The organism is Hominisplanchenecus sp. (assembly GCF_046967715.1).
Taxonomy (GTDB): Bacteria; Bacillota; Clostridia; order Lachnospirales; family Lachnospiraceae; genus Hominisplanchenecus; species Hominisplanchenecus faecis.
Map to the genome: position 1 here is coordinate 1 of NZ_JBKVNQ010000015.1, position 46216 is coordinate 46216.

General features: G+C 41.1%; 31 protein-coding genes and 2 pseudogenes. 29 read left to right on the plus strand and 4 right to left on the minus strand.

Annotation, left to right across the window (positions count from 1 at the left end; all coding sequences use genetic code 11):
- Both ACLTL4_RS03465 and ACLTL4_RS03470 read left to right on the plus strand, forming a co-directional pair.
- Positions 1–2683: CotH kinase family protein (locus ACLTL4_RS03465; RefSeq protein ID WP_412320236.1), on the plus strand; the 2683-nt coding region annotated here is incomplete at its 5' end.
- 126 nt (positions 2684–2809) lie between these two features.
- The gene (locus ACLTL4_RS03470; protein WP_412291301.1) at positions 2810–3775 is read left to right on the plus strand and encodes a glycosyltransferase family 2 protein; all 966 of its coding nucleotides are present in this window, start codon (positions 2810–2812) and stop codon (positions 3773–3775) included.
- An 88-nt stretch (positions 3776–3863) separates the two neighbouring features.
- Here the strand turns inward: ACLTL4_RS03470 and ACLTL4_RS03475 are convergent, their stop codons facing one another.
- Positions 3864–5072 carry an IS110 family transposase gene (locus tag ACLTL4_RS03475; RefSeq protein WP_412320237.1) on the minus strand — a complete coding sequence of 403 codons (1209 nt, stop codon included), beginning with the start codon at positions 5070–5072 and terminating at the stop codon, positions 3864–3866.
- A gap of 380 nt (positions 5073–5452) precedes the next feature.
- On the opposite strand from ACLTL4_RS03475, the gene ACLTL4_RS03480 reads away from it, so the two are divergent.
- The 8 genes and pseudogenes from ACLTL4_RS03480 (at position 5453) to ACLTL4_RS03515 (ending at position 11965) form a co-directional block, all read left to right on the plus strand.
- The gene (locus ACLTL4_RS03480; protein ID WP_412291303.1) at positions 5453–6430 is read left to right on the plus strand and encodes a Gfo/Idh/MocA family protein; all 978 of its coding nucleotides are present in this window, start codon (positions 5453–5455) and stop codon (positions 6428–6430) included.
- Between the two features lie 188 nt (positions 6431–6618).
- Positions 6619–7095, plus strand: a complete 477-nt coding sequence (locus tag ACLTL4_RS03485) for a DUF2284 domain-containing protein (protein WP_147632942.1) — start codon at positions 6619–6621, stop codon at positions 7093–7095.
- 329 nt (positions 7096–7424) lie between these two features.
- Positions 7425–7556: a hypothetical protein gene (locus ACLTL4_RS03490; RefSeq protein WP_412291304.1), complete on the plus strand. Its 132-nt coding sequence runs from the start codon at positions 7425–7427 to the stop codon at positions 7554–7556.
- A gap of 17 nt (positions 7557–7573) precedes the next feature.
- Positions 7574–8026, plus strand: coding sequence for a hypothetical protein (locus tag ACLTL4_RS03495; protein WP_412291305.1), 453 nt, complete (start codon positions 7574–7576; stop codon positions 8024–8026).
- Positions 8027–8111: 85 nt separating this feature from the next.
- The gene (locus ACLTL4_RS03500; protein ID WP_022118516.1) at positions 8112–9392 is read left to right on the plus strand and encodes an O-acetylhomoserine aminocarboxypropyltransferase/cysteine synthase family protein; all 1281 of its coding nucleotides are present in this window, start codon (positions 8112–8114) and stop codon (positions 9390–9392) included.
- Between the two features lie 198 nt (positions 9393–9590).
- Positions 9591–10095 (plus strand): annotated as a pseudogene (gene tnpA / locus ACLTL4_RS03505) (IS200/IS605 family transposase).
- A gap of 55 nt (positions 10096–10150) precedes the next feature.
- On the plus strand, positions 10151–11407 hold the full coding sequence (locus ACLTL4_RS03510; RefSeq protein ID WP_412320238.1) for an RNA-guided endonuclease InsQ/TnpB family protein: 1257 nt from the start codon (positions 10151–10153) through the stop codon (positions 11405–11407).
- 108 nt (positions 11408–11515) lie between these two features.
- A complete protein-coding gene (locus ACLTL4_RS03515; protein ID WP_412291108.1) occupies positions 11516–11965 on the plus strand; it encodes a hypothetical protein in 450 nt (149 codons plus the stop codon).
- Positions 11966–12086: 121 nt separating this feature from the next.
- Here the strand turns inward: ACLTL4_RS03515 and ACLTL4_RS03520 are convergent, their stop codons facing one another.
- Positions 12087–12950, minus strand: coding sequence for a class I SAM-dependent methyltransferase (locus ACLTL4_RS03520; RefSeq protein WP_022118715.1), 864 nt, complete (start codon positions 12948–12950; stop codon positions 12087–12089).
- 42 nt (positions 12951–12992) lie between these two features.
- Positions 12993–13817: a GNAT family N-acetyltransferase gene (locus ACLTL4_RS03525; RefSeq protein ID WP_022118714.1), complete on the minus strand. Its 825-nt coding sequence runs from the start codon at positions 13815–13817 to the stop codon at positions 12993–12995.
- Positions 13818–14096: 279 nt separating this feature from the next.
- Between ACLTL4_RS03525 and proC the strand changes: the two genes are divergently transcribed.
- From proC to ACLTL4_RS03550, 5 genes are all read left to right on the plus strand, one after another.
- Complete coding sequence (gene proC / locus ACLTL4_RS03530) at positions 14097–14891, plus strand: pyrroline-5-carboxylate reductase (protein ID WP_173896011.1); 795 nt, start codon at positions 14097–14099, stop codon at positions 14889–14891.
- Between the two features lie 12 nt (positions 14892–14903).
- Entirely contained in the window at positions 14904–16298 is a 1395-nt protein-coding gene (locus tag ACLTL4_RS03535) for an aminopeptidase 1 (RefSeq protein ID WP_412291109.1), read from the plus strand.
- Positions 16299–16495: 197 nt separating this feature from the next.
- Positions 16496–20542, plus strand: coding sequence for a glycoside hydrolase family 3 C-terminal domain-containing protein (locus tag ACLTL4_RS03540; RefSeq protein WP_412291110.1), 4047 nt, complete (start codon positions 16496–16498; stop codon positions 20540–20542).
- Positions 20543–20868: 326 nt separating this feature from the next.
- On the plus strand, positions 20869–21087 hold the full coding sequence (locus ACLTL4_RS03545) for a hypothetical protein (protein WP_412320241.1): 219 nt from the start codon (positions 20869–20871) through the stop codon (positions 21085–21087).
- Between the two features lie 53 nt (positions 21088–21140).
- Complete coding sequence (locus ACLTL4_RS03550; RefSeq protein WP_412291111.1) at positions 21141–26408, plus strand: glycoside hydrolase family 3 C-terminal domain-containing protein; 5268 nt, start codon at positions 21141–21143, stop codon at positions 26406–26408.
- Positions 26409–26498: 90 nt separating this feature from the next.
- Here ACLTL4_RS03550 and ACLTL4_RS03555 read toward each other — a convergent pair whose 3' ends face one another.
- Positions 26499–26798, minus strand: coding sequence for a helix-turn-helix domain-containing protein (locus tag ACLTL4_RS03555; protein WP_173866334.1), 300 nt, complete (start codon positions 26796–26798; stop codon positions 26499–26501).
- A 150-nt stretch (positions 26799–26948) separates the two neighbouring features.
- Between ACLTL4_RS03555 and ACLTL4_RS03560 the strand changes: the two genes are divergently transcribed.
- The 14 genes and pseudogenes from ACLTL4_RS03560 (at position 26949) to ACLTL4_RS03625 (ending at position 46029) form a co-directional block, all read left to right on the plus strand.
- Positions 26949–28400 carry a helix-turn-helix domain-containing protein gene (locus tag ACLTL4_RS03560; protein ID WP_412291112.1) on the plus strand — a complete coding sequence of 484 codons (1452 nt, stop codon included), beginning with the start codon at positions 26949–26951 and terminating at the stop codon, positions 28398–28400.
- 334 nt (positions 28401–28734) lie between these two features.
- Entirely contained in the window at positions 28735–29118 is a 384-nt protein-coding gene (locus tag ACLTL4_RS03565; protein WP_173898108.1) for a hypothetical protein, read from the plus strand.
- 20 nt (positions 29119–29138) lie between these two features.
- The gene (locus tag ACLTL4_RS03570) at positions 29139–30635 is read left to right on the plus strand and encodes a hypothetical protein (RefSeq protein ID WP_173898106.1); all 1497 of its coding nucleotides are present in this window, start codon (positions 29139–29141) and stop codon (positions 30633–30635) included.
- 36 nt (positions 30636–30671) lie between these two features.
- Complete coding sequence (locus ACLTL4_RS03575) at positions 30672–31055, plus strand: hypothetical protein (protein WP_173898104.1); 384 nt, start codon at positions 30672–30674, stop codon at positions 31053–31055.
- 35 nt (positions 31056–31090) lie between these two features.
- Positions 31091–31621 (plus strand): SHOCT domain-containing protein, encoded by a 531-nt coding sequence (locus tag ACLTL4_RS03580; protein ID WP_201892098.1) that lies wholly within the window; start codon positions 31091–31093, stop codon positions 31619–31621.
- A 296-nt stretch (positions 31622–31917) separates the two neighbouring features.
- A complete protein-coding gene (locus ACLTL4_RS03585; RefSeq protein ID WP_412291113.1) occupies positions 31918–33063 on the plus strand; it encodes a hypothetical protein in 1146 nt (381 codons plus the stop codon).
- Between the two features lie 22 nt (positions 33064–33085).
- On the plus strand, positions 33086–36625 hold the full coding sequence (locus ACLTL4_RS03590; protein WP_412291114.1) for a DUF6273 domain-containing protein: 3540 nt from the start codon (positions 33086–33088) through the stop codon (positions 36623–36625).
- An 18-nt stretch (positions 36626–36643) separates the two neighbouring features.
- Complete coding sequence (locus ACLTL4_RS03595) at positions 36644–37336, plus strand: hypothetical protein (RefSeq protein ID WP_412320239.1); 693 nt, start codon at positions 36644–36646, stop codon at positions 37334–37336.
- A gap of 50 nt (positions 37337–37386) precedes the next feature.
- The gene (locus ACLTL4_RS03600; protein ID WP_412291115.1) at positions 37387–38016 is read left to right on the plus strand and encodes a hypothetical protein; all 630 of its coding nucleotides are present in this window, start codon (positions 37387–37389) and stop codon (positions 38014–38016) included.
- A 149-nt stretch (positions 38017–38165) separates the two neighbouring features.
- Positions 38166–38489 (plus strand): annotated as a pseudogene (locus tag ACLTL4_RS03605) (M23 family metallopeptidase); the annotation flags it as partial.
- 111 nt (positions 38490–38600) lie between these two features.
- Positions 38601–42347, plus strand: a complete 3747-nt coding sequence (locus tag ACLTL4_RS03610) for an Ig-like domain-containing protein (RefSeq protein ID WP_412320242.1) — start codon at positions 38601–38603, stop codon at positions 42345–42347.
- A gap of 230 nt (positions 42348–42577) precedes the next feature.
- Positions 42578–42808, plus strand: a complete 231-nt coding sequence (locus ACLTL4_RS03615) for a hypothetical protein (RefSeq protein ID WP_147632270.1) — start codon at positions 42578–42580, stop codon at positions 42806–42808.
- Positions 42793–44550, plus strand: a complete 1758-nt coding sequence (locus tag ACLTL4_RS03620) for a DUF2326 domain-containing protein (protein WP_412320240.1) — start codon at positions 42793–42795, stop codon at positions 44548–44550. Before ACLTL4_RS03615 ends, ACLTL4_RS03620 begins: the two co-directional genes overlap by 16 nt.
- Before the next feature lie 198 nt (positions 44551–44748).
- Entirely contained in the window at positions 44749–46029 is a 1281-nt protein-coding gene (locus tag ACLTL4_RS03625) for a CAP domain-containing protein (protein WP_412291117.1), read from the plus strand.
- Positions 46030–46216: the final 187 nt, after the last annotated feature.

Consider the following 46216-nt stretch of genomic DNA (forward strand, 5'->3'; position numbering starts at 1 on the left):
GTGTATGCCTTCCGGAGCAGATTTAAGCAATGTACAGCTTCATTTCACAGAAAACAGTGACGGAAATGAAAATGCCGACAGTTATGTTATGATCGGCGGACAAAAAATAAACTGCGGAGATTCTACAGATCTCTCAGGAACAAGCAAATTGCAGATCTCACTCGCCGGAGGCAAAAGTGTTAGCGTAAATATTGTAAAATCGGCAGAGATTCCGGCAATGTTTATCCAGACAGCATCCGGTACGCTCGATAAGGTTCATGCAAGCAAAGATAATAAAGAAAAAGGTACAATGGCACTTGTCAAAGCAGACCGCAGCGTAGATTTTGACGGAAACTTAAAGCAGATCAAAGGTCGTGGAAATTCCACCTGGGGATTTGCGAAAAAACCATATAATATCAAACTGGAAAATTCGTCAGATCTGCTTGGAATGGGCAAGGGAAAAGGCTGGTGCCTGCTTGCTAATTATGCGGATCGTTCTCTTCTTCGAAATCGGATCGTGTACAATCTGGCAGAAGAGACCGGGATTCCATTCACCATGGACAGCCGAAACATCGATCTTTATATCAATGGCGATTACATGGGATCTTATCTTATCACAGAAAAAATCGAAATCGGAAAAACGAGAGTCAACATTACGGATCTGGAAGAGGCCACAAGTAAGGCAAATGATAATGCAGATCTGGAAACATATGAGCAGAAAGGAACAAATGATTATAAAGCAGGCACACAGAAATGGGTAGATATTCCAAACGATCCGGAAGATATCACGGGCGGATATCTGCTTGAACTTGAGCTTGGAGAGCGTTACAAAGATGAAACAAGTGGTTTTGTGACAACGGGCGGACAGGCAGTCACTATGAAATGCCCGGAATGTGTATCGGAAAATCAGATCAAATACATCAGTGAATTTTATCAGAATATGGAAAATGCTCTTTATTCCAAAGATGGCTATACAACGGACAGCAAAGGGGAGCGTCATGCTCTTTCTGATTATATTGATATCGAATCACTGGCACGTATGTACCTGCTCCAGGAATTTTCCATGAACCTGGATTCCGGTATCACAAGCTTTTATCTCTATAAAGACTCTGATCTGACCGGTGATGGAAAGCTTCATGCCGCACCGGTATGGGATTTTGATGTGGCACTTGGAAATTACACCTCCCGAAATGGCACAGACTTTACTGACCCGACACAGTGGTGGGCAAAAATTTCCAGAATGTACGACAACAGCAGTAAATATAATGTCATGGCACAGGCTGTGCAGCACGAAGAAGTGTGGAACAAAGTAAAAGAATTATGGCAGAGTGAATTCATGCCGGCGATCAAGTACATACTGGGAGAGTCCACCGCCTACACAGCAACAAAGATAAAAACACTGGATGCATACAAAGCAGAAGTAAGTGCATCCGCAGCGATGAACTTTATCCAGTGGCGTGACCTGATGGAGAATCCATGGAATCACAGCAGTGAAAGTTTTGTAAATACCGGTCTTACTTATGATGATAATATTGAATACCTGAGAAATTTTATGACAAAAAGATGCGATTTCCTGAACCGTAACCTGGGCGGGGAAAGTACAGGAACAGATCCGGATACATCGCAGAAAGTAACCGTAATAGAAGATGATACCAGATTTTATGCAGCAAAAAATATTTTAAATTCCTCCGGAGATGTCAGGGCAGAAGATACATCAGATGAAGGCGGAGGAGAGAACCTTGGCTATTGCAACCAGGGCAGTTTAACAGAATATAAAATCAATGTAACGACAGCCGGTACTTATAACGTTACGGCACGTGTTGCTTCGAATGACGGAACAGGAGCATTCAGCATTTATGTCGATAATCAGAAAATTGCAACATACCGTGCAGTCAATACAGGCGGATGGCAGGTTTGGACAACTACAGATGCCCAGGAGATCACACTGGAAGCCGGAGAACATTCATTTGCCATCTACTTTGAAGAAAGCGGCATGAATCTGAACTGGCTGCAGTTCACACGGGAAACGGGTACCGATCCGAAACCAGATCCGAAACCAGACCCGAAACCAGATCCAGACCCGGATCCAACGCCGACTCCAACACCGGACCCAGACCCAGACCCGACTCCAGATCCAAATCCGACTCCAAATCCGACCCCAACACCGGATCAGACCCCGAATCCAACACCAAGTCCGAAACCGGATTCAAGCAAAGATCAAAATACGGTAACGCTGACAAAGGGCAGTATCTGTCAGGACGCAAAAGGTATCCTGAAATATCGAATCACAAAAATGGCAGCCAAAAACGGCACCGCAGAAGTGATCGGAATTCAGAAAAAATCAGGAAAAGTAACAATTCCGTCCACAATTACGGTTCAGGGCATTACCTTTAAAGTAACAGCGATCGCAGAGAAAGCTTTTCGAAATGACAAAAATCTGAAAAGTGTTGTCATCGGATCCAATGTGAAAAAAATCGGAAAACAGGCATTTGAAAAATGTAAAAAACTTTCTTCTGTCACATTCAAAGGAAAGAAAGCACCGACTATTGGCAAGGCAGCATTTAAAGGAATCAAGAAAAAAACAAGTGTCCAGGTAACAGGCAGTATGAAAAAAAGTCAGGTGAAAAGATTGCAGAAACGCATGAAAACAACAGCCCCTTCTGTAAAGATCACCTACAAGAAAAAAATAACCGTTCGTTTTTAGCGGAACACAGTAAAAAGCATGCCATAGCATACAGAAAAACAGTTTCTGAATGTTATGGCTGTTTTTCTTTTGTGAAAAGTATGATAGTATAGTGATGGAACAGGCAGATTTCAGGAGAAAAAGACAATGAAACTAAGTATCATAGTACCTGTTTATCAGGCAGGAAAATATTTGGAAAAATGCATAAAAAGTATTCTTGATCAGACATTTACTGATTTTGAGTTAATATTGGTAGATGATGGATCAAACGATGGCAGCGAAAAAATATGTGATGATTATGCGAAAAAAGATGCCAGGATAAAGGTTATACATCAGAAAAATCAGGGCGTTTCCAGTGCACGAAACGCAGGAATGAATTGTGCCGAAGGAGACTACATTGCTTTTGTGGATGCTGATGACTGGATTGAAACAGATATGTTTGAGCAATGTATGGATGCGATGGAGCAGCATAAAGTGGACATTATATATCATGGAATGACAAAAGGTATATGGAAGGCAGATAAAAAGGTATCATTACAGAAAAATATTCCCGCAGTTGAGGGGGTTCTTTCGAAATCGAAATTAAGAAAATATATGTTAAAACAAAAAGAAGGTGTAGCGGTTAACTGTTTTTCTTATTTGTTTTCGAGGAAAATAGCAGATGCTGTTCGATTTGATATTACAATGCCATATTCAGAAGATAATATGTTTGTTATGCAGGTATTGACAAACGCAAAGTCCTACTATTTCCTGCAAAATTGTGGATATCATTATGATGCCCGAATCGGTTCTGCGGCATACCGATGGCAGCCAGCCATGCTGGAGTGTTATCAGAAAACATTGAAGGCTACGAGAAATTTTTTGCAATCGTTGAGTTTCTCAGAACAAGAAGAACAGCAGGTTATGGCAATGAGGAGTGTTGAGAGCTATGCATCACTTATCTATAATTTATGCCTGCCAACCTGCACTTTGAGTTTAAGAGAAAAAAATAAAATCCTGAAGCGTGCAAGAAAAGCATTCAACATTGATTATTATAAAAAATTCTACCATATGGACCAGAAAAATATGTTTGAAAAAACAAAGCCTGCAAATAAAAAGTCAAGGCTAAATTGAAGAACATTGAAAATTTTATACAGGTTGAAAATTAGGTATCAAAATAAGACCACCACACCAGTGCTGGTCTGAAAATATTAGTGGATAATTAAGATTCTGGAAGAGATGAAAGATATTCTTTCACTCGTCCGTAGTAGATTCTTAGAAACTTGTTGGCACCTGCAGTCATATAGACATAGTAAGGCTTGCCTTGAGCACGTTTCTTATCTAAGAACTGATAAACAGGATCATCTTGAGGATGCGTTTTAATTAGGACATCCATTACCTGAAATAAAGTCTTTCTTAGATCAGCGGAACCTCGTTTTGAGGTAGGAACACTTTTTTGTTCATAGGTTCCAGATTCATTAACACCGGGATCTACACCGGCAAATGCAGTAATAGCACTTTTGTGAGTGAAACGGGAAACATCTCCGATCTCAGCCATCAACTGAGGACCAAGTGAAGTTCCAACCCCTTTCATAGCCATAACGACAGGATATTCCGGGAGTTTGGATGCAGTTTCATTCATGAGAGTGCGTAGTGACTCAACAGTTGTAGAGGCACTATTAAGCTGGTCTACAGCCTGCTTGATAATAAGCTTTGTAATGGCATCCTTTGGAAGTACAGGAACAAGTTCCTTTGCTTTTCCATAGATTTCTTCAGCTTTTGACTGACTGAAGTTGTACTTCTTGCGTTTGCACCAGTTTTGATAATGGTCGATAAAGGCATTCAGGGACATTTTACGGACACAGTCCACATGCCAGTATGTAGATGCAAAATCAACCCATTTCTGGCTGCCGTCACTGCGTGCAGGACTGTCAAAGTAAGTATTAACACCAGGATAGGTTTGGTCAAGGATGCCGATAAGATTATTTTTCATAGCCGTCTTGTGCTTCATGTAAAAGCCGAACTGACGGTTCATGGTTTTGAGCTGATTGCGTAATTCATCCATAACATTATACTGTTTAAGATTTTGCCATTTGTCAAGAGTATATCGGGCAATCTTAACAGCATCTGCTTTATCAGATTTCACTTTACGAAGAGAATCATTATCAAAGTCTTTGATAAGTTTTGGGTTAATGGCACTGACGAAAAGATTTGCCTCTGAAAGCTGATGAGCGAGGACTTCATAATAACGTCCTGTGTGCTCCATCACGATTCGGGACTCACCTTCAACAGAGTTGATGAGTTCTACAAGTGAATTGATATCACTGGCTGTGTGTTTGATTTCGAAAGGTGCGGAAACAATTTCACCGAAAGGTCGCATGATAGCAACCATACTCTTACCTTTTGAAACATCGATACCTACTGCGTTCATAAATTGTCACTCCTTAAGATTATTGCAATGGATAAGTACCAGTTTTACTCATTGCCTATTCAATCTACTGTGGTGTGACACGAATGCACCTATGGCGATTCAACCTGCATAAAACGAACGCTGCGAATGAGGAGCTGGTTATCAGTCTTAATTGCGGACGCGATGTCCAAGAAAAGGGACGATATACCAATTGCTCCATCATTATACAGCTTAAGCAACAAGATGGATAATTCCTTACTGGCTGTAAGGGATATTAACCATAAATATATTGTAGTAGACAGTATTAACATTTCTCCATCTGGAAGGTATATTAATTGTATTAGGACCATTGTACTGTAAAAAATAAGCAATAGGATCATGAAAGGATTGTGGAGGTATCTATGAAGAACATAAACTTGGCTGTACTTGGTACAGGTGTTATTGCAAATGAAATGGCAGTTGCTCTGAAAAAGAATGGAAAGAATATTTATGCAGTCGGCAATCGAACCCATGAAAAAGCAGTTATTTTTGCTGAAAAATATGGCATCGGCAAAGTCTATGCGGATTACAATGAAATGTTCACCGACCCGGATGTTGATGTGATTTATATTACAACACCGCACAATACGCATCTTAATTTTATGAAAAAGGCCATTGAAAACGGCAAACATATTCTGGTGGAAAAATCAATCACGCTCAACAGCGACGAACTGAATGAAGCATTGGCACTTGCAGAAGAAAAAGGTGTTATCGTCGGGGAGGCAATGACGATTTTCCATATGCCGATTTATAAAAAGCTCAGAAAAATTCTGGAGAGCGGGGCACTTGGAAAAGTGAATCTGATCACGATGAATTTCGGCAGTTTTAAAGAGTACAATATGAGCAACCGCTTTTTCAACCGCAATCTTGCCGGCGGTGCGATGCTTGATATTGGTGTTTATGCACTTTCTTTTATCCGCTGGTTTATGGATTCGAAACCGGATCAGTTATTGTCGCAGGTGAAACAGGCACCGACCAAAGTAGATGAGCAGGCGGGATTATTATTGACGAATGCGGAAGGTCAGATGGCAGCCGTTATGCTTTCTCTTCATTCGAAACAGCCGAAACGTGGCATGGTTTCCTGCGAGAAAGGCTACATAGAGGTGATGGAATATCCAAGAGCCTGGGAGGCAAAAATCACTTATACCGACAGCGGAAAAACAGAGCTGATCAAAGCCGGTGAAAATGCAGACGCACTTGCATACGAGCTGGCAGATATGGAAAAAGCAATAAACGGTGATCCATCCTGTATGCATCTGGATTATACAAAAGATGTTATGGATATGATGACAGAGTTTCGAAAATCCTGGGGATTTACCTATCCGGAGGAAGAAAAATAATTTTCGACTGTGATAACAGAAAAACAGAAATTCCCAAAAGGCTGTACCGTTGTATGAAACAGAGAGTGAATATTTCAGAAGGAAAGAATCCAGGAACGACAGTTAAGAAAAGTGGATTCTGTTGAGGATTTTGCTGCATGGGAATATAGCAACGATTACAGGATAAATTTGTGAAAGGATGTACAACTATGAATTATACAGAAAGAGCAAAACAGCTCGGTTTTTCAGCTGCAGCTGTTATGGACACGAAAAATCTGGTTTTCAAACCGGAGTACCGCGTTTTCTGCGAGGAGAATCGATGCGGAAATTATGATCGGAATCCTGCTTGTCCACCGGAAAGCGGAAGCGTGGAAGAAATGAAAGAAAAAGCATTATCCTACAACAAAACACTTGTCTTACAGACAACGCAAAGCAATGATATGGATTATAAAAAAGCAAAACTTGTCCACAACAGGCTGACAGAATCTCTGGCAGAAGAGATGAAAAAAGACGGAAAAAGTGATCTTTTGATCATGACTGCCGGTCCGTACAGGCATCATTCCTGTATGTCAGCATATTGTGTGGATGCTCAGGAAATGGCAGATGCAGTAGGGATGATCTGCTGGGGAAAAGATGGAAAAGTTCGCTATTTTTCGCAGGTTCTTTTTCATGATACCGGAAAGTAATATCGGGCAGAAGGAAAAGACATAAAAGACGGTTACAGTATATGTTTCATGCGGTTGATTGGATACGGAAAAAGAAGAAACAAAAAGATTGACATGCATCACATAAACTGTTATAATAATCACAAAACAGAAACAAAATTTGAGATAAACGAAGATTCGATATTATTCTTTATTCACATCCAATGCCATTCGGCAGGAAAATCCAACAAAATAGAAGACCTGCACGAAGCGGTATGATAAATGATATGACTTGTATTTTACAGATATCAGTTTTACATCAAAATTTCCATGCTGCTTCTAATGTGCAGAAAAACAAAAAGGAGAAGCTTATGGGAGAAAAGGACATTACAGAGAAAATACTGGAGGATCATAATGATGTGTTTGCTGATATTATAAATGGTCTTGTTTTTGCAGGAGAACAGAAAATCACTGGTATGCAAAAAAGAATATTAAAGCATTGATGAAGATTCCGGATGGAATGGAAAAGTATATTAATGATTATAAAATTCAGATTTTCGAGGTTGCATGGCTGACAGAAAAAGAAATCGAAAGGTTTCAAAGCGATTTTCGTATTGTGGCAAATTTTTTTGCCCAGAAAAGAAAAAATAAAGATTATATACCGGATGATCCAACAGAAATCAAATATGTAGATGAAGTCTTAAAACTTCTCAATGTGATGACCGGAGATAAACGCTATGAAAAGATATTTCAGAAAAAGAAAGGAGTGCGAAGTATGTGTGATGTAGCAGAAAGATTGGAAAAAATGGGCATTGTAAAAGGAATTGAGATCGGAAGACTGGAAGGAAAAGAAGAGGGAAAAGTAGAAGGAAAAGCAGAAGGAATTCTGGAAGGCAAAATGCAGGTATATAGAAATCTTCTCAAAAAGGGATTTACGGAAAAAGAAGCAAGGGAAATTACAGAAATTTCGTGATATGTCGGTTGTTCTTTTCCTTTACATCGCTGCAAAAAGGGTATAACATATAATTATTATCAGAGAAGAAGGTGAAAGGAAAATTATGGATTATTCAATCAATACAAAATGTGTGCAGGCAGGTTATACTCCGGGGAATGGAGAACCAAGACAGATCCCGATCATTCAGTCAACGACTTACAAATACAATACGAGTGAAGATATGGGAAAACTGTTTGATCTGGAAGCAGAAGGATATTTTTATTCCAGACTGCAGAATCCGACAAATGATTATGTAGCAGCAAAGATCACAGCACTGGAGGGCGGAAAAGCCGGTATGCTGACTTCTTCCGGTCAGGCGGCCAATTTCTTTGCTCTGTTTAATATCTGCGAAGCAGGAAGTCATATCGTAGCTTCTTCATCCATTTATGGAGGAACCTACAATCTGATTTCTGTAACAATGAAAAAGATGGGAGTAGATGTGACGTTTGTTGATCCGGACTGCACGGAGGAAGAGTTAAACGCAGCATTTCAGGAGAACACAAAGGTGGTATTTGGCGAGTCCATTGCCAATCCGGCTCTGACGGTACTTGATATCGAGAAGTTTGCAAAAGCAGCCCATGCACACGGAGTTCCGCTGATCGTGGATAATACGTTCCCGACGCCGGTGAATCTGCGGCCGATTGAGTGGGGAGCTGATATTGTGACACATTCTACCACGAAATATATGGATGGACATGGAGCAGCCCTTGGCGGAGCGATCATAGATGGCGGCAATTTTGACTGGATGGCTCATGCGGATAAGTTTCCGGGACTCTGTACACCGGACGAGTCCTACCATGGAATCACTTATGCGGAGAAATTTGGAAAAGAAGGAGCATTTATCACAAAATGTACTTCTCAGTTGATGCGTGATCTTGGATGTGCCCAGTCACCGCAGAGTGCCTTTATTTTAAATCTTGGTCTGGAATCGTTGCATGTGCGTATGCCAAGACATGTGGAAAATGGACAGGCAGTTGCAGAATTTCTGGAAAAGCATGATAAAGTAGAATTTGTCAACTATCCGACACTTCCATCTAACAAGTACTATGAAATCGCAAAAAAATATTTGCCAAACGGCGGATGCGGCGTTGTTTCATTTGAACTGAAAGGCGGAAGAGAAGCAGCAGAGAAATTTATGAAAAACCTGAAGCTGGCAGCAATCGAGACACACGTAGCAGATGCACGTACCTGTTGTCTGAATCCGGCAACCTCCACACACAGGCAGATGACAGACGAACAGCTGATCACAGCCGGTATTCCGGCGGGATTGATCCGTATTTCATGCGGACTGGAAGATAAAAATGATCTGATCGCAGACATCGCACAGGCACTGGATGCAATTTAGGACAATAAGTGTGAATCCTCGACAATTCAATTACCGAGATGAAAGCGTAGGAGTGTGCATGTCTGCACATTGAAAATAATAGAATAATCTCCCTGCCATTGACTCCAGTGACATTAATACCGTAACCGGCATAGAATCAAACGAAAATATGTTCGATTTTGTATTGCACATTTTCGTGCATTATGCTATACTATATGTATGAAAGAAAATCTAATACATTATAGAACTTGCGTGTGTAATATCAACTACCATATGGTATGGTCAGTGAAATACCGACGGAAGATATTAAACTCAGAAATTGAGGAATACCTAAAGGAACTGGTGCAGCAGATTGCTGAGGACAAGGGCTTTACTGTTCATTTATTTGAACGCAGAGAACCATCCCCCCGCTTCAAGTGTGCAGAGCACTAAGCGACTGCGTTCATGAGCAAGTAGCGAAGCGGATTGTGAATGTCCGCTTTACTGTGGTGAAGGAGACCATGTCCACGGCTTTGTAACAGCTCCACCAAAGCTGTCCATAACAGCAATCGTCAAGTATCTGAAGGGGATTACCGGCAGAAAACTGTTCGAACGTTTTCCGGAAATAAGAAACCAGCTATGGAAGGGAGAGCTGTGGAACCATTCCTATTATGTGGAAACGATCGGATCTGTATCTGAGGAAAATATCCGCCGTTATATGGAACATCAGAGCAAGTCGTATTAAGTTAAAGCGGACTGTAAATACCGATCCGCGTTACTGTCTGAGGGGAGGAAGAGGGATGCTGCTGTCACACAGAACATCTGTAAAAATCCGGCCGGAATATTCCAATATCATAGGGCATATGTGTTATGCAGCTTCCAAACTCTGGAATGTCTGCAACTACGAACGTCATCATTATAAAGAGCTGGGACTGGAAAAGTATCCTGACTGGTATTATCAGAAAAAAGCACATAAAGGAAATCTGTGGTATAAACAGCTTCCGTCACAGACAGCACAGGAGACCTGCAAGCAGCTGGATAAAGCATGGAAATCTTTTTATGTCCTGAAAAAGACCGGAGGGATCAAAGATCCGAATCCGCCCCGTTTTAAACAGGACAATATCCCGGTTACATACATGCAGATGGGGATCCGGCATGAGAAAGGTTCAGACCAGCTGCGGCTGTCTCTGCCAAAGGATCTGAAAAGCTACATGGAAGAAACATACGGGATCCATGATAAATTTCTATATCTTGAAAATAAGATTTTCAGGAACATGGATCATATAAAGCAGCTGCGGATCTATCCACCGGAAAACGGAAAATGCGACCTTATTGTTATCTATGAGATTCAAGAGCCGGAACAGCTTTCCCAGAATGGACATTATTTATCTATTGATCCGGGACTTCATAATCTGATGACCTGTTATGATTCCGGAAATGGCCGAGCTTTTATTCTGGGAAGAAAGTATCTTTCCCTGGAAAGATATTTTCATAAAGAAATCGCCAGAGTTCAGTCTGTATGGTATGCACAGCAATCGGAAAGAGGAATAAAATATCCAAAAACATCGGAACATATCCAGCGGCTTTACAGGAAAAAGCAGAATACAGTGAAGGATTACCTTCATAAAGTAACCAGATGGATCGCAGAATACTGCAGAAAAGAAGATATCCGCTGTGTAGTTGTGGGAGACATTCGAAATATCCGTAAAGAAAAAGATATGGGACATAAGACCAACCAGAAGCTTCACAGCCTGCCATATAACAGGCTGTATATCATGCTGGAATATAAACTAAAACGGTATGGAATACAATTGATAAAGCAGGAAGAAAGCTATACCAGCCAGTGCAGCCCGTTATCACCAGAAGTATCAAAAAGATATGCAGAAGCATCAAACCGAAAAGAACGGGGCATGTATGTAACTGACGGAGTAAGATACAATGCAGATGCGGTAGGCGCATTTAATATCCTGCGGAAATATCTTTCCGTATCCGGAAAACAGAAGGAACTGTCCGTAACCGGACTAAAAAAACCAGATATAATAAAAGTAGCTGCATAGCCGAAAGGCAAGCAGTATTGGTGTCATGGACGCACCCTGAAAAAAGACGGTATCCCGCCAGATTTCAGATGCTCTGGTAACTCAGTTACCGAGTAGTTCACATTAAGAATGAAGTATGTAAAGTGTCGCAATAACGCCAGAAATGCAATTATAATAAAGGAAAACGAATATCAAACGTTCATCGATGTGATATTAAGACACACGGAGATTGTTTGCTTTACCGTTTGTCCATATCTGGATCATGTAGATGAATTGAGAGAAGATATTCGATACAAACAGATAATGGGTTCTTATATAGATTCGGAATTTACAGAATCTATACATACAGAAAATTGTAAAGAGAGTCTGGTTTATTTTAAAGCGGACTATTATATCAGAGAATTTCTGAAAGAGAAAAAGGAGCTGTTTGATTTTTTTGATGAGAATGCATCTGTTAATCTTGAAGATATTGTGTTTATTGGGAAAAAGAGCATCATCTGTGATACGATAACGCATGAAAAGTATTGTGCGGTTTCAGATGAGCTGTTGCACGAGATAAAGAAAAATAGAAAATACTGATTTATCTTAGTGAAAATTCCATCTCCGGCAGAGCACAGAGGTACACAGAAGAATATATTACGCAATATATAGTGTGCACCTCGCAGCAAAATGCCGGAGATATCCTTGAATATCAGATTTCTCAGATTTCCCAGCGTCCGGATGCCCCACAAGGCAGCACAAGTCCATTGCCGGAAACAGGAAGTCCGACTTCCTGGGAGTCTACATGACCGTGAAAAGCAGCAAGTTCGGTTGCCAGCATGTAGGTGAGGACGGCAGGAGCCAGTCCGGTGGTATAGGAATTTACAAGAAAGAAAAGCGGTTTGTCGCTTAAAAGCTTTGCACAGAGCTTGATGAGCGGATGAATCGCTTCTTCTATTTTCCAGATTTCTCCTTTTGGTCCGCGACCGTAAGAAGGCGGGTCCATGATGATGGCGTCGTAATGATTGCCGCGGCGGATTTCACGTTCTACGAATTTTACACAGTCATCGACGATCCAGCGGATCGGTGCATCTCCAAGTCCGGAAGAACGTGCATTTTCTTTTGCCCAGGTAACCATTCCTTTGGAGGCATCTACGTGTGTAACGCTTGCTCCGGCAGCGGCAGCGGCCAGGGTAGCTCCACCGGTGTAGGCAAAGAGGTTCAGAACCTTGATCGGGCGTCCGGCTTTTTTGATCTTTTCAGAGAACCAGTCCCAGTTAGTAGCCTGTTCCGGGAACAGACCGGTATGTTTGAAACTGAAAGGTTTTAACTGAAAGGTCAGCCCCAGTTTCTGATAGTGGATACTCCACTGTTCCGGGAGATCAAAAAATTCCCACTCACCGCCGCCGCGTTTGCTGCGATGATAGTGTGCATTCGGGCGTTTCCAGCCTCTCAGTGTTTTCGGAGTATCCCAGATAACCTGCGGGTCCGGACGAACCAGAGTATAATCTCCCCAGCGTTCCAGTTTTTCTCCCTTGGAAGTGTCAAGCACTTCGTAATCTTTCCAGTTTTCAGCAATCCACATAATAATGTCCTTTCGTGTGTTTGTTTATTTTTTGATTCTTCTTCAGACCTCTTTGGAACGGAACCAGTAGGTATAAAAATCCTCAAATCCCAGTGATGTATACAGATTTTTAGCGGCAGTATTTCCTTTTACAACCTGAAGGTAAGCGTGTGTCGCACCTTTTTTCTGAGCCTCGGTCAGGATCGAACTGCAGATCGCACGTGCGAAATGCTTTCTGCGGCAGCTTGCATCGACATAGATCGCATACAGTCCGATGTGTCCGCGGTCGAGAATACCAAGACCTGAGGCAACCATGCGGCCTTCGATTTCAATACAGGCGACGATCGTCTCTTTCGGGATCGCTTTGAACATCGATGGTACAATGCGGCGAAGCGTCGGTCTGGTCGTGCCGTTCAGACGAAACAGCGACTCAATCCACTCGTCCGTGATCCGGTCGCGGAGCTGGACAGCGATATGTCCCGGATAAAAAACAGAAGAAGGTAGATTTGAATTCCTTCCATAATATTCATATTCTACCGATTCTGCCGGATAAGGATGAAAATTTGTCATCGGCATCGTCATAACCTCGGTAGTATGGCGGATCTCATAGCCTTTTTCTTCCAGAAGCTTATCAAAAGACGAATCCAGAAGCGGATTGATCTTGAAATTAGACGGTGTGTGGTAATTGCGGTACTGAGCCTCGCAGTAAGCAATTTTCTCCTCAATCGGAATCAAGGAGTCACCAACCTGTTCCACACTGTTGGTACGGTAAGTATAATTATGAGAAAACCGGATCAGCCAGCCGTCATAAAGCTCAATCTTGTGGGACGGCCAGGCGTTCAGTGAGATTTCCTCGATCAGTTTCATATAAGCAGCGTCCTTTTGCATGAAAATTGCTCCTTTGTAAATTAGGTAACGGGTATCGATAAACCCAGCATTCTTAGTATAGCGACTCAAGATGAGAAAATCAAGCAAGTTCTGCTTTAAGTCGAACACAGGTGAGACTTGACCATGGTACTTTGATTTGCTAAAGTATATATGTGATGTCAGAAACGGAAAAATCTGTCTCTGGCATGATAGCTGAGAATTACTTTATCTAACAAAGTAACTTGTACAACTTGGCATTATCAGAAACAGAAGTTCTGGATTTACAGGAGGCGAAAAGCGATGAAACTTGGATTTATCGGCTGCGGAAATATGGCGAAAGCCATGCTTGGCGGCATTTTAAAAAATGAGATCTGTGCAAAAGAAGATGTGATCGCGACGGCAAAGAGCGAGGCGAGCAGAGAAAATGCCAGAAATACTTATGGAATTCAGGTAACAGCAGATAATATAGAAGCAGCGAAAAGTGCGGATGTGCTGGTGCTGGCAGTAAAACCGATTTTTTATGAAGAAGTGATCCATGAGATTAAAGATGCAGTGGATGAAAAGAAAATTATCATTTCCATTGCACCGGGAAAAACACTGGCATGGCTGGAAGAGCAGTTTGGCAAAAAAGTAAAGCTGGTAAGATGCATGCCGAATACACCGGCCCTGGTCGGGGAAGGCATGACCGGCGTGTGCTGCAACGAAGAAGTGACAGAAGCAGAAATGCAGGATGTTCTGAAAATCCTTGAGAGCTGCGGAAAAGCAGAAATGCTTCCGGAGCGTCTGATCGATGTGGTTGTTTCCGTCAGCGGAAGTTCACCAGCATATGTATTTATGTTTATTGAAGCGATGGCAGATGCAGCCGTTGCGGATGGTATGCCGCGTGCACAGGCATATCGTTTCGCAGCACAGGCAGTCCTTGGCAGTGCAAAGATGGTGCTGGAGACAGGTAAACATCCCGGTGAACTCAAAGACATGGTATGCTCACCGGGCGGCACAACGATTGAGGCAGTGCGTGTTCTGGAAGAAAAGGGCATGCGAAGTGCTGTAATCGAAGCAATGAAAGCCTGCGTCAAAAAAGGACGGGAAATGTAGGAGGTAAAATAAATGAATGAGAAAACAGTCTGGGAATCTTATACGGAAGAAGACAGAAAGAAAGTATATGATTTCTGTGAAGAATACAGAACATTTCTCTCAAAATGCAAGACAGAGAGAGAATGTGTAAAAGAGATTTTAAAAGAAGCAGAAGCAAAAGGTTACAGGAGTCTGAAAGAAGTTCGCAGATCCGGCGAAAAACTGCAGGCCGGCGATAAAGTTTATGTTTCCATCATGGGAAAAACACTGGCACTGTTCCATATCGGAAAAGAACCTATGGAAAAGGGCATGAATATTTTAGGAGCTCACATTGATTCTCCGAGACTGGACCTGAAGCAGAATCCGCTTTATGAGAGCGATGGTCTGGCGATGCTGGAAACACACTACTACGGCGGAATCAAAAAATATCAGTGGGTTGCGATGCCGCTGGCACTGCACGGTGTTGTGGCAAAAAAAGACGGAACAAGCGTGGAGATTGCACTGGGTGAAGATCCATCCGATCCGGTTATCGGCATTTCCGATCTGCTTCCGCATCTTGGCAAAAAACAGATGGAAAAACGTGGCAATGAAGTGGTAGAAGGCGAAGACCTTAATATCTTAGTCGGCAGTATACCGCTTTCCGGCGAAGAAAAAGAGCCGGTCAAAAAGCAGATCCTTCAGCTGTTAAAAGAGAAATATAATATAGAAGAAACCGATTTTATTTCTGCAGAACTGGAAGCTGTTCCGGCCGGAAATGCAAGAAATTATGGACTGGATGAGAGTATGATCATGGGCTATGGCCAGGATGACAGAGTGTGTGCCTACCCATCCTACCGGGCAATGTTTGAGCTTGACAAACCGCAGTACACCTGCGTATGCCTGCTGGTAGATAAAGAAGAGATCGGCAGCGTCGGTGCGACCGGTATGCATTCCAGATTTTTTGAAAATGCAGTGGCAGAGATTATGGATGCAGCCGGAGATTACAGCGAACTGAAAGTACGCAGAGCACTTCAGAGTTCCAGAATGTTATCTTCCGATGTCAGTGCAGCTTACGATCCAAATTATCCGGCCGTCATGGAAAAGAAAAACAGTGCCTTTTTCGGCAAAGGACTGACCTTCAATAAATTTACCGGTTCCAGAGGAAAATCCGGTTCCAACGATGCAAATGCAGAATACATCGCAAGAATCCGCAAGATCCTTGATGAAAATGAGGCGGCTTTCCAGACAGCCGAGCTTGGAAAAGTTGATGAGGGCGGAGGCGGAACGATCGCTTATATCCTGGCAAACTACGGAATGGAAGTCATTGACTGCGGCGTGGCAGTGCAGAACATGCACGCACCGTTCGAAGTAACAAGCAAAGCAGATATCTATGAAGCATTTAAAGGCTATCTGGCATTTCTGGAAGAAATGGGCGAGCGAGAATTTTAAACCGTAATTTTTTAAAAAAAGAGCAGCAGAGGAGATAAAAACCTCTGCTGTTTTTGATTAATCCGACTGTATATCCTGATACATAATAAAAATTTACAAGAAAAACGTATAATTTTACATGGAAAATCAAAAGAAAATTGTGTAAAATCTATAATCATAGAGCAAAACGTATAAACGAGCAAAAGGAGGAGCAAAGAATGAAAAAACGTAACAGAAAAATCAGAAGTGCCATGGCAGCGGCACTGGCAGTGAGTATGGTCGCAGCACCGTGTTCTTCTGCATTGGCAGCCAGTACAAGTGATGAGATCACACAGCGGGAGATTGACAATGCGGCACTGGCAAGAGAGGCAGCCGGACAGGGTATGGTTCTGCTGGAAAATGAAAACCATACACTTCCTTTGAAGACAAAAAAACTGGCACTGTTCGGAAGCGGTGCGGTTCGTACCATCAAAGGCGGATTTGGTTCCGGTGACCCGTTCAACGGAGGACTTTCCGGAGGTGGTTCCTGGGATGTAGATCTGAATGAACGTTATAATATCCACATTTATAATACCTTTAAAAAAGCCGGCTATGATATCGTAAACTCTGATATGCTCGATGCATACGCAGATGCTTATGATGCACAGCACAAAATTGAAGGAAACAGTACGATGAACTGCTTCAAATTCCCTGAGATGGAGATCAGTGATGAAGAGCTGGCAGATGCTTCTGCAGATTCCGATACGGCAATCTATGTCATCAGCCGAAATGCCGGTGAAGGTACCGACCGTACACTGAAAGGGACGAAGGGAACTTACAACGGAGAATCTTATGATATTGGTGATTATTATCTGACGGATCTCGAACGTGAAAATCTGGAGCGTGTGGCAGCGTCCTTTAAAAAGACCATCGTTGTTCTGAATGTCGGCGGTATTATGGATACAAAATTCTATAACGAGATTAACGGACTGGATGCAATGCTTCTGATGGGACAGGCAGGTCAGGAAGGCGGCAACGCACTTCTGGATGTTCTGACCGGAGCCGTAACCCCATCCGGAAAACTGGCAGATACTTGGGCAGAAAACTACAGTGACTATCCGGCATCAGATACCTTTGCAAATGCAGACGGAAACGTCAAGAAAGAAGTTTATAACGAAGGTATTTATGTCGGCTACCGCTATTTTGATACCTTTAATATCACACCGAAATACGAGTTTGGTTATGGACTTTCCTACACAGATTTCAAAATTGAGACACAGTCTGTGACAGCAGATGCCGATAAAGTTACCGTAAAAGTAAAAGTTACCAATACCGGCAGCACTTACAGCGGAAAAGAAATCGTACAGGTTTATTATTCCGCACCGGATTCTGCAGAGGCAGAGAAAGAATATCAGGAACTTGGCGGATTTGCAAAAACGGATGAACTTGCACCGGGCGAATCGCAGATTCTGACGATTTCTTATGATACAAAAGACATGGCATATTATAATGAAGACCAGGCAGCTTATATTCTGGATAAAGGAAAATACTATGTGCGTGTCGGTGATTCTTCCAGAAATACCAGTGTTGAGGCAACCATTGAAGTGGATGACACCACACTGACTGAACAGCTTTCCAACCAGATGGAAGTTCCGAACGGCGAAGATCTGGTAGAATGGAGCAAACCGGAAGAGGGCTACAGTTATCCAACAGAGGAAGCAGAAAAAGAAGCAGCTCCGGTTATCAAAGTTGATGCTTCTGAAATCAAGACAGAAGACCATGCATCTGCATATGAAAATGAAGAAGTAACCACTTACACAACAGATGCTGCTTATGAAGCAACACAGCCGTACGAAAAAGTAGAAGTGGTAGAAAAGAAAGATTCTACTTTAAAAGATGTCATTGAAGGAAAAGCTACGATGGGCGAATTTGTCGCACAGATGAGTGTAGAAGAACTGGCGGCTCTGAACTGCGGAAGCGGATGGGGCGTTGCCAATGAAAATTCTCCGATCGTTGGAAGCAACTCTTCTACGGTAAAAGGTGCAGCAGGTGAGACAACCGTTTACGATCAGTATGGCATTCCGGGCATCGTTCTTGCAGACGGTCCTGGCGGTGTACGAGTAGCACAGAAATTTGATGCGACCATTGAAGGAAGCGATGAAAAACAGACACTGTACCAGTATTGTACCGCATGGCCGGTAAGTTATGTACAGGCTCAGACCTGGGATACCGACCTTGTAAAACGTATCGGTGTTGCATTTGGTAAAGAAGTTGATGAAATGAACATCACACTTCTGCTCGGACCTTCTCAGAATATTCACCGTGATCCGCTCTGCGGAAGAAACTTTGAGTACTATTCAGAAGATCCGGTTGTATCCGGTGTTATGGCAGCAGCTTGCACACTGGGCGTTCAGGAAACACCGGGTGTTGGTGCATGCCTGAAGCATTTCGCAGCAAATAACCAGGAAAGTAACCGTAATGCAGTTGACACGATCGTAAGCGAACGTACTCTGCGTGAAATTTACCTGAAAGGTTTTGAAATTGCAGTAAAAGAATCTCGTCCGATGTCTATTATGACATCCTACAACCTGATCAACGGCGTACCGACTGCAGATTCTTACGATCTGTGTACCAACATCGCCCGCGGTGAATGGGGATTTGACGGTCTGATCATGACTGACTGGAACGGCGGTTCCTCCACTCCGATGAAGTCCATGCATGCAGGAAATGACATGATCATGCCGGGCGGAGCAGAAAGAGCACAGAATATCGTAAGCGGTATGCAGGATGCAGCACCGGTATTCGATGAAAGAGGACAGGTAGCGATCGACGTTCAGCTGATGTACGGATTTGTTAAAGTATATTCTGCAAAATGGAATGAATTTACACCGTCTGCCGCTGGAACAAAGACGGTAACGACATCACTTGGTGAAGGCTATACAGCAACCGTTGCAGATGACGGAAGAATCCTTGTAAACGGTGAAGAAATCTATCTGAACTATCGTCAGGGATGGTTCAATCCTGGAACATTCAGCGTACCGGCAACAACCGATGTTGTAACCGTAAGCAACGATGGCAAGACTCTGACTTACAAAGGTGAATATGTAGACAACAACATCATCTGCCTCGGCGATGTACAGAAGAGTGCGATCAACAACCTGAACATCATCATGAACTCCAACATGATGCAGAGACGTTATGGTGTAGAAGTAAAAGACTACAGCACAGCACTTGGCAACCTGAAAGCATATCAGAGCGTAACAAAAGACAGCGTACAGAAAGCTTCTGCAAACGTTGAATCCTTAAACAAAGTGATCGCTATGGTAGAAGACCTGAATGCTTCTGATTATACAAAAGCAAGCTGGGCAGCAGTAGAAGAAGCTCTGAATGCAGCAAAAGCAATAGCAGCAAAAGCAGATGCAACCGTTATTGAGACAACAAACGCAATGACAGATCTTCTGGCAGCAATGAACAGCCTGGAACAGGGTGTTGAGAAAACACATCTGGAAATCTCCATAAAAGAAGCTGAAAAAGTGCTGGTACGTGCAGACAAATACAGCAGCCTTGGAAATCTGGAAGAAGCAGTAGCAAACGGTAAAGCCGTTCTTGCAAACGAAGATGCAGATCAGGAAACCGTAAGTGCAGCAGCAACTGCAATCCTGAACGAGCTGAGCAAAGCAGTGAAAAATGCAGATCTTTCCTCACTGGAAAGCCTGATCAAATCTGCAAAGAAACTTCAGGATGGAAATTACACAAGCAATTCTCTTGCAAAACTGGATGAAGTAATCAAAGCAGCAGAAGCTGTTGTAGCAAACAAGAACAGAACCGCTGAAGAAGTAAACAAAGCTTACAGCGATCTGATCGATGCAGTGATCTCTTTGGAAAAGAAAGGCAACAAAGCGGCCCTGAAAGCAATGCTTGAAAAAGCAGCAGCTGTTCTGGAAGATAGCGATGCTTATGTAGCAGCAACCATCGAAGGACTTGCAGATGTAAAAGCAGATGCACAGGCAGTTTATGATAACGATGATGCAGTTCAGAATGAAGTAAACTCAGCAGTTCGTACACTGACACTGAAACTTGCAGAAGCAAGACTGTTAGGTGACGTAGACAACGATGGTGCAGTGACAACAGCCGACAGTACCGCACTTCTGGCAGCAAGTGCAGAACTGACAGGACTGGATGCAGATGCAGCGGCAGCAGCAGATGTAAACGGTGACGGTGTTGCAGACACAGGCGATGCAGCTCTGATCCTTGAGTATGCAGCAGAGAAAGTTGCAGGATTCTAAAAAATTCTGTATACAAGAAGAATAAAGAATAAAGGCGGCAGAGGAAGTAATTCCTCTGTCGTTTTTTGCTGTCAGGGAGTCCTGAAATATACAAAAAATCAATACAGGATGATTCATCGGAAGCCTGTTTGTGTAAAAAACCAGGCATTTCAGTAGAAAATGTGGATATCATAAAAAAATGCAAGCAAAACGTATAATATTACATGGAAACCCACAAAAAACTTGTATAAAATATATAATTACAAGGGCATGTTAACAGAAAGGCAGATTTGACACTGTCTGAAGCACAGCATAACAGAAGGAAGGAGGATCACGTTATCCTGTGTATGTCAAAAGTCCTCAACTATGATGCCTACGGATTGTTCCGTGCGTTGCACTCCCACAATCCTTTCTACGCTCCGCTTCGGTCGGTGCTAAACATGTGCCACTGGCACATAGCACCCCAGTATTCGCATATCGTGGGATTATCATCCCACTTTTATGCTCATATAGGGGCGGGTCCCAAGGTCTTTCATCCACCTATGAGCAAGCTCATGTGGATTTAGACCTTTTGACCCTGGCATCATGAAATAAGTGAATAGAAAAAGGAGGCACGGCAATGAAGCGAACTTCAAAACGCGTGATGGCAGTCGCAGTGTCGCTTGCAATGGTACTTACCGGCAGCACAAGTGCACTGGCAGCAACAACGAACCCGGAAATCAGTGACCGAGAGATCGAACATAAAACAGCGGCGAAAAACATTGCAGCACAGGGTATGGTCCTTCTGGAAAACAAGAACAATTCCCTGCCGATCTCCAAAGAAAAAGGAACTAAGATCGCACTTTTTGGTCAGGGCGTATACAATACCATCAAAGGAGGTACCGGTTCCGGTGCAGTAAACCAGCGTGATAACGTTACCGTACAGCAGGGCTTTGAAAATGCAGGCTATGATATCGTTGATATTGACTTTGTAAATCAGATGCATGAAAGATGGACGGCAAATGGCGGCGGAACAAGCCAGGGCTGGAGCTACAAATGGGTAAATGAACCGATTTATGAGCAGACCGAAGGTGCCGTAGATCAGATCAAAGCAGCAGCAGAAAAAACAGACACCGCTATTTACGTGATCGCACGTAACTCCGGTGAAGGTTCTGACCGTTCCGCAGGAAAAGGTGATTACCTCTTATCCGACGATGAAGAGGCGAACTTAAAGCTGCTGGGACAGAACTTTGAAAATGTTGTTGTTGTCCTGAACGTAGGCGGAATCATTGATACAAAGTTTTTTGATGAGATTGATGGTCTGGATTCCATGCTTCTGATGTCTCAGGCCGGTATGACAGGCGGAGATGCGTTGGTAGAAGTATTGAACGGAACCGTAAATCCATCCGGTAAACTGACCGACACCTGGCCGGTGAATTTCGATGACAACCCATCGAGTGAAGGATTTGCAAACCAGGACGGCAACACCGCTCAGGAATTATATAACGATGATATTTTCGTAGGATATCGTTATTATGATACCTTTGGCGTAGATGTATCTTATCCGTTTGGTTACGGCGGATCTTACACAAGCTTTGCGATGTCAACAAAATCGGTAAAAGCAGACAAAGATAAAGTAACCGTACAGGTTAAGGTAAAAAATACCGGTACCGTATCCGGTAAAGAAGTAGCAGAAGTTTATTTCTCAGCTCCGGACGGTGAACTGGACAAGCCATATCAGGAACTGGCCGGCTACGCCAAGACAGACGAACTGGCACCGGGCGAGTCTCAGATCCTTACGATCAGTTTTGATACGAAAGAAATGGGATCTTACGATACCGACAAAGCAGCTTACGTGATGGAAGATGGCGATTACATTATCCGTGTCGGTAATTCTTCCAGAAATACACACGTAGCAGCGAAACTCAATGTCGCAGAAGACACGATCACCGAGCAGTACAGCAACCTGATGGTTCCGGTAACAGAAAACGACAACATCGAAAACAGTGATAAATATCCGACCCTGGAGCCGATGACAACCGAAGGTGCAACATCGATCACATACGATGGCGAAGCAAATGAGATCGCGGCAGCGAAGACGATTGAAGTGGATTTTACAGGCTACAAAGCACCGGAGATCATCAAAGAGAACGAAGATGTAACGGTTTACACTTCCGATACAACCGAAGAAAAATATCTGTTTGCCAAGAATGAAGACGGAGCAACAGGAACCGTTTCCCGTGTAGAAAAAGGAAATGCAAACAGCACAGATTACAGTGTGACTTATCAGGAGCACGTTAAGAAATTTGACGGCGACTACAGCAAGAATACACTGAAAGATGTTTACGACGGTAAGATCAGCCTTGAGCAGTTCGTATCCGGTTTAAGCCTCTATGAGTTGGCAAACCTGGTAAACGGACATTCCAGTGACAAGACCGTACAGGGCGTTGCAGGAGCAACCTGGAAAAACGATGAAAAAGGGTTTGTACCTGTAAACCTGTCTGACGGACCTGCAGGTCTTCGTATTACACAGCACTATAAACAGGATGATACCGACTATTATCAGTATGCAACTGCATGGCCGATCGGTACACTGCTGGCACAGACCTGGGATACCGGGCAGATCTACGCTTACGGCGAAGGCGTTGGCGAAGAAATGGAAGAATTTGGTATCGGTTCCTGGCTGGCACCTGGTATGAATATCCACAGAAACGCACTCTGCGGACGTAACTTTGAATATTATTCTGAAGATCCGGTAGTCGTAGGTGTGACCGGCACAGCAGCAACACTCGGCGTACAGAAGAGCAAAGGTGTTGGCGTTACCATCAAACACTATGCACTGAATTCTCAGGAAACAAGCAGAAACAAAGAGAATAATACCGTTTCTGAAAGAGCAATCCGTGAGATCTACCTCAAAGGTTTCGAAATGGTTGTAAAACAGGCACAGCCGATGGCGATTATGACCTCCTACAACCAGAATAACGGAAGACCGGCAGCGGATGACTATGATCTTTGTACCGCATTTGCAAGAGACGAATGGGGATTCAAAGGCATGATCATGACAGACTGGGGCGGCGGACAGTCTGTACCGATGTACGAAATGCACGCAGGCAACGACCTTGTTTGCCCGGGCAAAGGCTACTCTCAGATCATGAAAGGCTTTATCAATGAGCCGGCATGGACAAGCGATGGTTATGTAGAACTGGAAGAGAGAAGCATTCAGGATGTTGATGCAAGCGGAAATCCGATCACAGTTTCTAAGATGGTTCCGAACTTTGGCGGATACAAACTGGATCTGAACGGCAATCTGAAAATCTCCACAACCGTAGCAAAAGGCGTAGAACTGAACGAAAAAGTCGCAGAACTGAAAGAACAGGGTTATATCACATCTGTTACAACAAACAGCCGTGGTGTGACAACTGTTACTTATAAAGTGAGCATGGATGACGGCGTAGAATCTACACAGGTTATCTCTCTTGGTGACCTTCAGAAAGCAGCCATCAACATCTGTAACTTTATTATGAATTCCATCGAATTTGCAAACGCAAACGACCTGGAAGCAAAATCACTGAACGAACTGTATGCAGACGCACTGCAGACGATCACTTCTTATGAAAAAGATGACGTTGTTCCGTCCACAACATACTCCACGATCACCGAAGGTTATGACTGGGGTCCGGCAATCTCCAAGGTTGTTGTAAATGTCGGCAAAGCAATGAGCGGAAATATTGACGCATCTGCATTTGAAGTAAACGTAACAAGAAAAGCACTCAGCGGATTCCTTCTTGGACCATCCAGAGGAACACGTAACGTAACCGCAGCTTATGTATCCGATGCAAACGGAAACAAAGCAGCAACGGGCAATTACATTACTCTGGAACTGGAAGTAGGACCGGATCTGTCCATCGGATCTCCGTTCAACTACAACTTCTTCGGAAGCGGCCACAATGAGTATGTAGACACTGCATATGAAGTAACCTTAAATAAAGAACTCAAAGCAGCAGACGGCAGCAGCGTAAATTTTGCAGCAAATAAATTTGCAGCAGACACCTCACGGATCTGTGATGACTTTGATCTTGAAGGTAAGTTCAGCTACAACGATGAAAAATTTGGTCAGATCGCTCTGACATACGCTTCCTATACACTGGAAGCAGCTAAGAATGACGGCAAGAAAAATGCTCTGATCATCTGGCTGCATGGGGCAGGCGAAGGCGGAACAGATCCACGTGTAGCACTGTTAGGAAACAAAGTAGTCAACCTGGCAACCGATACTGTACAGCAGTACTTTGACGGCGGAGCATACGTTCTGGCAGCACAGTGCCCGACGATGTGGATGGATAATGGTTCCGGACAGTATACAAGCGATGGAACCTCCAAATACACAGCAGCTCTGATGGAACTGATCAAAGCTTATGTAAACAGCAACTCTGATATCGATGCAAGCCGCGTATACATCGGCGGATGCTCAAACGGCGGATTTATGACCATGAACATGATCGTACATTATCCGAAATACTTTGCAGCAGCATATCCGGTATGCGAAGCTTACACAAACGATGCACTGACAGACGAAATGGTAGAATCTATCAAAGATATGCCGATCTGGTTCACACATGCAAAGAATGACCCGACCGTAAAAATTGGTACCATTGATGAAGACGGCAATTTCGTATCCAACGGTAATTACTCACCGAAGGCTTACGAGAGACTGACAGAAGCAGGCGGAAGCGATATCCACTTCTCACTGTTTGACGATGTACACGACACCACAGGTCTCTACAAGAGAGCAGACGGCACACCGTATCAGTACAACGGACACTGGTCATGGCTCTACACTCTGAACAACGAGTGCAAAGAAAACATCGACGGCGAAGAAGTAACTATCTGGCAGTGGATCTCCACAAAATCAAAAACAAACAGAGGACTTGAAAAAGTCATCGCAAAAGTAAACGCACTGAACGCAGAAGACTACACAGCAGACAGCTGGACAGCAGTACAGAGTGCACTGGCAGCAGCCAAAGCAGTAGCAGCAGATCAGAATGCAACACGCACACAGATCAACGCAGCAATGGAAGAGCTGGTAGCAGCATACTCCAAATTAGAGTATGGCGTACAGAAACTTCATCTGGAAGTTGCAGTAGAAGAAGCAGAAAAGATCCTGGCACATCCGGAAAATTATGAAGACATTGCAGCTCTGAAAGCAGCACTGGAAAGCGGAAAAGCAGTTCTGGAAGATAAAGATGCAGATCAGACAGCAGTAGATGCAGCAGCAGAAGCAATCCTTGCAGAACTGAACAAAGTAGCAGACAAAGCAGATGTGAAATCTCTGGTTAATCTGATTGAATCCGCAAAGAAACTTCTGGACGGCAATTACACAAGCGATTCCCTGAAAGACCTCAAAGCAGCGATCAAGAAAGCAGAAGATGTTATAGCAAATCCGAACAGAACAGAAGCAGAGATCGGAACCGCATATGCAGATCTGATCAATGCAATCCTGAATCTTCAGATGAAAGCTAACAAAGCAGCTCTGAAAGCAATCCTTGACAAAGCAAATGAAGTACTTGGAAACGCAGACGCTTATGTAGCAGCAACCATCGACGGACTGGATGCAGCGGCAGCAGAAGCACAGACAGTATACGACAACACAGACGCTCTTCAGAATGATGTAGACGCAGCAGTTCGTGCACTGACACGCAAAGTGGCAGATGCAAGACTTCTGGGCGACGTAGACAACGATGGTGAAGTAACAACAGCCGACAGTGTAGCACTTCTGGCAGCAAGTGCAGAAATTACAAGCCTCGATGCAGATGCAGCAGCAGCCGCAGATGTAAACGGAGACGACGTGGCGGATACAAACGACGCAGTTCTGATCCTTCAGTATGCAGCAGAAAAAGTTGCATCCTTCTAAGCGGATGAAGAACCTGAAAAAATGAATTACAAAAAGAGATGCCACAGATCACAGATCCTGACATTTCGATAAAAACGGAGCGGTGTAGCATTAAGTTACACCGCTCCGATTGCGTTTCATGACTTTGATCAAATGTAAAATAGCTGAAATTTCATCTTCCGTCAGTCCGGAGAAATCAACATTCTGTTTTTGTTCTACGCCAAGCAGATAATCTGTTGAGACGTTAAAAATTTTGGAAATGTGAATCAGAACATCATAAGAAGGCAGACGTAATCCTGTTTCATAAGCACTGATGACGGATTTTGTCAGCCCAAGCTTCTGTGACAGCTGTGCCTGGGTCATGTTTTTCTGCAGACGCAGTGACTTCAAAGTGTTGCCAAAGTCCACCATATCAATCCCCCTTTTGTGTTCATAATACTATAGGCGTAGTATTTAATTGGTGTTAAAAGTGTTGGAATAGTTGACAAATACAAGAGGATTTTACATAATAAGACATGGAGATTTACATTGAAAGAAAAACAGACAGAATGGGAGAAAGTTATGAGTATATTTTCACAATTGTTATCCGAATATATGAAACAGAAAAAAATACAGACCTACCGTCTTGCCCAGTATTGCGGCTACGACCGTGGAAATATGTATAAAATTATCAACGGCAAACGCAATCCGCCAGGCAAAGAATTTGTCGAAAAAGTGGCCGGATATATGCATCTGACACCCCTGGAGAAAACAAAACTTTACGAAGCCTATCAGATCAGTATTGTCGGTTACGATATCTACTATCGTCGAAAAGCGGTTCTGGAATTTTTGACAGAAGTCGATGCCGGACGAGAACTCGATTTTGCTCTGCAGCCGATCCGTGCAGAACAGGGATTTGAAATGGAAGACAAAACCTTTATGCTGTTAGAAGGACGTCACGCCGTCCGTTCTGCCCTGATGTATATGACTGCGGATGAGACACACCAGTCTGAAGGACATATCCGCATGCTGCTTCAGCCGGAGAGCGATTTTCTGGCGAGTATCCTTGCCATGTGCAGCAACAGTGGCATACAGACACGGGTGGATCATATATTCTGCCTGGATGACACAAACAAAGCCACAGGAAAAGATAAAAATTACAACCTGACCTGCCTGAAAAATATTCTGCCGCTCTATCATTATAATTACGAATACCAGACCTGGTACTATTACGGTTATATACCGGGGCAGAATCAGATGTTTGCACTGTTTCCATATATGGTACTGACCTCCGGGTATGCCTGTATACTGACTGCAGATCTAAAAAAAGGATACCTCACCAAAGAGCCGAAAATGCTGAAGATGCTCTCTGAAATTTTCGAAAACTGCCACAGTCATGCCAGCCGTTTTGCCAGCCTTGCAGATTCTGCCAATCATGCCGCAGAACAGATGGCATTTCTAAGTGCCACCTTCTCCGAACGCTCCACAGGATACAGTCTGCAGATGGAACCATGCTTTATGCCGGTTCTGACAAAAGAAATCCTTCAGAAATACGTTCGTAAGGACCTGCCGGGCAGAGAGATCTTCCTCGTCCAACTCCAGGATTATACAAGACAGCTGGCAAAACAGAAAATGATCTATATATGCAGCATGGAAGGTATCCTCAGATTCCTCCAAAACGGCAAAATCCCGGAAATCCCGGATGGACTCTACGAGATTCCGTCTGTTTCAGACCGTATCCAGATCGTCAAAGCCCTGCTCGCCCCGGAGCGTGCGACCAGACTTCGCATCCTGAAAAACAGCATCGGCAACACCGAAACGCCCGTTTATCTCTACATCACACCAAAAATAGGCACCCTGCGGCTGCCGCTTGCAATCGACCAGATGGTCAACCTCCAGATCCAGGAAACCGGAATGTTGGAGGCATTTTATGACTTCTGCGAGAACCTCGATGAAGAGATGTTCTATAGCTTCGAAGAGGCAGAGCAGATCGTGGAAGAAGAAATGAAAGATGGAGATTGGAAAACAGAATAATGGAAAAAAGAATAAAAGAAAAGAGAAACAGACGAAAGTATCGAATTTATAACAGTAGAGGAAATAAACAGAAATGCCCGGCGAGAGCCGGGTTTTTTATTGCCGAAAAAATAGAAAATATCGAGAAAAGCTGACTGAAAAAATGACACATCTTGAGAGAAAAAACAGGGAAAAGTAAAATGAATACAAGCAGTGTTTCTGAAAAAAAGAAAAAATAGAAAGAAGGTGTAACAATTTTAGTAACACGGCGAATAGTATATACAGACATAAGAAACTAAGCTAAAATAAGATGGAGAAACCAAAGTGCCTGTGAGGAATAGGAAAGGAGATTCGAATGAGAAAATGCAACTTATGTAAAAAGGTAATACTGGTGAGTGGTTTAACATTAACGATGTTAATGACAGCTTGTAGTGGTAGTGAGAAACCAGGAGATATGCTTATTGGAAGCTGGGTATCCGAATATAATGATATTGTTACGTTTGAAAAGGATGGAAGATGTACAGCACCATTTACTTACAATGCATCTTGGTGGGAAAGTGCAGATCATTATACTGTAAAAGAAGATGGAACATTAGTATTGAGCAGCAGTGAAGGTCACGCAGGAGGTTCTTATGAAAAGGTAGATACGGAGGAAGAAGCACTGGATGATGGAAGTATGTATTATTTGGATAAAGATAAATTGATCATAGAAGAAGACGTTTATACGAGAACAAAATAGAAGAAGAGGAAAAGAAGAAAATGTACAAGAAAAATTATCGTTTTTTAGTAATGGGATTGATTTTTTCAGCATTAGCGGTAACCGGATGTTCCAACAACCAAAAGACAGAAGAGACCGTAATAGAAAGTACTGCAAACACTGAATATGAAAGCAATGAAGAAGCAGCAGGCGAAACAGTGACAGAAGATGATACCGATGATGAGTACGAAGATTATGAGGAATATGAAGAAGACAGTGAGGAAAGTACAGAAGAGACATCTCCGTATGTAGAAATGACCTATAAATTCAGTGAAGGTGAAGGATGGATCAAAACCAGAAGTGAAAATAGTCTGTATGATGGTTATTTCTGTTTGGATTTGAAAGGGAATGCTTTGTTTTCTGTCAATAATCCGGATATAACCTATATTTCACCTTTTTTTAATGGCTGTGCATTTGTAGAGACGGATGATATTTTTTATCAGATTGATTTAGATGGTAATGTTATAAAAAGTTATACTATATCTGATGATACTACAGTTAAAACATATGCGGAAGGACAGATTTGGACAGAAAAATACAGTTCAGGTTTTGACAGTGCCGGTTATGTATATACTTTATACAATGAAAAGGGAGAGAAGGTTACAGAATTTTCAGTAGAAGGTACGGAGCCTGTTGATGAAATTAATTATTGTGGACAAGGCGTATGGCGTTATTATACTCGTAATAGTGATGGGGATTATATTTACAAATGTTATTGTACAGAGAGTGATAAATGGATAGAGACTGATGGAGATTTTCCGTATCATATTTACTTTTGCGAAGATATGACTGTTTTAGGATTAGATCATGAAGATCCGGATGATACGGGATATGTGGCGAAGATGATTCTGATGGATAAGAAAGGAAATTTGAGTGAAGTAGGTTTAAAGAAAGAGCTGGGAGGAAATTTGGAGTCCGCTTCTGGTTATATAAAGGATGGGTACTGCATATTAGAAGAATATGGTGAATATTTGATTTCCTATAATCTTTCATCAGGTGAATTCAAAGTAATGGATAATGAATATACAGAAAGAGTGAAAATGGACGAATTACCTGATAAATTAATGTTTACAGACGGATGTGTTGCACTCCCTTTGCAAGGAAAAGATGAAAATAATTATGTAGGGCTTTTTGATACTTCCTGGAATCTTATCGGTGAACCAATCAAGTGCAGTGAATTTGATTTTTCAGAAGGAAAACTAATAACGGTACAGGATGTTACGGATGAGTATGGAAGACCAGATCAGGAAATAGTGGTCTATAACACAAAAGGGGAAGAGATGTTTAATGCATATGAAAAAGGATACAGAGCGATCACTCCTTATAAGAATGGAATGGCATATGTTATAGATGAAGAGGACAGTCCAATTGCCGGTATTTTTTATAGTTTAAATGATTCGGATATGTTAGGTGGAGAGTGGAAAACGATTGATGAAAATGGAGAGCGTCTCTTTAATACGGTTAATCTGGATAATGCAAAAGCAGTTGAGCTGAAATAGAAGTTTTGAGTAAATGATGTGAAAGGAAATAGAAGGATGAAAAAAATAAAAACATATAAGATAATGGCAATGATAAGTGCTTTGGTGTTAACATTACTGTTAATGGCTTGTGGTGGAAGTAATAAACCTGAAAATATGCTTATTGGAAATTGGTTATCAAATTACAATGATATTGCTATTTTTGAAGAGGACGGAAGATGTACGGCACCGTTTACTTACAATGCATCCTGGGGGGAAAGTGCAGATCATTATATATTTAAAGAAGATGGGACGTTGGTGTTTAGCAGCAGTGAAGGACATGCAGGAGGAACTTATGATAAAGCGGAGACAGCAGAAGAGGCAAGGTATAATCGTAGTAAGTATTATTTAGAAAAAGACTTATTTATTGTAGAGAAAGATACTTATACGAGAACAAAGTAAAGCACAAAAATATAAAAATTAAAGGAGAAAAAACAATGGGAGAAATTTTTAGTTTTATCAGTGATTGCGGTCTGGCACGTGGAAAAATGCATGCTGAAGTAAAAGTATTTGCTGACAGGGTGGAAATTAAAAGAGATACGAAATGGAAAGTGGCTAAACAAACAACAATTTATTTTGACAGTGTTACAGCGATTTCACATAAGATGAGTAAAGGTTTATTGCAGTCAGAGCAATGGATTACGTTTGCTGTACCGGGGGTTCGTCAGGATATGGTAGTTGCAGTAGAACCGGGAACTTATGTTACGAATTCGCAAATGGCTCCGTTTGATGATGAATATTCGATTATTTTCCGTAAAGATAATGCACAGGCTGAAAAATATATTCGAAGAATTCAGGAAATATATCAGGAATTTAAAAACAATCATACTCCAAGTGCTGTTAATAATGTTGTACAGGGAGAATCTGCTATTGAAAAACTTAAAAAGTTGAAAGAGATTTATGATCTGAATATTATTACAGAAGAAGAATATGAAGAAAAGAGAAATAAATTGTTGCAGGAAATTTAGAAATTATCTGTTTTAGACATAGCAAATATGCCCGGTGAAAGCCGGGTTTTTTGCTCAAGTGGTTCAGTTTTGTGAGATTTTGTATATAAAATCTTGACTGAAAATCTGACACATCTTGAGGAAAGAATCAGAGAAAAAGTAAAATAAATACAGATAGTGTTTCAGAAAAAAAGAAACAACAGGAAGAGGGCGTAACAATTTTAGTAACATGTGAGACCGTATATACAGGTACAGGAAAATAAGCTAAAATTAGTCTATAACAAAACGGAGCAGGACAACGCAAAGGAGGAAAACACATGAAGAGAAAAATGAAACAGATTTTTATCATGCTTGTATTGATATGTATGGGTCTGGGAATGAAACCGCAGACGACATCTGCTGCACCGAAAAAATATGTCCGTTCTTTTTCAGTAGGGAAAAAGAAGGTCAGCATAAAAGCAGGAAAGAGTAAGAAGATATCTTACAAGATAAAAGTCAAAGGGAATGCAAGCAAAAAAGTAAGCTTGAAAACAAACAATAAAAAAATTCAGGTCAGAACTTCCGAAAACAAAATTGTCATTCTGGGAAGGGAAGCAGGCAAAAGCAAAATTACGGTGACAACAAAAGGAAAAGATAAAAAAGGTAAAAAAATAAAGAAAACAATTTCAGTGACCGTTAATCCAGATAGTACAGGACTAACAGAAAATACTGACACAGCTGATAAAGATTCGGCACTGGAAGAATTTGCTAAAAACTATCAGTATTTATGTAAAACACCGGCAATGTATAATGGATATTTTTTGTACTCAGATACAGAGAATATTGCTCTGGGAGATTTGAGGCTGGAACTTCAGCCATTGACGTATGATATTGATGATTATGATTCAGATGGTCAAAGTGAACTGCTTATTGTAAACATGGATCCTTATACAAAATGGGGTCAATCAGCTCTGAGACTTCAGATGTACGAAGTAGATGGCACGGGACACGTTTATCTGTCAGCATTACACTTGTGTACAACAGAATATGGAAGCATTTATGGAACCGAGATTTTGAGGAAAGGAGACAGCAGAGTATTCAAGTATAAAAAAGATAATGAATGGATGATTGCAGCAGAGCAGAATATACAGGGAAGCTACTTTGACGGTCATGCAAGGAATTTGTTTATGGTAGCAAAATACTATGATAAGCCAAAACTCAAATTTGAAGTAATGGGAACTGCAGAAGGCGAATGGTATCCGGGAACGCCAGATGAGCAGGTAATCAAAAGCAGTATGAAACAGAAATATGATGCACTGGATCTGGAGGTTGATGTTAATCAGATCTTTGACGGTAAAAAGCATGTATACGATTACATAGACAATCCGATCAGTTTTGTAAAAACGGAATATGCATTTGACAGGAATGCACTAAAACAGAGCGAATGGTCGAAGTTCAGTTATATTACTTTTTCAGAAAAATAGTAAAAGAACAGGAGGAAGCGGAATGGGGAAAAAAGGAAAACAATTTATAAGCGCTCTGATGATACTGGCGTTGTTGCTTGGGATTTTTCCAACGAATGTTGTCTGGGCAGCGGAGCAGTCAGATGATGTGGAAAAAGTACTTGAAAATCCAAAAGTAAAGACTAACTCCAAAATGGAATCAGGACGAGAAGTAACCTGGGACTGTGTATGGTTTGGAAGTTATCCGCAAAGAGAAGTAATTCCAGAGTCGTTGGAAGGGCTGTATGTCCTGAAAAATATGTGGTATGAAAAGGATGTTTCAGCAATCATTGATGATGAAATATATCAGAAACTGCAAAATGCTGACAACTGGGATGCAAATAATGAAATTACTCTGGATGGGGAAAAATATTGCAGGATCAGCCAGGACGATGCAAAGCAGGTTAAGGATTACGAAACGCCGTGGTATCGCTGGTATTCATGGGAGTGGACGGAAACAGAGGATTGCTGGCACTATTTTAAATATGATCCAATTAAATGGAGGGTACTTAACACAGATGACAAGCATAGTGAGGCGTTCTTGCTTGCGGATGTGGCTTTGGATGTACAGAAATACTATAATGCAAACTACGGAAAGCTGACAGAAGATGAATTTTTTACAAACAACTGGAAAAAAAGTGATCTGAGAAGCTGGCTTAACAGCAAGGGCAGTGAAGAAAGAGGATTTCTGAATACTGCATTTTCCAACAAGGAACAGGAAGCTATCATCAATATAGTGGCGGAAGAGAGGGTGGCAGATAAAGTCAGTCTTCTTTCAGAAAATGAAGTATGGGAAAGCCAGACAGCCATAGATTATGGATTCGCGGAAGCTTCTGATATCGCTGACGAGGCGAGACGCAGTAAAAGCAGTACTTACGCAAAGATCATGGGATTGAATATCAGTGTGGATCAGGCAGCAATGGACTGTAACAACTGGTGGATACGCCCGGCAAATGGATCTACGGTGCAGTATGACGGACAGAGACAAGCTTGGGGTGATATGATCAGTATTGTAAATTTGAATGCAGTAAGACCGGTGGTAAAGATCGATTTATCAAAGACAGGGCAATACCGATATGCCGGAACGGTCTCTTCCGGTGGAAAGGTAAAGACAGAATGCAGCCTTCTTCAAAGTTATGCGGATTATATGTACAGTGAACGCTATCCTGAATTCATATACTATGCAACGACCTCTGAACAGATGTCAGGCGAAGCAGAAAAAACCGGTACATATAATTATGCACATGCCTGGAAAGATATGAAAGACTTGCATGATATTCTGGACAATCCGGCAAACGTAACGGATAAGGTTTTGTCAGAATCAGATTTTTATCAGGGTATTATTTTTGCACTGTTTGAAGAAGCGACATATAACAGCAAGCTTACAAAAATAACAGATGTGGCAGATACCGTAGGCGAGATAGCAGATGCTGTGAAAATAAATATAGAAAAAATATGTCAGCTGAATGCAAGCGGTAACAAAAATATTAAAGATCTGACATCAAAAGAGATAGAAGCTATTAAAAAGTTTACGGAAAAACAGTTAGAAAAAAGTAAACTGTTTCAAGTTTCGGATACGATTTCTGATATCTTGACTTTTATAGACTATGTAAAAGACATAGATGAATATCTGGAGTATTTTGAAAATTGTGTGCGAATTTTATATATGAATGAAAGTTATAAGAATGTTATGCAGGACATGTATGATCTCTGCCCTGTATCCGATCTTCAGTTAAAAAGGGCATTAGGAGACTGCGTGTCGGTTATGAAAATGAGTGAGGAAGAGTTTATAAAGAAAATGAAGCTTCATGCGGCAGCAGTTGCTGGAAAAGAAACTACAAAAACAGTTGCAGGGCAGATATGGAGTGCAGCCAAAGAGATGATTATGGAAAGTAATCCGTATGCCGGAGCAGTATGGGTCGGATGGGGAACCGGTATTGCAGTCAGTGATACATTGTTTAACACCAGCAAGATTGCAGAAAAAGTGATTGATATGCGTATGATATGCGATGTTAAAAAGTTGGTGGTAAAAGTTTTTGAGTGTGAATCAAATAAATATAATCAGGATAAAGAAGGAACTGATTATACGGCGGGGAATTTTGCAGCAGCAGTAGACGTTTGTTATCGTTACATAAATTCGGATGCTCAGTGCAGTTATGATTTTGTTCAGGCAGTTGATGACGCAATGATTTCAAAGATTATCCAGTTTTTTAAAGGAAATGAACGTCAGGCAGTAAAAGATGAAATTGAGACGGTACAGAAAAAATATAAAAGTCTGCATCAATCTAATTTTAATGACTGGGTAGAGAAATGCCTGGTTTCATATCCGAAAATTTATAAAAAATATAAAGATGAGGGCAAGGGTGGAATTTTCGATATTATCAAAGAATATTTGGTAAAATGCCCGGTTGATGTCTATGTTTACGATGAAAAAGATAATCTTGTAGCATCGGTCATCGGAAATCGTGTTTTCTGCAAAGAGGGTGCTGATCTGACTGTGATGTGTGTGGATGATCAGAAAATGCTTTATTTTTATGATTCAGACAATACCTATAAAATCAAGTACGCGGCAACGGATGCAGGAACAATGGATATTGATATTAAAGAGTTTAAGGAAGAAAAAGCGACACGTACTGTGAAGTATGTGAATGTTCCACTTGAAAAAGATCTTGTTTATACATCACAAGAGGATATAAAAACAGGAGAAGAAGACAGTTATCAGCTGAACGGAGAAGAAAACGGAGACATCATCAAACCGGTTGCAGATACAGCCAACAACACCAGGAAATATACACTGTCAGTAACAGGCGGATATATTTATGATGAAACGGTAAAGAAATCAAAGCAGTATTGTCCTGGCGAAAAAGTTACCGTCTATGCGACAGCTTCGGATGACTATACGTTCAATAGATGGAGTGCAAATGTATTTGAAGCGAATATTTCAGATATCACAGCCAGAAAGATCACATTTATAATGCCGGAAAGTGATGTGGAACTTACAGCGACCAGTACGAAAAAACCTGATTCCAAACCAACGGTGCCTGACAATTCAGATTCTAAACCGACGGTTCCAGACAATTCAAATTTGAAACCAACAGTTCCGGGCACTTCTGGTTCTAAGGTCCCGGTAAAGAATACAGTGCATAAAGTCAAAGGATTAAAGTACAAAATAACAAAATCCTCAGCCTCAAACGGTACAGTAACGGTTATTGAAAATCTGAAAAAGGATGCAACTAAGATTACAATACCGAGTACCGTGAAAATTAAAGGATATACCTTTAAAGTAAAAGGCATCAATAAAAGGGTATTCCAGAAATGCAAAAAGCTTCGCAAGGTCAAAATAGGAGTCTATGTAACAAATATTGGTTCAAGATGCTTTTATAAGTGCAGTAATTTAACTTCTGTTATATTTTCAGGCAAAAAAGCACCGAAAATTGAGAATCAGGCGTTCAAAAAAACACGTGCCAAAGCGAAAAGAACAAAAGCAATGAGCAACAAACAGTTTAACTTGTTAAAGAAACGTGTAAACAATGCAAAATGGTAAACGAAAGGAAGAGATCTCATGAAGAAAAGAAATATTTTTAAACATCTGTTTTTATTCTGCCTGCTGGCAATGACAGTAGCTCTCAGTAATCCAACCGGACATACGACTGTATCGGCAGCATCAAAAGCATCCTACAAAATCATAAATAAGAAGACAACAAAGCGAAATAACAAACTGACAGCAAGGTATCTGTATCAGCTGCCGCAACTAAAAGGAAAAAGTGCAGCAGTTAAGAAGATCAACAGATCCCTAAAGCTGATTACAAAGCAACACTCAACAGCAAGCGACTTATTTGATGCGTTAAAAAATTCACCATATTCGTATTATTCAGGAGAATACTTTTACATTACAAAATGCAAAGTAACTTATAACAAAAAGGGATATGTATGCTTTAAGTTTACCTGCGACTGGATGGCAGGCGGTGTTCATAATGGCTGGGAATATGGACTTACTTATCGCCTGAAAGACGGAAAGAAACTGGAGATCCAGGACGTTGTGAGCGGAGATGATTATACCATCAAACAGAAAATCGCAAGTGCCTATTCACAGAAAGTTTCCAGTGCCGGCTATTCCCCGATCATGCAGAAAGACTGTTCCGAGTTTCAGTTTTACATCAAATCAGCAAATAAAGTAGTCGTATGTTTCGGACCGTATCAGCCGATGGGAGGAAATGGACACACTTCTGTTACAATCAAAGGGAAATTGAAATAGTATATAAAGAAAAGGAACGTTGAACAGTAAGCTGAAAGGGAGCGAGCGGAATGAAAAAATGGAAAAAACGGATCATATTGACATTGCTCATAGCATTTGCTTTGAATTTTAGCAATGCAGCGACAATTACAACACAGGCGGCATCAAAGAATGTGACAGCACAATATAAGAAACCGGTTTCAAAAATGCTCAAGAAATTTGATCTGTATTTTGGCTACAGCTTTGGAGAGGGCATGAAATTCAAGTATGACATTTATACGCGAACCACGATGGTATATTATAATAATCTGTTGTCCATTCATGGAAAATCTCTTGATTATGCAAAAAATAAATGTGCTGCGGATATGAAACTTTATTTTGGAAACAAAAAAGTGAAACTGAAAAAATTCTCAGGTTATACGTGGAAACAGCCTTCCGATTTGATTGTAAACAAAGATAATGCGATTTGTTATGTGGGTGGAGATTGGGGAGCAGGACTTCCGACAGGGAAGATTGTTAAAATCCTCAAAAATGGTAAGAAATACAGTGTGAGTTATGATATGAATATGAAAGATACTTTGACAAATACTTATTATCGCTATATGGGAAGACTGAAAATAACTCTGAAGAAAGCGAAAAACAAAAACGGCTTTGTGATTACAGATATCAAAAGAGTAAGAATAGAGAATGTTAATATTTAAATAGTGCGTTTTGAAAAAATAGGAAAAGGATGAAATATATGAAAAAACAAGGGAAAAAAATAATTTTGATGTGTTTTGGCATAATGTGTTTGCTTCTAATGTCAAAAAATGTGTTAGCAGCTTCGCAATCTAATAATTGGGTATGGCCAATGTATGTTCATACTTTTAAAAATGATTGGCCTAATTATGCTAGTGGAAGTTATCATGGCGGAACAGATTTTCCGGTGCCATTAAATACGGATGTATATTCCAGCTGTGACGGAGATGTGGTTTCTGTTCAGTATTTGACGACTTCTTATGGCAGACATATAAAAATTAAAGCTAAAGTAAATGGTCAGATTGTTTATATCAGGTATTGTCATTTAAATCAAATATTAGTAAGTGAAGGTCAGCATGTAACAGCTGGACAGATTATCGGTAAGTCGGGTTCAACAGGAAATTCTACAGGACCACATTTACATTATGAAGTACGTAATTCAGCAGATTCATATAAGAATGCATTAAATCCAAAATTATATTTACCAGGAACTACATATACATATGAATCCCAAAATAATATTCAACAAGGCCATAATCCACAGGGTATGGTAGATTCGGCTGGTGGCGGATTCAGCAAAGTTGGAGCAGCAGGATGGGCATTTGATGCAGATAATTGTGGTACAGCACTGGAAATTCATATCTATATGGATGGAAAACTTCTCGGAACGACGGTTGCGAATTTATACAGACCAGATGTAAACAATGTTTATAAATGTGGAGATTATCATGGATATGCTTTCGAAACAGAAGTAGATGCCAGTATGTCAGGAGAGCACACGCTGGATGTATATGCAATCAATGTTGGAGGTGGTGCACCGTCTGTTCTTCTGGCATCAAAGAAAGTTACGATCAGTCAGGACAAAGAAGCACCGGTTATTTCAGACATTCAGGTTATGGATATAACAGCAAACAGTTATGTGGTTTCGTGTAGAGTTACGGATAATACAGAAGTAAACCGAGTGCAGTTTCCGACATGGTCTGCAGTAAATGGACAGGATGATATCGTGCCAAACTGGCCGGTAAATGCAGCAGCAAGTGGTACAAGAAACGGAGATATCTATACATATACTGTAAATATAGCGGATCATAATAATGACAGGGGAATTTATGCTACCCATATCTATGCATATGATAAATATGGTAACTGTTCATCAGCACGTGTAGATACGATTGAGATTCTGGAATTACCGGAGATAGAGTATGATCTTGGAGATGACTTTTTTGCGATTGTTGAAAATGCGTATGTACACACAGCACTAAAGAAAATTCATAATGGACAGACACAAGATGCGATTTTTTCAGATAAAGATGGAACAAGAGAGCAGATGTGGCATTTTGTGAGAAACAGCAGAAATGAACCGTATACAATCTATTGCGAAGGAAATGAAGCATTGGTATTAGATGTATCAGGCGGAATTGATGCAGACAAAAGGAATGTTACGACATGGGTAGAAAATGGTTCTGATGCACAGAAATGGTATATACGCAAAAAGGATGGTCTGTATTACCTTCAGCCATGCTGTTCTTCTACCAGAGTTTTGGATGTTCCGGGAGGACAGAGCGGAGAAAGAAATGCACAGATTTATTCTTATAATACGGATCATGGAACGGGAATGAATATTATTAAGGTGGATCCGGTAAAGGTAGAGCTGTCAGAGGAAAAATTGCTTACAACAGGCAATTATAACGGACATCGATATGAAGTATTTGATCAGGGAATGAACTGGACAGATGCAAAACGTTCCTGCATTTTAAGAGGAGGACATCTGGTTACAATTACAGATGCAGGAGAGCAGGAGTTTATTGAAAAACTTCTTACTAATGGAACCATGAACCAGTACTGGCTGGGATTTAAGAAATATGGTAGAAATTTTGCGTGGATTACGGGCGAAAACAGTGAATATGAACACTGGGATGCAGGAGAGCCAACGAATGGCGGAGCGGATATATCTTATCCTGGAAGAGAATATTGTGCACATATTTACAACAAAACAAATCCGGCAAATGGTGGTAAACGCTTTTATTGGAATGATATCAATAACAGCAATACACTGGTCAATGAACTGGATTTTTTCAACACTGATGTAGTTGGAGTTATATGTGAATATGATTATATCGAAAATTATACGTTAACATATGATGCTAATGAAGGAGTGAATCCTCCAAAGAGTGAGAGTTATGAACAGGGAAGTACTGCGAAAGTAACAAATGTGGAACCAACGCGTAGAGGGTATGAATTTGTCGGATGGGCACTTAAGGAAAGTGCAGAAAATGCAGAATACCATGCAGGAGATGAAATTAAGATCACAAAAAATATCACCTTGTATGCTGTGTGGAAGGCAGAAACAAATCATAATTGGGATGCAGGAACTGTAATTTCAGAAGCGACCTGTGCAAAAACAGGAACGATAGTTTATCATTGTTCCATCTGTGAGGAAACAAGAACAGAAACAATTCCGAAAAAAGAGCATACGATTGTAAAGGATAATGCAGTAGAAGCGACTTGTGAAATCGAAGGCAAAACAGAGGGCAGCCATTGCAGTGTATGTAATACTGTAATCAAAAAACAGGAGTTTGTACCGAAAAAAGAACATAGTTGGAATTCCGGAGAAATTATCAGGGAAGCAACTTGTACCAAGGACGGTATAAAGAAAATTACCTGTACCGTTTGTAAAGAAACAAAGATAGAAATTATTACGCAGAAAGTTCATACGATTGTGAGAGATGAAGCGATACCGGCTACATGCAAAGAGACCGGAAAAACGGCAGGAAGTCACTGCAGCGTATGTAACACCGTAATTCAGGCACAGGAAACCATACCAAAAACAGAACACAGCTGGGATGCAGGAACTATTGTTGAAGAAGCCAGCTGTACAGAAGAAGGTATTGAGAAGATTACCTGTACTGTATGCGGAGAAAGTAAAACAGAAAAAGTAGCACCGGCAGGTCATATTGTTGTAAAAGATGAAGCAATAGAAGCAACATGTACAACAACCGGAAAGACAGAAGGAAGTCATTGTGATGTATGTAATGAAGTGCTTCAGGAACAGAAAGTGATACCGAAAAAAGGTCATACAGTTGTAAAAGATGAAGCAGTAGAAGCAACATGCACAGCAACCGGAAAGACAGAAGGAAGTCACTGCAGCGTATGTAATGAAGTGATTCAGGCACAGGAAGTAATCCCGAAAACAGACCATAGGTGGGATGATGGAGAGATCGTTACAGAAGCAACGTGTACAGAAGCAGGAATCAAAAAGATCAGCTGTACGGTATGCGGAGAAAGCAGGACAGAAAAAGTAGAAGCAACAGGTCATACAGTTGTAAAAGATGAAGCAGTAGAAGCGACATGTACAGCAATCGGAAAGACAGAAGGAAGTCACTGCAGCGTATGTAATGAAGTGATTCAGGCACAGGAAGTAATCCCGAAAACAGACCATAGGTGGGATGATGGAGAGATCGTTACAGAAGCAACGTGTACGGAAACAGGAATCAAAAAGATCAGCTGTACGGTATGCGGAGAAAGCAAAACAGAAAGTGTAGCACCAACAGGTCACACAGTTGTGAAGGATGAAGCAGTAGAAGCAACATGTACAGCAACCGGAAAGACAGAAGGAAGTCACTGCAGTGTATGTAACGAAGTGCTTCAGGAGCAGGCAGTAATCCCGCAAACAGAACACAGCTGGGATGATGGAGAGATCGTTACAGAAGCAACGTGTACGGAAGCCGGAATCAAAAAGATCAGCTGTACGGTATGCGGAGAAAGTTATACAGAAGAAATTCCGGCAGCAGGACATACTTATGGTGAGTATCAGATTGTCAAAGAGGCAATAGAGACAGAGGAAGGCATACTGGTAAGAAACTGCAGCGTATGTGGAAAAGCAGAATTTGTGACAATACCAAAAGTAACGAACCCTGATAAAGATCCAGATCAAAAGCCGGACAATCAAGAAACGGAACAGAAACCTGAGGATAAAGGCAATACAGATAAGGATCAGCAGCAGAAAGAAACTCCGGATACAAAACCAAATCAGAATCAACAGACGGCCAAAAAGACAACCAAAAAGATCAAACTGAACCGTAAGAAACTGACTTTGAAAAAAGGAAAGACTTTTAAACTGAAAGTCACCTTAACACCAGCAGACAGTCAGGATAAGATTGTTTACAAGACTTCCAATAGAAAAATTGCGACAGTCAGCAAAACAGGAAAGATCAAAGCAAAGAAGAAAGGAAAAGTAAAGATTACGGTAATTTCCGGTAAGAAGAAAGCAGTCTGCACGGTAAAAGTGAAATAGGTATAAAATAACAAAAATCCTTTGCAAGACAGAATGAAAAACGCTGTTTTGCAGAGGATTTTTTCTATGGAGAAAATATTATCTTTCGTGACTATAATAAATATCTGTTCTATTATGCAACGATGATATTAAACAATAAGAGAAGTTTATAACACAATTTGTATAAAAACAATAGAAATATAGAAAAAAGTATGGTAGAATAAAGAAAACAACAAATGAGGAGAGGGAGTATGATGCTGGCAAGTAGCAATGCACTGAAATCTTCTGCAATGTATATCGGCTATCTCATACTCAAAGAGATACGAAAGCGAGGAGCAGAAAAGATTTCTATTTATGATGTATCAAAAGCACTGAAAAAAGCAGGAATTACAAGCAGCAGACAACTGATCCTGGGGCTTTCTTTTTTATATTCGGTTGACATTGTTGAATTTGAGGGGGCGGATATATGGGTAAAGAAATAAAGCGGATTCGCCTTAACCGGCTTTATTCAGAAAATAATGTTTTTGAAGAAATTTCTTTTCATGATGGAGTTAATATTATATTAGGTGAGAAGTACGATGACAGTTCTGTAAAAGGTCGGAAAACAAATGGTGTTGGAAAATCTATGTGTATTGAGTTTCTGGATTTTTGCTTTTTGAGTGATTATGATAAGTCCAGAGTCGCAAAAATACCAAAAGAGGTTTTTCCATTGGAAAAAAATGTAATGCTGGATCTGGATATAGGAGCAGAAACCATCATTATAAAAAGAAATCGTGAGCAGGCAGATCAGCCTGTGATTATCAGAGAAGGAAAAACGGTTTCTTTTGATAAACTCCAGGATGCGAGAGATTATCTGACAGGTATTATTTTTTCAGAGTTAAATGGGAAAACAGTACCGAGTTTCCGGAATTTATTTTCAATTTTAATGCGTGATGAACGTTCAGAGTTTAAAGATATCATCAAATGTCACGATTTAACAAAAAAGATTCCGGATGATCTGACTGCACATTTATTTTTACTGGGGTTCTCTTTGGAAGCATATAAAAATACGGTAGAAACCATCAAGGAGATTGGGAAGATTACTACTGTTCTTTCAAAGGAAAAAAAGGAGTTGACGCAGGATGGACAAAAGAAAATCTCGGATGTAAGAGCAGAATTAAACGCATTGGAAGATGAACTGAAGAAATTGGAAGATGCGATTGAAAGTTTTAAAACAAATGAAACTTTTGATTCTATGGAAGCAGATCTGATTGAGCTGGAGGAATTATTAGATCAGCTGCGAAAACGTCAAAAAGCGTTACGACATGATTATGAAAAAATCAGAAAAATGCCAAAACCAGAGCAGATTGATGACAGGGAGATTGAATTGGTTTATAACCAGTTTAAAAGTGAACTGGGAAATGCAGTAGTAAAATCATTGAATGAAGTGGTAGGATTTAAGAATAAAATAGAAGATTTTCAAAGGACACTGGTGAATCAAAAAGCAAAAGAACTGGAAAGCCAGTTAAAAAGCATTGCAGAGCAGATACGAATACTGGATGATGAATATTCGGAGAAACTGAAGATCATTGATAAAAAGGGAGTCTTGAAGAATCTAAAAATAAGCCTGAAAATTTATGAGGCAAAGAAAGAATCCATTTCTCGTACAAAGTTTTTATTTGAGCAATATGAAAAACATGAGAAGAAGAAAAGAATACTGAACTTGCAGAAAACCCAGCAGATTATGGAAATTGAAACGGAGATAGAACAGAATGAGGAAATGATGGATTCCTTCATGGAAACGATTCTGCAGATTCATGAATTTATTATGGGAAATAGAGAATGTTCGTTCAGCATCCAGACAATCGATAAGGCTCAGAGTAAAACACCGGTCGAATTAGTACTTCGGATTTATGATGATGGAAGCCGCAGCGTGGATAGGACAAAAGTCTTTATTTATGACATGGCATTATTATTTAATCAATATACCAGAGACAGACATCCGCTGTTTTTGGTACATGACAATATTTTTGATGTGGATCAGGATACACTGGTTCGGTGTTTGAATTATATTTACAGTCAGGAAGAACAGTATCAGGATTTTCAATATATTCTCACGTTGAATCGAGATAAAATTGAAAATGAAGAACAGCGAAAACTGATTCGAATGGATATTGATGAACATCAGGTGGCCGTGTTTACAAAAGAAAAGAAATTTCTGGGACGAAATTATCAGGAAAAATAACGGAAAATCCTTTGCAAGACAGAATGAAAAACTCTGTTTTTCAGAGGATTTCAAAGAAAGGAGCGTAGTATTTAGAGAAGAATTGATAGCACAATATGGAAATGGTGAAGTAATAAACGATAATAAGGAAGGACAGGTGAATCTATGAAAAAAGCAACTTCAAAGTTACTGTTATTTTTCTTTTGCATGAGTTTTCTGATGGTGATTCCTAAGAAAGCAAATGCAGCAGAAATCATTCCGGTCAACATCTCAGTAAAGTATGGTCAGACAGAAGCTCGGAAGATCTTTAACATGATCAATGAGATGAGGACGAGCAGTACCGATGCATGGTACTGGAATGAGGATGATACCACAAAAACTACGTGCAATGCTCTGAGTGAGCTTGCATACGACTATGATCTGGAACGGCTTGCAATGAAGCGGGCAGCGGAAATTGCATTATCCTACAGTCATACCAGACCGAATGGCGGAAGAAGCTTCAGCATTTATTCAGAAGAAGGCATTACGAACTGGCGTTCATTGGGAGAAAATATTGCAGCAGGATATCTTTCGGCAGAAGCAGTAAATATGGGATGGCGTGAAGATAACGAGAATTATATCGGACAGGGACACCGCAGAAATATGTTGAGTGCTGATTTTAACTGTGTTGGAATCGGTCATGTTTATTACAATGGATATCACTATTGGGTAGAAGAGTTTGCGTACAGAACTTCTGTTAATATAACAGAAACAGCAGCAAATGACAGTGAACAGCCGGCAGCTCTTTCTGTAGACAGCAGCAAGATTACAGGTTTTAAGGCAACATTTGATAAAACTTCGTACACTCTTCGTGCAGGTGAATCAACAGCAGCAAGTATTACAAAGTCCGGAATAACTGTTTCCGGTCAGTGGCCGGTAGAAGTGGACAGAATTGTAACAGATACGCCGACCATTTCGGTGGCGAATGCTTCTATTGCTTCCTATAATAATGGAAAAATTTCCGGACTTGCAGAAGGAACAACGACATTAACGGCATCATTGTACGGGTTGACAGCAGCAAATATGCCGACAGTAAGTGTGCATGAATCAGGAGATAAAGACAATACAGACAAAGATCAGAAGGAAACGGAAACAAAAGATTCGGACAAAGATCAAAAAGAAACGGAAGTAAAAGATCAGGACAAGAATCAACAGCAGACAGAAACTCCGAATACAAAACCGAATCAGGATCAGAATCAGAAACCTCAGACAGTTAAAAAGACAACCAAAAAGATCAAACTGAACCGTAAAAAGCTGACCTTGAAGAAGGGCAAGACCTTTAAACTGAAAGTTACCTTAACACCGAAAGACAGCAAGGATAAGATTGTTTACAGGACTTCCAATAGAAAAATTGCGACAGTCAGCAAAACAGGAAAGATTAAGGCAAAGAAGAAAGGAAAAGTCAAGATTACGGTGATTTCCGGTAAGAAGAAAGCAGTTTGCACGGTAAAAGTGAAATAGGAAAGGAAGCAACAGAATGAAAAAATGGAAAAAACGAATCCTACTGACGTTGCTCATAGCATTTGCTTTGAATTTTAGCAATGCAGCGACAATTACAACACAGGCAGCATCAAAGAATGTGACAGCACAATAGAGGGTGTAAAAATTCTTGTGTCTATGGAAAGTAAATCTTTATGATAAGAAATAG

Bases quoted from the DNA above. Each gene is read 5' to 3' on its own strand.
- ACLTL4_RS03520 (WP_022118715.1), bottom strand. From the start codon at position 12,950: ATGTGGATTGCTGAAAACTGGAAAGATTACGAAGTGCTTGACACTTCC.
- ACLTL4_RS03620 (WP_412320240.1), top strand. From the start codon at position 42,793: ATGGGTAAAGAAATAAAGCGGATTCGCCTTAACCGGCTTTATTCAGAA.
- ACLTL4_RS03525 (WP_022118714.1), bottom strand. From the start codon at position 13,817: ATGCAAAAGGACGCTGCTTATATGAAACTGATCGAGGAAATCTCACTG.
- ACLTL4_RS03545 (WP_412320241.1), top strand. From the start codon at position 20,869: ATGTCAAAAGTCCTCAACTATGATGCCTACGGATTGTTCCGTGCGTTG.
- ACLTL4_RS03570 (WP_173898106.1), top strand. From the start codon at position 29,139: ATGTACAAGAAAAATTATCGTTTTTTAGTAATGGGATTGATTTTTTCA.
- ACLTL4_RS03550 (WP_412291111.1), top strand. From the start codon at position 21,141: ATGAAGCGAACTTCAAAACGCGTGATGGCAGTCGCAGTGTCGCTTGCA.
- ACLTL4_RS03595 (WP_412320239.1), top strand. From the start codon at position 36,644: ATGAAGAAAAGAAATATTTTTAAACATCTGTTTTTATTCTGCCTGCTG.
- ACLTL4_RS03515 (WP_412291108.1), top strand. From the start codon at position 11,516: ATGAAGTATGTAAAGTGTCGCAATAACGCCAGAAATGCAATTATAATA.
- ACLTL4_RS03510 (WP_412320238.1), top strand. From the start codon at position 10,151: ATGCTGCTGTCACACAGAACATCTGTAAAAATCCGGCCGGAATATTCC.
- ACLTL4_RS03580 (WP_201892098.1), top strand. From the start codon at position 31,091: ATGGGAGAAATTTTTAGTTTTATCAGTGATTGCGGTCTGGCACGTGGA.
- ACLTL4_RS03480 (WP_412291303.1), top strand. From the start codon at position 5,453: ATGAAGAACATAAACTTGGCTGTACTTGGTACAGGTGTTATTGCAAAT.
- ACLTL4_RS03565 (WP_173898108.1), top strand. From the start codon at position 28,735: ATGAGAAAATGCAACTTATGTAAAAAGGTAATACTGGTGAGTGGTTTA.
- ACLTL4_RS03470 (WP_412291301.1), top strand. From the start codon at position 2,810: ATGAAACTAAGTATCATAGTACCTGTTTATCAGGCAGGAAAATATTTG.
- ACLTL4_RS03615 (WP_147632270.1), top strand. From the start codon at position 42,578: ATGATGCTGGCAAGTAGCAATGCACTGAAATCTTCTGCAATGTATATC.
- ACLTL4_RS03490 (WP_412291304.1), top strand. From the start codon at position 7,425: ATGGGAGAAAAGGACATTACAGAGAAAATACTGGAGGATCATAATGAT.
- ACLTL4_RS03555 (WP_173866334.1), bottom strand. From the start codon at position 26,798: ATGGTGGACTTTGGCAACACTTTGAAGTCACTGCGTCTGCAGAAAAAC.
- ACLTL4_RS03575 (WP_173898104.1), top strand. From the start codon at position 30,672: ATGAAAAAAATAAAAACATATAAGATAATGGCAATGATAAGTGCTTTG.
- ACLTL4_RS03475 (WP_412320237.1), bottom strand. From the start codon at position 5,072: ATGAACGCAGTAGGTATCGATGTTTCAAAAGGTAAGAGTATGGTTGCT.
- ACLTL4_RS03585 (WP_412291113.1), top strand. From the start codon at position 31,918: ATGAAGAGAAAAATGAAACAGATTTTTATCATGCTTGTATTGATATGT.
- ACLTL4_RS03590 (WP_412291114.1), top strand. From the start codon at position 33,086: ATGGGGAAAAAAGGAAAACAATTTATAAGCGCTCTGATGATACTGGCG.
- ACLTL4_RS03625 (WP_412291117.1), top strand. From the start codon at position 44,749: ATGGTGATTCCTAAGAAAGCAAATGCAGCAGAAATCATTCCGGTCAAC.
- ACLTL4_RS03600 (WP_412291115.1), top strand. From the start codon at position 37,387: ATGAAAAAATGGAAAAAACGGATCATATTGACATTGCTCATAGCATTT.
- ACLTL4_RS03495 (WP_412291305.1), top strand. From the start codon at position 7,574: ATGGAAAAGTATATTAATGATTATAAAATTCAGATTTTCGAGGTTGCA.
- proC (WP_173896011.1), top strand. From the start codon at position 14,097: ATGAAACTTGGATTTATCGGCTGCGGAAATATGGCGAAAGCCATGCTT.
- ACLTL4_RS03540 (WP_412291110.1), top strand. From the start codon at position 16,496: ATGAAAAAACGTAACAGAAAAATCAGAAGTGCCATGGCAGCGGCACTG.
- ACLTL4_RS03535 (WP_412291109.1), top strand. From the start codon at position 14,904: ATGAATGAGAAAACAGTCTGGGAATCTTATACGGAAGAAGACAGAAAG.
- ACLTL4_RS03560 (WP_412291112.1), top strand. From the start codon at position 26,949: ATGAGTATATTTTCACAATTGTTATCCGAATATATGAAACAGAAAAAA.
- ACLTL4_RS03500 (WP_022118516.1), top strand. From the start codon at position 8,112: ATGGATTATTCAATCAATACAAAATGTGTGCAGGCAGGTTATACTCCG.
- ACLTL4_RS03485 (WP_147632942.1), top strand. From the start codon at position 6,619: ATGAATTATACAGAAAGAGCAAAACAGCTCGGTTTTTCAGCTGCAGCT.
- ACLTL4_RS03610 (WP_412320242.1), top strand. From the start codon at position 38,601: ATGGTAGATTCGGCTGGTGGCGGATTCAGCAAAGTTGGAGCAGCAGGA.